General features: G+C 45.0%; 40 protein-coding genes (2 of these 40 cut by a window edge). 19 read left to right on the forward strand and 21 right to left on the reverse strand.

Translation table 11 applies throughout. The features are described from left to right. From QK890_RS08285 to QK890_RS08315, 7 genes are all read right to left on the reverse strand, one after another. On the reverse strand, positions 1 to 570 hold the 5' portion of the coding sequence (locus QK890_RS08285; RefSeq protein ID WP_005778793.1) for a sensor protein KdpD. 558 nt of this gene lie to the left of the window's left edge; only the first 570 of its 1,128 coding nucleotides appear in the window; it begins with the start codon at positions 568 to 570; its stop codon lies beyond the left edge, outside the window. Positions 571 to 664: 94 nt separating this feature from the next. After that, positions 665 to 1,414: a hypothetical protein gene (locus QK890_RS08290; protein WP_032531773.1), complete on the reverse strand. Its 750-nt coding sequence runs from the start codon at positions 1,412 to 1,414 to the stop codon at positions 665 to 667. A 2-nt stretch (positions 1,415 to 1,416) separates the two neighbouring features. Then, positions 1,417 to 1,998 carry a K(+)-transporting ATPase subunit C gene (locus tag QK890_RS08295; RefSeq protein ID WP_005778797.1) on the reverse strand — a complete coding sequence of 194 codons (582 nt, stop codon included), beginning with the start codon at positions 1,996 to 1,998 and terminating at the stop codon, positions 1,417 to 1,419. Positions 1,999 to 2,009: 11 nt separating this feature from the next. Further along, positions 2,010 to 4,058 carry a potassium-transporting ATPase subunit KdpB gene (gene kdpB, locus QK890_RS08300; RefSeq protein ID WP_032531738.1) on the reverse strand — a complete coding sequence of 683 codons (2,049 nt, stop codon included), beginning with the start codon at positions 4,056 to 4,058 and terminating at the stop codon, positions 2,010 to 2,012. A 21-nt stretch (positions 4,059 to 4,079) separates the two neighbouring features. Next, positions 4,080 to 5,786: a potassium-transporting ATPase subunit KdpA gene (gene kdpA, locus QK890_RS08305; protein WP_005823051.1), complete on the reverse strand. Its 1,707-nt coding sequence runs from the start codon at positions 5,784 to 5,786 to the stop codon at positions 4,080 to 4,082. A gap of 14 nt (positions 5,787 to 5,800) precedes the next feature. Continuing rightward, positions 5,801 to 5,881: a K(+)-transporting ATPase subunit F gene (gene kdpF / locus QK890_RS08310; protein WP_080546244.1), complete on the reverse strand. Its 81-nt coding sequence runs from the start codon at positions 5,879 to 5,881 to the stop codon at positions 5,801 to 5,803. 347 nt (positions 5,882 to 6,228) lie between these two features. Further along, positions 6,229 to 7,578: a sigma-54 dependent transcriptional regulator gene (locus tag QK890_RS08315; protein WP_005810686.1), complete on the reverse strand. Its 1,350-nt coding sequence runs from the start codon at positions 7,576 to 7,578 to the stop codon at positions 6,229 to 6,231. An 877-nt stretch (positions 7,579 to 8,455) separates the two neighbouring features. Here QK890_RS08315 and QK890_RS08320 point away from each other — a divergent pair. The 3 genes from QK890_RS08320 (at position 8,456) to QK890_RS08330 (ending at position 12,912) form a co-directional block, all read left to right on the forward strand. Beyond that, positions 8,456 to 9,865, forward strand: a complete 1,410-nt coding sequence (locus QK890_RS08320; RefSeq protein ID WP_122296989.1) for an aspartate kinase — start codon at positions 8,456 to 8,458, stop codon at positions 9,863 to 9,865. 206 nt (positions 9,866 to 10,071) lie between these two features. Beyond that, positions 10,072 to 12,552: an FAD-dependent oxidoreductase gene (locus tag QK890_RS08325; RefSeq protein ID WP_032540290.1), complete on the forward strand. Its 2,481-nt coding sequence runs from the start codon at positions 10,072 to 10,074 to the stop codon at positions 12,550 to 12,552. Between the two features lie 9 nt (positions 12,553 to 12,561). Continuing rightward, positions 12,562 to 12,912 carry a MarR family winged helix-turn-helix transcriptional regulator gene (locus QK890_RS08330; RefSeq protein WP_032540291.1) on the forward strand — a complete coding sequence of 117 codons (351 nt, stop codon included), beginning with the start codon at positions 12,562 to 12,564 and terminating at the stop codon, positions 12,910 to 12,912. A 148-nt stretch (positions 12,913 to 13,060) separates the two neighbouring features. Here the strand turns inward: QK890_RS08330 and QK890_RS08335 are convergent, their stop codons facing one another. Then, positions 13,061 to 14,359: a S28 family serine protease gene (locus tag QK890_RS08335; RefSeq protein ID WP_032536160.1), complete on the reverse strand. Its 1,299-nt coding sequence runs from the start codon at positions 14,357 to 14,359 to the stop codon at positions 13,061 to 13,063. 176 nt (positions 14,360 to 14,535) lie between these two features. Here QK890_RS08335 and QK890_RS08340 point away from each other — a divergent pair, with 176 nt between their 5' ends. Then, positions 14,536 to 15,168 (forward strand): DUF4136 domain-containing protein, encoded by a 633-nt coding sequence (locus QK890_RS08340; protein ID WP_005778812.1) that lies wholly within the window; start codon positions 14,536 to 14,538, stop codon positions 15,166 to 15,168. A gap of 17 nt (positions 15,169 to 15,185) precedes the next feature. Next, the gene (locus tag QK890_RS08345) at positions 15,186 to 15,812 is read left to right on the forward strand and encodes a porin family protein (RefSeq protein WP_005778814.1); all 627 of its coding nucleotides are present in this window, start codon (positions 15,186 to 15,188) and stop codon (positions 15,810 to 15,812) included. Positions 15,813 to 15,928: 116 nt separating this feature from the next. On the opposite strand, the gene QK890_RS08350 is transcribed toward QK890_RS08345, so the two are convergent. The 7 genes from QK890_RS08350 to QK890_RS08380 all read right to left on the reverse strand — a co-directional run bounded on the left by QK890_RS08350 (position 15,929) and on the right by QK890_RS08380 (position 31,094). Continuing rightward, complete coding sequence (locus tag QK890_RS08350; protein ID WP_367627300.1) at positions 15,929 to 17,389, reverse strand: arylsulfatase; 1,461 nt, start codon at positions 17,387 to 17,389, stop codon at positions 15,929 to 15,931. Positions 17,390 to 17,497: 108 nt separating this feature from the next. Beyond that, positions 17,498 to 19,462 carry a RagB/SusD family nutrient uptake outer membrane protein gene (locus QK890_RS08355; protein ID WP_005810692.1) on the reverse strand — a complete coding sequence of 655 codons (1,965 nt, stop codon included), beginning with the start codon at positions 19,460 to 19,462 and terminating at the stop codon, positions 17,498 to 17,500. Positions 19,463 to 19,483: 21 nt separating this feature from the next. Further along, on the reverse strand, positions 19,484 to 22,675 hold the full coding sequence (locus tag QK890_RS08360; RefSeq protein WP_032540294.1) for a TonB-dependent receptor: 3,192 nt from the start codon (positions 22,673 to 22,675) through the stop codon (positions 19,484 to 19,486). A 622-nt stretch (positions 22,676 to 23,297) separates the two neighbouring features. Continuing rightward, positions 23,298 to 26,345, reverse strand: coding sequence for a glycoside hydrolase family 3 N-terminal domain-containing protein (locus QK890_RS08365; protein ID WP_250709334.1), 3,048 nt, complete (start codon positions 26,343 to 26,345; stop codon positions 23,298 to 23,300). A gap of 23 nt (positions 26,346 to 26,368) precedes the next feature. Further along, positions 26,369 to 29,356 carry a glycoside hydrolase family 3 N-terminal domain-containing protein gene (locus tag QK890_RS08370; RefSeq protein WP_250709332.1) on the reverse strand — a complete coding sequence of 996 codons (2,988 nt, stop codon included), beginning with the start codon at positions 29,354 to 29,356 and terminating at the stop codon, positions 26,369 to 26,371. Between the two features lie 37 nt (positions 29,357 to 29,393). Beyond that, positions 29,394 to 30,266: a bifunctional UDP-sugar hydrolase/5'-nucleotidase gene (locus tag QK890_RS08375; protein ID WP_005810696.1), complete on the reverse strand. Its 873-nt coding sequence runs from the start codon at positions 30,264 to 30,266 to the stop codon at positions 29,394 to 29,396. Positions 30,267 to 30,305: 39 nt separating this feature from the next. Then, entirely contained in the window at positions 30,306 to 31,094 is a 789-nt protein-coding gene (locus tag QK890_RS08380) for a 5'-nucleotidase C-terminal domain-containing protein (protein ID WP_032536151.1), read from the reverse strand. 156 nt (positions 31,095 to 31,250) lie between these two features. On the opposite strand from QK890_RS08380, the gene rplS reads away from it, so the two are divergent. Beyond that, the gene (rplS, locus tag QK890_RS08385; protein WP_005778830.1) at positions 31,251 to 31,604 is read left to right on the forward strand and encodes a 50S ribosomal protein L19; all 354 of its coding nucleotides are present in this window, start codon (positions 31,251 to 31,253) and stop codon (positions 31,602 to 31,604) included. Positions 31,605 to 32,471: 867 nt separating this feature from the next. On the opposite strand, the gene QK890_RS08390 is transcribed toward rplS, so the two are convergent. Beyond that, positions 32,472 to 33,452, reverse strand: coding sequence for an ROK family protein (locus QK890_RS08390; protein WP_367627301.1), 981 nt, complete (start codon positions 33,450 to 33,452; stop codon positions 32,472 to 32,474). A 178-nt stretch (positions 33,453 to 33,630) separates the two neighbouring features. Here QK890_RS08390 and QK890_RS08395 point away from each other — a divergent pair, with 178 nt between their 5' ends. The 10 genes from QK890_RS08395 to QK890_RS08440 all read left to right on the forward strand — a co-directional run bounded on the left by QK890_RS08395 (position 33,631) and on the right by QK890_RS08440 (position 48,961). Then, the gene (locus QK890_RS08395) at positions 33,631 to 34,347 is read left to right on the forward strand and encodes an ABC transporter ATP-binding protein (protein WP_005778836.1); all 717 of its coding nucleotides are present in this window, start codon (positions 33,631 to 33,633) and stop codon (positions 34,345 to 34,347) included. A gap of 14 nt (positions 34,348 to 34,361) precedes the next feature. Beyond that, positions 34,362 to 35,621, forward strand: a complete 1,260-nt coding sequence (locus QK890_RS08400; protein ID WP_005778838.1) for an ABC transporter permease — start codon at positions 34,362 to 34,364, stop codon at positions 35,619 to 35,621. 2 nt (positions 35,622 to 35,623) lie between these two features. Further along, a complete protein-coding gene (locus QK890_RS08405) occupies positions 35,624 to 36,868 on the forward strand; it encodes an ABC transporter permease (RefSeq protein WP_005778840.1) in 1,245 nt (414 codons plus the stop codon). Between the two features lie 79 nt (positions 36,869 to 36,947). Then, the gene (locus QK890_RS08410; protein ID WP_005810704.1) at positions 36,948 to 38,048 is read left to right on the forward strand and encodes an efflux RND transporter periplasmic adaptor subunit; all 1,101 of its coding nucleotides are present in this window, start codon (positions 36,948 to 36,950) and stop codon (positions 38,046 to 38,048) included. Positions 38,049 to 38,103: 55 nt separating this feature from the next. Further along, a complete protein-coding gene (locus QK890_RS08415; RefSeq protein WP_186993369.1) occupies positions 38,104 to 39,426 on the forward strand; it encodes a TolC family protein in 1,323 nt (440 codons plus the stop codon). A gap of 499 nt (positions 39,427 to 39,925) precedes the next feature. Next, the gene (locus QK890_RS08420; RefSeq protein ID WP_032531747.1) at positions 39,926 to 40,486 is read left to right on the forward strand and encodes an RNA polymerase sigma-70 factor; all 561 of its coding nucleotides are present in this window, start codon (positions 39,926 to 39,928) and stop codon (positions 40,484 to 40,486) included. Between the two features lie 94 nt (positions 40,487 to 40,580). Continuing rightward, positions 40,581 to 41,510: a FecR family protein gene (locus QK890_RS08425; protein ID WP_032531748.1), complete on the forward strand. Its 930-nt coding sequence runs from the start codon at positions 40,581 to 40,583 to the stop codon at positions 41,508 to 41,510. A gap of 209 nt (positions 41,511 to 41,719) precedes the next feature. Beyond that, entirely contained in the window at positions 41,720 to 44,890 is a 3,171-nt protein-coding gene (locus tag QK890_RS08430) for a TonB-dependent receptor (RefSeq protein ID WP_032531749.1), read from the forward strand. 16 nt (positions 44,891 to 44,906) lie between these two features. Continuing rightward, positions 44,907 to 46,622, forward strand: coding sequence for a RagB/SusD family nutrient uptake outer membrane protein (locus QK890_RS08435; RefSeq protein ID WP_367627302.1), 1,716 nt, complete (start codon positions 44,907 to 44,909; stop codon positions 46,620 to 46,622). Positions 46,623 to 46,723: 101 nt separating this feature from the next. Then, complete coding sequence (locus tag QK890_RS08440) at positions 46,724 to 48,961, forward strand: TIM-barrel domain-containing protein (RefSeq protein ID WP_367627303.1); 2,238 nt, start codon at positions 46,724 to 46,726, stop codon at positions 48,959 to 48,961. Between the two features lie 66 nt (positions 48,962 to 49,027). Here the strand turns inward: QK890_RS08440 and QK890_RS08445 are convergent, their stop codons facing one another. Next, complete coding sequence (locus QK890_RS08445) at positions 49,028 to 50,275, reverse strand: DNA mismatch repair protein MutS (protein ID WP_367627311.1); 1,248 nt, start codon at positions 50,273 to 50,275, stop codon at positions 49,028 to 49,030. Positions 50,276 to 50,438: 163 nt separating this feature from the next. Between QK890_RS08445 and QK890_RS08450 the strand changes: the two genes are divergently transcribed. Together QK890_RS08450 and QK890_RS08455 are read left to right on the forward strand one after the other, a co-directional pair. Next, positions 50,439 to 52,361 carry a transglycosylase domain-containing protein gene (locus QK890_RS08450; protein WP_367627304.1) on the forward strand — a complete coding sequence of 641 codons (1,923 nt, stop codon included), beginning with the start codon at positions 50,439 to 50,441 and terminating at the stop codon, positions 52,359 to 52,361. 551 nt (positions 52,362 to 52,912) lie between these two features. Beyond that, positions 52,913 to 53,266: a hypothetical protein gene (locus QK890_RS08455; RefSeq protein ID WP_122141466.1), complete on the forward strand. Its 354-nt coding sequence runs from the start codon at positions 52,913 to 52,915 to the stop codon at positions 53,264 to 53,266. Between the two features lie 591 nt (positions 53,267 to 53,857). On the opposite strand, the gene QK890_RS08460 is transcribed toward QK890_RS08455, so the two are convergent. From QK890_RS08460 to QK890_RS08475, 4 genes are all read right to left on the reverse strand, one after another. Continuing rightward, positions 53,858 to 54,754: a hypothetical protein gene (locus QK890_RS08460; RefSeq protein WP_005810716.1), complete on the reverse strand. Its 897-nt coding sequence runs from the start codon at positions 54,752 to 54,754 to the stop codon at positions 53,858 to 53,860. Positions 54,755 to 54,763: 9 nt separating this feature from the next. Beyond that, positions 54,764 to 55,432, reverse strand: a complete 669-nt coding sequence (locus QK890_RS08465; protein WP_005810718.1) for a DUF4476 domain-containing protein — start codon at positions 55,430 to 55,432, stop codon at positions 54,764 to 54,766. Between the two features lie 14 nt (positions 55,433 to 55,446). Then, positions 55,447 to 56,124 (reverse strand): DUF4476 domain-containing protein, encoded by a 678-nt coding sequence (locus tag QK890_RS08470; RefSeq protein WP_122141464.1) that lies wholly within the window; start codon positions 56,122 to 56,124, stop codon positions 55,447 to 55,449. Between the two features lie 102 nt (positions 56,125 to 56,226). Further along, a complete protein-coding gene (locus tag QK890_RS08475) occupies positions 56,227 to 57,066 on the reverse strand; it encodes a S1 RNA-binding domain-containing protein (protein WP_005810722.1) in 840 nt (279 codons plus the stop codon). 219 nt (positions 57,067 to 57,285) lie between these two features. Here QK890_RS08475 and QK890_RS08480 point away from each other — a divergent pair, with 219 nt between their 5' ends. Next, a protein-coding gene (locus tag QK890_RS08480; RefSeq protein WP_005778865.1) for a malate dehydrogenase crosses the window boundary here: on the forward strand, positions 57,286 to 57,671 show its start. Its footprint extends 616 nt past the window's final position; the window shows 386 of its 1,002 coding nt (coding positions 1-386); the start codon lies at positions 57,286 to 57,288; its stop codon lies off the right edge, out of view.

Consider the following 57,671-nt stretch of genomic DNA (forward strand, 5'->3'; position numbering starts at 1 on the left):
CGCTTTAAGCCTGGTAATCAGTTCTTCGGCTGTGAGGTCAATATTCACGACCTCGTCAGCCTCTTGAAGTACGCTATCGGGGATACGTTCCCGAACTTCAATGCCTGCTATATCCTGCACTTCTTCGTTTACACTCTCAATGTGCTGGATATTGACTGCCGAAATCACATTAATGCCTTCATCGAGCAATGTCATCACATCCTGCCAACGTTTCTCATTTAGACTTCCTTCCACATTAGTATGTGCCAGCTCGTCCACTATCACAATTTCGGGATGAATACGGATAATCGCCTCCAAGTCCATCTCCTCAAGCTCTTTCCCTTTATAAAACAGTTTCCTACGCGGAATAACCGGCAAGCCTTCCAATACGGCCTCCGTCCCGGCACGCCCGTGTGTCTCAATATATCCTATCCGGACATCTACTCCACTATCAATCAAATCGTGTGCTTCCTGAAGCATCCGGTAAGACTTGCCTACACCGGCAATCATACCGATGTAAACCTTGAACTTACCACGACGTGATCTCTTTATCAAATCGAGGAAATGCTGTACACTCTCTTCTCTATCCATATTTATTCATTTTTTATACTGCATAACCCGTAACAGTATCACTACTGCTACGGGCCGGCTAACAACTTCATGAGTTTTTAAGTTATATCTGATTTCACGGTTTTAAAGTGATACCAAACACCAAATGTGCATCTTCCATACGAGGATTCCAAACAACCTGTGCAAATATAGGCAAAGCAAACGTATCATTGAATCTGATCCGGGTAGTTCCTTTCAAAGCAACATTGGTCACAGCAAATCCATCACAATTGTACTGAGGAGCCGCATAAGGGACAATACCGCAAGTTGCGTTCAGATCTACCATCTTTACACAGAAAGGATAATTAAACTCGACATAAGACGAGTAATTCTGTTTGCCTTCCGCATTCTTATCTTGTCCGGCAAACATGGTATACCATGCTATAGATAAAGGAAACTTTTCAGACTGGACGGCATAAGTAAGTCCTGCTTCAAAATGGTGAGCGGTTTCATGACTTTTAAAATTAAAGTATTTACGCGCTCCCTGTCCTGCCCACCATAAATCTGCAACTGAAAAAGTCAATCCGGAATTACCTAAAGTATAGGCAGCAGTCAAATCTATCTCTTTGGCAGCAGCTCCGGCCGAAGCGGAAGTCCCGTCAAAATCTGTAGATCCCCATGCCGTCAGCGAAAAGCCTCCGGCACTGAAACCCAGAGTCGGCTGAATACTGACCCCTGTCTGATACATTCCACGCCAAATGTAAGAGCTTACCAGATCGCCCTGAACATTGAACTGTTGAGCATTTGCATTTATGCCTCCCCAAAAACACATAGCCACAAGTGCCAGTGATGTTAAAATCGTGTTTTTATTTATAATATTTCTCATATTCATTTCCTGTTTACTTTTGTCTCTTCAAGAGCTATATTCAATTTTAATACATTTACTTTCTCGGTTCCGAATACCCCTAACAATGGTTTTTCCACTGCCTTATCTACAATCCTTCTGACTTCCTCTACATCCATTCCTCGTGCTTGAGCGACCCTTTTTACCTGCACATAAGCACTCTGAGGAGTGATATCGGGGTCCAGTCCCGAACCACTGGCCGTCACCATTTCGGCAGGCACATCTTTACGGGACAAGTATGGATGGTGAACCAGGAAAGTGTCGATACGGGATTTCACTTCTGCCAGATATTCCGGATTGGTAGGCCCTTTATTACTACCAGATGAACTGGTTGCATCATAACCGTCACCTGCACATGAAGGGCGTCCCCAAAAGTAAATATCCTCCGTAAATTTTTGTCCGACATTGGCGGCACCGACCACTTTACCGTTCAATGTCACCACCTCCGCATTACCCTGATTGGGACCGGCTACCCGAGCAAACAACCATAACACGAGAATATAGAACACTGAGAAGAATACACAAAACACAAGCGTTATCTTGATAGATTTTAATAATGTTTTCATTGTTTGAATATTTAGAAGAATAAACTGACTACCAAATCGATTAACTTGATTCCGACAAAAGGAACTATCACCCCTCCTAACCCATAAATCAGCAGGTTACGACGAAGTAGTGCCGATGCTCCGATCGGTTTATACTGTACTCCTTTCAAAGCCAATGGAATTAAGATCGGAATAATAATAGCATTGAAGATAACAGCCGAAAGGATCGCACTTTCCGGACTGTGCAGATTCATGACATTAAGTGCACCGAGTTCTGGAATAGCCACCATAAACAGGGCAGGCACAATAGCAAAGTATTTGGCCACATCGTTTGCAATAGAGAAAGTTGTTAACGTACCGCGAGTCATCAGCAGTTGCTTTCCGATTTCCACAATCTCTATCAACTTCGTCGGATCGTTATCAAGGTCGACCATATTACCGGCTTCCTTGGCCGCCTGGGTACCACTGTTCATTGCCACACCGACATTAGCCTGTGCCAGCGCAGGAGCATCATTCGTTCCGTCGCCCATCATAGCCACCAACTTACCTGACTGTTGTTCCTTACGGATATATTCCATCTTATCTTCGGGTTTCGCCTCGGCGATGAAATCATCTACTCCTGCCTTCTCTGCAATATATTTAGCGGTCAGGGGATTGTCACCGGTCACCATCACCGTTTTCACTCCCATCTTTCTCAAGCGCTCAAAACGCTCTTGAATTCCCGGTTTGATGATATCCTGCAACTCAATAACCCCTGTTACCTTCTGGTCGACACACACTACCAGCGGTGTACCGCCATTACCCGAAATTTCAGCTATCACTTCTTCTATTTCTTTCGGAAATTTATTTCCTGCAGCCTCCGTTATTTTACGGATTGCATCGAAAGCCCCTTTACGGATTTGTGTACCATCGGACAAATCAACCCCCGAACATTTGGTTTCGGCAGTGAACTGAATCATGCGTGCACCGGTCGTATTAAGACTCCGCATGCGTACCCCCGATTCACGTCCTAACTCTACGATGGACTTACCTTCAGGCGTTTCATCCGAGAGGGAAGCCAGCAGACAGGTCGTAATAAACTCACGCGGACCGACTCCCGGTGCCGAATGGAATTTTGTCGCTCTACGATTACCAATCGTAATGGTACCCGTTTTATCTAACAGCAGAGTATCAATGTCACCTGCCGTCTCAACAGCCTTACCCGATTTCGTAATCACATTGGCACGCAGTGCACGATCCATACCGGCAATACCGATTGCAGAAAGCAGTCCCCCGATAGTAGTCGGAATCAAACAGACAAACAGAGAAAGAATAGCTGCGATCGAGATGGCCGTTCCAGGATGCTCAAGACTGGTATAATCAGCAAACGGAATCAGAGTGACGCAAACGATGACAAACACAAGTGTAAAACCGGCCAACAGAATGGTCAAAGCTATCTCGTTCGGTGTCTTTTGTCGGCTGGCACCTTCTACCAAAGCAATCATTTTGTCGAGAAAACTTTCACCGGGCTGTTGTGTCACCAATACCTTGATGTGATCCGAAAGCACTTTAGTTCCACCGGTCACCGAACTCTTATCTCCACCTGCTTCACGAATCACAGGAGCAGATTCACCGGTAATGGCACTTTCATCAATCGAAGCCAATCCTTCGATAATCTCTCCATCGGCAGGAATCGTATCGCCTGCCTCACACACAAAAATATCTCCCTTTTTCAGCATTGAACTGCTCACCGTCTGAATCTTGTCACCCATCACCAGTCTGGCAGGAGTTTCCTCACGTGTCTTACGCAGGCTATCCGCTTGTGCTTTGCCACGGGCTTCGGCTATCGCTTCGGCAAAATTGGCAAACAACAAAGTGATAAACAAAATCAGGAATACACACAAATTATATCCGAAAGCACCATACTCCGGAGTGAACAGAGAGAACACCGTCACCACCAACATAATAAAGGTAACTATCTCTACTGTAAACATGATCGGATTCTTTACCATCATTCGCGGATTTAACTTCACAAACGATTGCTTGATACTTTCCATTACTTGCTCCTTTTGAAACATAGAAGCTGACATTTTATTTTTCATAACTATATTATCCTGCTATTCTTATAAACTTAAATGTTCGGCAATCGTACTTAATGCATGCACAGGGAAGAAAGACAAGGCTGCAACGATAAAGATAACAGCGAAAGTCATCATGGCAAAAGTCGCAGTATCCGTTTTCAATGTACCGGCACTTTCGGGAATAAACTTTTTCTGTGCCAAAAGTCCCGCAATGGCTACCTGACCGATAATTGGAATAAAACGGCTCAGGATAAGCACAATCCCACATGTCCAGTTCCAAAAGTAAGTATTATCACCCAACCCCTCAAAACCGGAACCATTGTTGGCTGCCGAAGAGGTATATTCATAGAGTTGTTCGCTGAGCCCGTGGAAACCGAGGTTATTCAACCAGCCTCCTTCACTCTCTACAAAATCGGGATGATGTGTATAAACGTAACTTGAAATGGCAGTAAACACAAGGATAACAAACGGATGGAGCAAAGCAACGAGAGTTGCAATCTTCATCTCCCGGGCTTCTACCTTCTTTCCCAGAAACTCAGGTGTACGTCCCACCATCAAGCCACTGATAAACACGGCCATAATAATGAAGGTATAATAATTCATCCATCCGACACCGACACCACCAAACCAAGTGTTAATCTGCATATTCAGCATTTCGACCATTCCACTAAGCGGCATAGTCGAATCGTGCATGCCATTGACTGATCCGTTAGAGGTAACCGTTGTAGTAACACTCCACAATGCTGTGGCTCCGGCCCCAAGCCTTACCTCCTTGCCTTCCATCGCACCATGATCCTGAGCAACTCCCATCTCATCGATACGTGGATTACCTCCCATTTCCTGCTGAACATTAATGAAAACTCCGGCCAGATAAGCAAACAGCATCACTCCAAAGATGCTATATCCTAACTTTCTGCGATTGGTATAGAAGCCCAAAGCCAACGCCATTGCCATCGGAATGATCAAGATTGACCAGCATTCAACCATATTAGTCAGATAAGTAGGGTTCTCCAGCGGATGTGAAGAATTAACCCCGAAATAACCGCCACCATTGGTTCCCAGTTGTTTAATAGGGATAATTGCAGCCGCAGGTCCTTGCGATACCATCTGCTCCTGTCCTTCCAGGGTAGTCACCTTCATCTTACCATCAAATCCCATCGGTGTTCCCTGCAAAATCAGGACGAAACCGACAATCAACGAAAGAGGTAATAAAATACGTGTACAGCTTATTACCAGGAAATGCCAGAAGTTACCTATTGTTCTGGTGGATTTGGCAGCCATACTTTTCATGATACCGGCCATAGCGGCCATCCCTGTAGCAGCAGTGATAAATTGGAACAGCATAATAACGAACAGCTGGGTAAAATAAGTCAATCCGCTCTCACCACTATAATGTTGCAAATTACAGTTTACCATGAAACTGATGCAGGTATTGAATGCTTGATCGGGTGTCTGAGGTCCGTTACCATCGGGATTGAGTGGCAGCCAACCTTGTGATACCAACAATACCATTCCCCATACAAACCAGAAAGCATTCAAAATCAACAAGGCTTTGAGAAACTGTTTCCAATTCATCTCCTCTTGCGGATTTATACCGCATATCTTATAAATCACTCGCTCTACAGGAGCCATAAAGTCCGACCAAGTCTTCTCTCCCTTATAAACCCGGGCTATGTAACGTCCCAACGGATAAGCTAAGACCACCATTAGGACGATTTGCACCGCCACTCCTAAAATTTCTGTATTCATTGCTTTACTTCCAATTAAAACTTCTCAGGCCGAATGAGCACATACGCCAAATAGCCGAAAAGTGTAATACTTATTACAAATAGTGTTGTGTACATAAACTTAATTCTCCTCTCTCTTTAAATTGTTTCAAACCAATCGACACATTTCCAAAACAGCCAGAAGCAGACGATGCCGCTCAACAGGCAGAAAATAAATGAAACTGTTATTCCCATGTTCTTTACCTTTTAATTAGAATGTTTATATTTCTATTTTACCTGAAACAATTAATGCCAAATGTGTGCCAAAAATGAAGAGAGTTAGCATAATCAACTAACATACAGACAGATAAAACAAATAGGGTATCCTCGTCAGTGCAAGGATACCCTATCATTTTGAAAAGGTATGTTTTATTTTGAAAGGGAGAAAAGCATAAACCCGGACAAGCAAGTATATTCCTGTCCGCTCAACTGCCAAGTTTATATTCTTCTATTTTCCGATATAAGGTAGTTAATCCGATTTTCAGCAAACGCGCCGCTTCAGTCTTATTCCCTTTGGTATGCTCCAATACCCTGGCAATATGCCTGCGTTCCATGGCTGAAAGTTCAAAGCTGCCCGGCATTCCTTCATCAGATTTCTCATAATGGCTGTTCTGTATTTCAAGCGGAAGGTCGTCTACATCCAGACAATCACCCTCACAGACAATCAGACTTCGTTCGATGGCATTACGCAATTCGCGGATATTGCCTTTCCACGGTTGTTGACATAAAGCCTCAAGATAAGCAGGCGTAATAGTACCCACCGGATGTGAAAGCTTCTCCGAGAAAGAACGGACAAACGATTCAGCCAGAATCTTAATATCCCCCGTACGTTCACGCAGAGGCGGAAGATGTACCTGAAATACAGAAAGGCGATAGAACAAGTCCTCACGGAAGCGTCCGGCTGCTATCTCAGCAGGTAAATCCCGATTCGTAGCAGCAATGATGCGTACATTGATGCGGGTAGGCTTCGTATCTCCTATCTTGATATATTCACCGGTTTCGAGGATGCGCAATAGTTTGGCCTGCAATTCAAAAGCCATCTCACCAATCTCATCCAAAAAGATTGTTCCATTGTTGGCTTCCTCAAAAAGCCCCTTCTTATCTTTCAACGCACCGGTAAACGAACCCGCCTTATGCCCAAACATTTCACTCTCCAGCAACTCTTTACTGAATGAAGAGCAATTGACCGCTACAAAATTCTGCTGCGACCGCTTGCTGTTATAATGTATCGACTGGGCAAAGACCTCCTTTCCGGTCCCTGTTTCACCTGTCAGCAACACAGGGACATCAGTCACTGATACTTTACGTGCCAGTGACACCGCTTCTTTCAGTGCCTTCGATTCGCCAAGTATAGTGTCAAACGAATACATCAGTCCGACTTTTTTCTCAAGCTTATCCAAACGGATATTCATTCGCACTTTCTCTACAGCACGACTAATGAGAGGAATGATCTTATTATTATCATCTCCTTTTGTAATGTAATCGAAAGCTCCGTTCTTAATGGCCTGCACACCGTCGGGTATGTTACCATGAGCCGTCAGCAGGATGATTTCTACTCCGGGTGCTTTTTTCTTTATTTCCGTCACCAGGTCTACCCCGTTTCCATCCGGAAGAAATACGTCACACAAAGCCACGTCGGGCATTTGAAGTTCCAATTGTCTGAGCGCTGCCTTGCAATCGCCGGCCTGGCACACTTCATAACCTTCAAGTTCCATCATACGGGCCAGCAGACCACGAATCTGAACTTCGTCATCTATAATCAGAATTTTACTCATGTCTGATAAGTTAAAATGTGAACGGTAAAAAACAGGGTGTGCAAATATAATGGTTTTCTACTACAATGCAAATGATCGGACTGTGGAAAAAAACAACCTTCAATGCACGGCTCTTTCATTTAACAACCGTCTTCCTCTCATACAAAAAACGCGTTTCGATCTTCCATCTTCCACCTTTTAGAGTGCATATAGTTGATTGTGAGATGTATAGATTGGTGGAAGATGCGGTTTTTATGCCATTTATCTTCCACCCCTATCTTCCATCTTCCACCCGCTGTTTTAGGGGATATTTCAGCAGTAAAGGTTTGGAAAACAAATGGATATATCCAATTTCTTATCCGTTAATCTCTCTAAAAGCATTTCATTTCACTTACTCTCTTTAGTGCAAATGGTCGGATCTTTATCTCAGCCCGGGCATGCGGGCTCATCGGCCCGGGCATGCGGGCTCATCGGCCCAGGTATGCGGGCTCATCAGCCCGGGTATGCGGGCCGGGATAAAGAGTTGTATGACAATGGTTAATCTACTACACTTCTCCGGTAATAGCCGGCCGGATTCTTTCTTAAAAAAGAAACAACGAAGCGCTGCTTCCGCATCGCTGTGTGCGAATGGAAGGTTTTGTGGGGGGGGGACAAGGGAGGAAGGCGGTTATTAAATGAAAGAGCCGTGCCTTCAATGGCATATACTTTGATCTTTCATTCATGACATAGTCCCTGAAAATTCGTCTAATCTGCCTTACAAATACTACAGCAGCGCTTTCAATGGGCAAGATACAGCCGGAACAGGTACTTATATTCCCTCCCATTTTGATAAAAACAACCTAAAATGGAAAGGGGTAACGAACAAAGAAAATATATCGTATAACTCAAAAACAAAAAAATGAAGATCTACAAATTCGGTAATATTCCCACTGGTTCAATCCGGGGAATGCAGGAAATGCTCCAACTGGTCAACGACAGTACACCCAAAATAATCGTTCTATCTGCCCCTACAGAAACTACGGAGCATCTAACGAAAATAGCAGCACATCTTTTCAGCAGAGATACAGAACGGGCGCATGACGAAATAAGCAAACTGGAATTCAGATTCATTGATTTCGCTAACGAACTATTCAACGACGAGTCGATCAAACAACAAGCTGTTGACTCCATCATCGACCGCTTCCGTACCTTATGGAACTTTACCCGGCAACGTTTTACATCGGTCGATGAAAAAGACATATTGTCGCAAGGAGAATTCATAAGCAGCATGCTGTCAAGCCTTTATTTGAAAGAACGGGGAATCAATAATCTATTGCTTAACAGTCTTGACTTTATGCGATTGACTCCGGAAGGAGAACCTGACTTGGAATACATCAATAAAAAACTGCACACATCCATGGAAGACAACAAACACATCAACGTGTTTCTTACCCAAGGACACCTCTGCCGGAATGCTTATGGCGAAACCTGTTTTCTCAAGCCGGGTGGAGACGATGCTTCTGCCACATTAATCGGAGCCGCCCTACGGACCGAAGAAATACGGCTATGGATAGGTGGTAATGGCATACACAGTTGTGATCCGCATTTCGTGAAACATCCGGCTATGGTTACACAACTCAGTTTCGACGAAGCCGAACGATTCGCCCATTGCGGAGGAACGGGATTCGATCCCTGCTGCATTTTCCCGGCAAGAGAAAGCAATATACCGATACGCCTGTTCTGTTCAATGGATCCCACGGAAAAGGGTACTCTGATTTCACACATACAGAGCGGAGAAAGTATAAAAACCATTACTGCCAGAGACGGTATTTGTTACATCAGATTCCAGTCGAACCGGACATTGCGTCCCTACTTGTTCATCAGCAAGATATTCGATGTTTTTGCAAAATACCACACTCCCCTGTGCCTTTTTACTTCGTCCGGCTCGGATGTATCCGTCGCCATCAACGATAAAGAACATCTACCAAATATCCTGCATGAGCTTTCGCGATACGCAACTACGGTAGTAAAGGACCGTATGTGCATCCTGTCGGTCATTGGAAACATACAATGGCAATATACCGGATTGGAGACCCGAATCCTAAACGCTCTGACAGCCATCCCGATTCGGATGATTTCTTATGGTAGTAATAATAACGACGTTTCTCTTGTTATCAAAGCAGAAAATAAGAAAGAAGCATTGCAACTACTGAACGATACCCTGTTTAAGCCTTCAGCTACAATGGTCTCTCATACATGTGCCCCGACATTAAACCGCAGTAAGTGGAACAACACGGACAAACCATCTTTTCTTCTAAAGAAAAGTTGACTAATATAAGGGATATTGAGAATACGAATATCCTCATATCTGTCAACAGATAATAACGGGATAAAAGAGCCGTCTTTTAAATCAACCATATCTCAGTAAGATAAGAGAGCGGATGCCGGATAATTTCCTGTACATCCCATGAACCTTTTGAAGCCTATAAACGTTTATTTCCAAAGGAAACTATTTTAAAACGAAAACATATTCAAATGAAGATCATTATTATTGGAGGCGTAGCGGGAGGAGCTACTACTGCGGCTCGCATCAGACGTTCGGATGAAACAGCAGAAATCATCTTACTGGAAAAAGGAAAATATATATCTTATGCCAACTGCGGACTACCCTATTATATAGGTGACGTTATTGAAGACCGCGAGAAGTTATTCGTGCAGACTCCTGAGGCTTTCGGAGTACGTTTCAGAGTGGATGTACGTACCGAAAATGAAGTTATTTTTATAGATCGGAAAAAAAAGACAGTGACCGTCCGCCTTAAGAGTGAAGACACTTACGAGGAGAGTTATGACAAACTGTTAATATCCACCGGTGCATCTCCTGTACGCCCACCATTACCGGGCATTGACTCAAGCGGTATCTTTACTTTGCGGAATGTAGCAGACACCGACCGCATTAAAGCATACGTCAACAGTCGGCCTCCCCGCCGGGCTGTCGTGATCGGAGCCGGATTCATCGGACTGGAAATGGCAGAAAACCTGCATGCATTAGGAGCACAAGTATCTATTGTCGAGATGGGCAACCAGGTGATGGCACCTATTGACTTTTCAATGGCGGCACTGGTTCATCAACATTTGATGGAGAAAGGTGTAAACTTATATCTGGAACAGGCTGTGGCTTCGTTCGAACAAGCAGGCAAAGAGGTGAAAGTGATCTTCAAAAACGGACAGTCTATTCCGGCGGATATTGTGATCCTCTCCATCGGTGTACGTCCGGAAACTACACTGGCACGGGCTGCCGGGCTTACAATCGGCGAAGCGGGTGGCATCGCAGTGAACGACAATTTGCAGACTTCCGATGAATCAATTTATGCCATCGGTGATGCCATTGAATTCCGCCATCCCATTACGGGCAAACCCTGGCTGAACTATCTTGCCGGACCGGCTAATCGCCAGGGACGTATCGTTGCCGACAATCTGCTGGGAGCGAAAATCTCTTATGAAGGAGCCATCGGTACATCCATCGCAAAAGTATTTGACATGACGGTAGCCTCTACCGGCCTTCCCGGCAAGCGGCTGAGACAAGCGGGCATCTCATACGCTTCTTCAACAACACATCCGGCTTCACATGCAGGATACTATCCGAACGCTATGCCGATGAGTATCAAGATAACTTTCGATCCTCAAACAGGCAAGTTGTATGGCGGGCAAATTGTGGGATACGATGGTGTGGACAAGCGAATCGACGAACTCTCACTCGTCATCAAGCACGGGGGAACGATCTATGACCTGATGAAAGTGGAACAGGCATATGCCCCTCCTTTCTCTTCGGCAAAAGATCCCGTGGCTATTGCCGGTTATGTAGCCGAAAACATCATCCTTGGCAAAGTGAAACCCATATACTGGCGTGACCTGAGAGACATCGAACTGAAAAACGTATTCTTGCTGGACGTGCGTACACCGGATGAATTCGCACTGGGTTCGCTGCCGGGAGCGGTCAATATCCCGTTGGATGAAATACGCGACCGTATGGACGAAATACCTTCTGAGAAACCCGTTTATACTTTCTGTGCCGTAGGGTTGAGAGGGTATCTCGCTTACCGTATCCTGATTCAGCATGGTTTCAAAGATGTATATAATCTTTCCGGCGGACTGAAAACATACCGTGCAGCTACTGCTCCTATCGTCCTGCACGAAGATGAAGCAACGAAAAACATGTCTATTACTCAAGAAAGTCAGGTAAAGCAGCCTGCCTCTGCTGAAAAGATGCAGGCTGCACCCGTTGCAATGTCTAAAATCATCCGAGTGGATGCCTGCGGATTACAATGTCCGGGCCCAATCTTGAAAATGAAGAAAACAATGGATACACTCGCCCCGGGAGAACGAGTGGAAATTGTAGCTACAGACCCGGGATTCTCACGAGATGCCGCAGCATGGTGCAACTCGACCGGAAATAATTTCATCTCAAAAGAGAGTGCAGACGGGAAGTCGGTAGTAATTATTGAAAAAGGAGAGCCCAAAGCCTGTAGTCTCACTACAACGTGTGACAGCAAAGGAAAAACATTGATTATGTTCAGCGACGATCTGGATAAGGCGCTTGCTACTTTCATCCTGGCCAACGGTGCGGCTGCGACCGGACAGAAAGTGACTATCTTCTTTACCTTCTGGGGACTGAATGTGATTAAGAAACTTCATAAACACAAGGTAGAGAAAGACGCTTTCGGCAAGATGTTCGGAATGATGTTACCATCGAGTTCACTGAAACTGAAGCTGTCGAAAATGAATATGGGAGGCATGGGCGGAAAGATGATGCGATACATCATGCACCGCAAGGGCATCGACTCACTGGAATCCCTGCGGCAACAGGCATTAGAAAACGGTGTGGAATTCATAGCCTGCCAGATGTCGATGGATGTCATGGGAGTGAAACGTGAAGAACTGCTCGACGAAGTTACGGTAGGTGGAGTGGCCACTTACATGGAGCGTGCCGATAATGCTAACATCAATTTGTTTATTTAATAAAGAAGTATGAATACAATATGTAAAATGCGCGATATCTACAAAGCTCTCTCCGTATTCGAAACAGCATTTGAGGAGATGTATGCGATATCGCTTAACGAAGCAATGGTGCTATGTGCGTTGCGCGAAGCCGGAAAAGAGATTACATCGACCGCCATATCCGAACGAACGGAAATGGCTCCGTCGCATACCTCGAAAGTCATCCGTGCGGTAGAAGATAAAGGACTCATCCGACGTGCATTGGGTGAAGTAGACAAACGTCAAATGTATTTCAACCTGACAGAAGCGGGAAAGAAGCGTTTAGACGAACTGGACCTGGACAAAGTAGAGGTGCCGGAGATATTGAAACCGCTGATGTAAGTTTGTAACATCAGAGATCACCACAGATTACACTGATTATCTGTATGGGCAATAATCCAGTTGTTTTTCATCTGTATAAACTTGTGTAATCTGTGGTGAAAACGCCCCTGTAACTTTTCTATTCATTTACAGAAGGGTAAGAATGGAATCACTCTTCCAACCATTCTTTTATCAACTCGATAGCCTCCTCTTTCTCTTTTTGAGGTAAAGTGCCGATACGGGCCAAATGGCTTCCGTTTGGTTGCACAAAGACATGAATATTCTTTTTTCCTTTCAGCCAAGTGACACCTGCTGCCGTCCATGGATCATTCTGCCCATAGATAAAGATCATCCTCGGATCATTTTTCTTTAGGAAATGAATTATTTTTCGGCTCAGAGTCTTATCAAACTTCATATTGCCGAGTTCTTCAGGAAGCATCAAACGCTTCAAGTAATCTTCACTGGTTTTAATGGTAAGATATTTTTTGAATGGACGGATATCATACCCATAATACCCCAACTCGCGGGCAGCTTGGACAAAGAAGGAAGTATTGGCACCCTCTTCCTCAAAATAAGACGGTTCGCTAATTGCAAGCAAATGTTTAAAGAGTTCGTCATCCGAGGCTGTAATTGCAGGAATCTGATCGACCGGAGTCCCCCATTGCCAGATAGAGAACGAATATTCGAGTACTGAATAATCATAAATCTCTTCTACAGGAACGCGGAATTTATATTTCTTTCCGGTACAATACTTCTCAAAACGAGGTAGCAAAGTAGGTTTACGCTTCAACACTTCCAACTGAAAATTTTCAATTTTCTCACGAGCCTCAGGAGTAGATACCATCTTTAAAAATGGTTCGTGACGCCCGTCTTCGACTCCATAGCAGAGTGGAGCCACATACGGAACAGAGATATCCACATCTTCGGGAAAGAAAGTCCGATAAAGCATCGCTGTCTGTCCTCCCTTACTGATGCCGGTAGCAATCCACTTACCGGGATAGATGGAGCGGAAAGCCTCGCGCACGGCATGTAAATCTTCAGCAGAGTTCTCGGCTGTCAGATATTGCCAATCTTTAGGAGTAGGAGTCGATTCGAGGAAATAGCGATACTCCACAAATATCATATTGGTATTAAATAGTTTTGATAGCTCTTCCCGGTAATTGATTCCCAAAGCATAAGAAGCGCCATAACCTTCGGTAACCATCACAGTAGGACGATCGAATCCGACATGGGAAACAATAACACGCTGACTGAAAGAGCCCTTCTCTGGATGATGATGATCTAACGGCTGGGTGAAATAAGCCACATATTTCTCAACAAACTCTGTAGATTCCAAGGGTTGGGTCTTGGTGATTTCGGTAATCTTACCCAACTTATCCAATAAAGTTGTTTGGGCAGATAGAGACAAAGATGTAGCAAGCAAAACGAGCCAAAGAGAAAATGTCTGGCAGATGCGTAGGTTCTTCATATTTATTTCGGTTTTAATTTTGTACAAAGATAGATCTTTCACCAAAGGCTCCAAGTAATCATACTGCATTTTAACATTATTCTTTGCGAACCTTTTAACAAGAGTCTTGTTATTTTCTGCAAACGCCTTAAGGTACCAGGGCAAGATTTTTTTAATAACCTAAACATTATAAAGATATGAAGAGATTAATTCCCATCTTATTGGCGGTCTTTGCATTCGCAGCTTGCGAAAAAGACCCTGACATGGACAAATTGGACAATGACTATTTGGTTTATACCAACTACGACAAGAAAGCTGACTTTAAACAGTTCAGCACGTACTACATCCCTGACAGCGTTCTCGTAATAGGAGATAAAAAAGATCCGGAATACTGGAAAGGTGAAGCAGCAGCAGCCATTATCAATGCATACAAAGATAACCTGAACAGCAAAGGTTTTGCTTATACTGACAATAAAGATGCTGCCGATCTGGGCGTGCAGATTAGTTACGTTCAGAGTACTTATTACTTTACCGACTACGGACAACCTGAATGGTGGTGGAACTATCCCGGCTATTGGGATGCACCTTACTGGGGTAACTGGGGCGGTTGGTACTATCCGTATGTTGTGAACTATAGCATTACAACCAACTCATTCCTGACTGAAATCATGAACCTGAAGGCTCCCGAAGGTGATAATCAGAAACTTCCGGTTCTGTGGAGCAGCTTCCTGAGCGGTCCTGCAAGCTATTCCGGCAAAGTGAACCAGACTCTGGTTGTTCGCGCAATCAATCAGTCGTTTGCACAGTCACCTTATCTCACTAACAAATAATTTAATTAAGAACCGTTATGAAAACAATGAAATATATTTCTCTTAGAGTACTGGCCATAGCGGCCCTTGCTCTGGCCTTTGCCATGCCGGCCAAGGCACAGTTATCAGATAATGGATACGCTAACGTGGACTGGCAGTTCAACGTGCCATTGAAAAATCACTTTGCCGATAAAGCCAGTGGATGGGGTATGAACTTCGAAGGCGGTTATTTTGTAACCCCTAACCTCGGACTGGGTCTCTTTATGAACTATAGCAGCAATCACGAATACTTCCCACGCGCAACTTTCCCTGTGGGCGAAGGAACCGTGAATACTGACCAGCAGCATACCATCTTCCAGTTACCTTTTGGTGCCGCCGCACGCTATCAGTTGAATCGTGGGGGAGCATGGCAGCCTTACTTTGGTGTCAAACTGGGTGCCAACTATGCGAAAGTACGTTCTAACTACAATATGTTCGAAACCCGCGACAATACTTGGGGATTTTACGTATCACCGGAACTCGGTCTGAACGTTTACCCTTGGGCATATGGCCCGGGCCTGCACATCGCTGTTTATTACAGCTATGCTACCAACAAAGCCAATGTGTTGACTTACAATGTAGACAAACTGAACAACTTCGGCTTCAGGGTAGGTCTTGCTTTCTAAAAAGAGCAGAGGTACCTGACTATATATATAAAGGGGCTGTTATATCACATAACAGCCCCTTCCTTTTAAAGCAATACATGCTTGCCTTTCATTTTGACAACTTTATCAATCACTATTTATCGAAATAAAGGCCAATTAGGATCTTCTGTATGAGCTTCTTTCATAATTGTCTTCAGCTCATCCGCTTTCTTGGGGAACAGGTTCAGCACGTTGTGTTTCTCTGACGGATCCGAAGCTAAATTATACAATTCGTAGTAGGGTTTGTTTCCACGTATATTCATATGAACGAGTTTCCAATCGCCTTTGCGGACAGCCTGGCGTCCGTTCATCTCAAGAAATTCAAAATAAAGATATTCGTGCTCTTTCTGTCCTTTGCGGTTTTGCAACAAAGGAAGTATGCTGACACCATCCATATTCCGAGTATCCACTTTCGGATCCAATACTTCCCTGAAAGTAGGCATCAAATCCCAGAATGAACACATGAAATCGGTTTCCGTATTTGGCTGTACACGTCCAGGCCACGATATAATCATAGGTACACGAATACCACCTTCATATACATCACGCTTGTATCCGCGCCAGATACCATTACTGTTAAAGAAATCCGGATCGGCACCGCCCTCCATGTGAGGACCATTATCACTTGAGAAAATAATAATGGTATTATCGTATACTCCCATATCTTTGAGTTTCTGTACAATCTGCCCTACGTACACATCCAACCGGTAAACCATTGCAGCAAAAGTAGCATGCGGATAGAACTGGGTACAATATCCCCCTTTACGAAAACCGGGACTGCCGGGCTCTGCTCCACGATAGGGTTTCTCCGGGTATTTCCCCCTGAACTTCTTGATAATACTATCTTCCGGTACTATCAGTTCGGCATGCGGGATAATAGTAGGATACCACATAAAGAACGGTTTATCTTTATCCTTAGCAGCTTCATCCAGGAAAGCTAATGCTTTAGAATGAATCAGATCCTGCGAATAAGTTCCCTTTCCGTATTGCACGTTTAAATTATTATCCGGCAAATCGACACGTTTATCATTATCCCACAAATGGTCGGGATAATAACTATGGGCGAGCAACTGGCAGTTATATCCGTAAAATTGATCGATTCCCTGTTTGTTAGGATCACCCGCCGAACCGATGTAGCCAAGCCCCCATTTGCCAAAGGCACCTGTACGATAACCTGCATTACGAAAATCATTAAAGATGGTCTGTGAGTTTTCCGGTAATGGGAATTGTCCTTCCGGAGCAAGCTCTTTGTTCCCGCGAATAGCTGTGTGCCCGCTATGGGTTCCGGTTATCAGGCACAAACGCGAGGGAGCACTAACCGTTGTTCCCGAGTAACATTGGGTGAAACGCATGCCATTCTGTGCCAATCGGTCGATATTAGGGGTTTCGAACTTCTCTTGCCCATAGCAACCCAAATCTCCGTACCCCAGGTCATCAGCCAGTATAAAAACAACGTTAGGGCGGGTTTGCCCCTGTGCTTTCTTTTTCTGTGCCAACGTTTGTTGTGTAGAAACCATCCCTACGAGCAATGCACTTCCGAGTAATAATTTCTGATTCATGATATGTATTTAAAGTTTTCAAAACAGAAGGAAGAGGGCGCTACTAAAGCCAGTTTCGCCACTCTTCTTCTCTCATTGTTTAATTTAAAAGAACGGATAAAGATCTTTCTATTCCCAGCCCGGGTTTTGAGTCAGATTAGGATTAAGCGCTATTTCTTCCAACGGGACTTGATAGAGATAATATTTTTCAAGCCAGCCTTTTCCTTCTTTCAACGGATCGTTGAACAGATAGATATAACCTTCGGTCATAGATCCATTTGCCCCATCCGATGTTCCGGTCATTTCGTTAAGCAGTGTCAGTGAGCTGAGTTCGCTCTTCGAAATCCACATACCTTTCTGCTGCATATTCACAAACCAAGGAGCCATTCTCCAACGACGTACATCGTAGAAACCGAATCCTTCTCCCATCAGTTCAATAATACGTTCACGACGGATCTCCCACAATACCGGATCAACGAGAATTCCATTATCATTTCCCTTCGGATAATATTTTCCACGATTCGGATCAAAATTAGCATCAATCTGCGCCACTACCATATCGGCCACACCGGCACGTTTACGCAATTTATTGATTGTCTCGTCAGCAATTGTCTGTGTGAACTGGTTGGTCTCAAACATAGCCTCGGCATAGTTCAGCAAAACCTCTTCAATTTTAAAGACAGGTTTATCGGCAGTGTTCACTTGGGCATTGTTATAATTTTCTTCCCAGTTATCCCAGTTTTTCCATACATAATATCCCGAACGGCAAGCAACATAAGCATGTGGTCCATATTTCTTTCCTTCAATCGTATATTGTGCGCCTCCCTGCAAATTCGGAACGCGGCGTACCAATGAAGCACTCCAGTTCTGTCCCGGTAAACGTTTCATACCGATACCCGGATTGCTACACGACTCATTCGCTCCCATGATGTCGATATATTCACGGTCGGCGGGATCACTGGTATAAGACCATGTAGCATAATCTCCCTTACCGTCTTTCACTTTATAAGGAGGCATGATGGTATGATACATACGCGGGTCACGGTTGCGGAAAGTAGAATAAATATCTTTGTCTCCCTTATACAAATCTGAGTGAGAAATAGTTTTTCCATCTTTACACAAATACAGGTCCACTGTTCCCTGATGCATTTCTATGTCGTGCGAAGAAGTATGTTCATAATAGCACGAGTGTCCCGGTTTTATTGTTTCCAGCCACTGCTGATACAGAATAACGCCTTGTACCTTACTCAGGTCCTCTGTGGTCCACATCTCACCATATCCGGCTGCCGGTTGTCCGTCAGTTCCATAATATAATGTCGGATAGTCTGCCATCAACAGTTTGGATACACGGATACACTCAGTGAAATACTTATCATAACTTCCCAGTTCATGATATTTACGCCAGGTAGCTTCACGCAGCGTGAAACGTGAAAGAGCTGCACGCACACAGTCGCGATTGATGGTATTCGAACCGTCTTTTTTCTCGTAAACCGATGCATCACCGATATTCTCTTCAGCCCATTGTAAACGCTCCAGCACTTTATCGGCTACTTCAAAGCGTGGCATGCGGGTACCATAAGCCTCTTCTGAGGTTTCATCCAGTGGTTTATCAATCCAAGGCACATCACCGAAACGATCGATAAGCTCCATATACCAGAATGAATGAAAGAAATATCCGACGGCTTTCCAGTGATTCTTTTCAGCTTCCGTCATATCAGAAGCATCCACATGTGAAAGCATCAGGTTAATACGGCGGATAAAGGTGGAAAAATTCCATCCATTACCTGATGTAGCATTAGTCACCGTTTGGAACGCATATTTATTCTGGCTGCTGGCTCCGCGCTGATTCAGATATCCGGCATACACATCACCCAAGTAATGAGAATTACGCCCGATTGCAGTGGTAGAAGTAGCAATGTTCGTATTAGAAAACATTTCATAACATGGCCACATAAAGGCCTTAAAATTGTCATAAGATTTGAAGGCATTTTCTTCCGTCAGGCTGGTTACAGGATATTTCTCCAGGAAACTATCGTTGCATCCCGACAGCATCATCCCCGCGAAAAGGGTTAAAAACAATAATATCTTTTTCATATTCGTGTATCAGATTAGAGTTTATAATGTGACATTTATACCGAATGAAACCGTGCGGAATGCCGGATAGTTCCATTCTATTCTTTCCGGGTCGATACCCGAAGGCAGAGAGGTGAAAGTAGCTACGTTTTCAACACTGACAAACGCTTTCATTTGTGACAGGAAGATCTGAGACAGCCACTTTTTGGGCAGGTTATAGGACAGAGTAATGTTCTTGATACGGAGGTAAGAAGCATCGGACAAATATTTGTCGCTTTGACGAAGATTTGATCCTGAATTACCACGGTTACCATACAGACGGGGATACTTAGCATTCGGATTAACTGCTGTCCAGTCACCGTTATCCGGGTCTTTCGGCTTCCAATAGTCATCCAGCCCATCGAATAGAGGAATAAAGTTATCACCGTTCATCGGGAAAGTCAGAACATTCGAGATCCAGTAATCACGTTTTCCAGTTCCCTGCAAAATAACATTCAGGTCGAAACCGGCATAGTTGGCTCCCAGATTAATACCATACTGATAACGCGGAGTCGTATTACCAATCACTTTGCGGTCACCCGGATTATCGAATGTGTTGTCACCGCTTGTAATAACATTAGTAGAACTTTCATCATCACGAAGATTTTTGAATTTCACATCACCCGGGCGGACGTTATAACCATTAATCGAAGTTATGCCTTCCTTCAGTTTCCAGGACGAAGTATCTTCAAAATCATCTACTGTATAATAGCCGTCTGCTACATAACCCCATATTTCACCCATCACCTGTCCGGGATAGAAACTGCTTAACAGTTTAGTGGCCGCATTGTCATCGTATTTGGTAATTTTCGACTTATAATCAGAGAGGTTAAAACCAAGACGATATCCTACTTTACCGATCTGGTCGCGCCAGTTCAGGCTCAGTTCCCAACCTCGGGTACGCATATCGGCCGTATTTTGGTAAGGAGCACTGGCACCTACAACAGCAGGCAACTGTACGCCCGGAGCAAGCATACCGTTAGTATTACGCTGATACCATTCAAATACACCATTCAGGCGATTATTGAATAGATTCACGTCCAGTCCGACATTGACCGTACCTACTTTTTCCCAGGTAAAATTCTGGCTTACCAATGCAGGCAACGAGCTGATAGAGGTAACATACGTATTATCGATAATCCAGGAGGTAGACTTATTGCTGACACTCATGGTCGGAGTGAATGTATATGGATTCACATTCTGGTTACCAATAACACCATATGATGCACGGACTTTCAACCCATCCAACCAGTTACGTGTAGACTCCATAAACTTCTCCTGTGCTATCTGCCAGCCGGCTGACACTGAAGGGAAGAAGCCAAAACGGGAACTCTTCGGGAATTTGGAAGAACCGTCATAGCGCCCGTTTACTTCCAGCAAATATTTGTCCTGATAGTTATAGTTAACCCTGAAAAAGCCACCACGTACAGCATACTCACTATATGAGTCAGTAGTCTTGATGGTTCCGGTTCCGGAGCCCATTGCCGGCACATCAATCACAGCTTGATTGTATGAGTAGGCATCCAAAGTCTCTTGATAGCTCGATTCCTGATTGAATCCGGCCATTACTTTAAAATTATGACTGCCAAAGTTCTTACTATACGTAGCATACACGTTGATAGCATTATAATTCGTATGCTGTTTGTATTTTCTCAGATAATCGTCTACAAAAGATTTAGAGCTTCCTCCCTGGATAGTGGTATAATCATACTGCCCTGTATACCAATGATAATCATAAATGTTTTTATCGAACGTATACTCAAATACTGCTTCCAGCCCTTTAAGCGGTTTCAGAATGGATTTCAAGAAGATACGTGGATTATCATTATTGTTGTTTACCGGGTTCGACAGTAAAATCTGATTCCGCGGGGTAAACAAAGGAAGGTCTTCGTTTGCCAAAGTATTAACCGATGCCGGCAAATCTCCTTCGGGATAGTATGAAATCAAACGGGTGTTATACACACCACCCATTCCACCAGGTGAAGTTTGCAAACTGTGAGCATAGCTCATTGTCACTTCCTGAGTAAACCAATTAGTCACATCGGCCGAAATAAAGGTGTTGATGTTCATACGCTCAAACTTATCACGATCGGATATCAACACACCATCGTTTGAAGTATATCCTCCCGAAATACGATAACGGAGCTTGTCCGTACCTCCGGAGGCCGAAATATTATGGGTCATCTGGAAGCTGGTCTCCATAAAGTTTTTATAGAGGTCTTTCTCATTCAGATAATAAGGTACACCGGATTCATCCATATAGATACCATCACCTACCGTATTGAAAGCAGACGGATTTTTCTGGTATTCAGTGAGATACTCCATCCATTTACTGACACTTGGCGAACCGAGCGACCAATAAGCATCCGAATATCCGCAATCCAGATAAGCTTGCAGATAATCCATCAACGGAGCTTGCTTAGGCAGGTTGACAGCTGTTCCGAAAGCAAAGTTATTATTGTAATTCAATGAGAATTTAGCGGCACCTTTGGGACGTTTGGTTGTGACAACAATTACACCACCGGCAGCACGTGCACCATAGATTGCCGCAGAAGCAGCATCTTTCAATACACTGATTGACTCGATATCTTCCGGATTGACCATGTCAAGATCACCTTCCACATTATCGATCAGTACCAGTGGCTTAATGGTATTACCATATGAACCGTCCGAGTTCTTGACGCCGACAGAATAGGCACCACGAATCTGGAAAGATTTACTTGTTCCGGGAGCATTACCCCCGTTAGAAACAAACAATCCCGGGACAGCTCCCTGAAGAGCATCGGATGCATTCAAGATAGGACGGTCACCTAATACCTCATCCATTTTGACTGAAGATACGGCACCAGTCAGATTCGCTTTCTTCTGAGAGCCATAGCCTACCACTACCACTTCTTCCAGTGCTTGGGTATCATCCATCAATATCACTTTGAGTGAGCTCTGATTGGTTATCTTAATATTTTGCGTTATGTATCCTATATACGAAATACTGATTACGGCATTGCCCGAAACAGAAAGAGAGAATTTACCATTAATATCGGTAATTGTACCATTGGAAGCATTACCCTTTTCCAAGACAGTAGCACCAATGACCGGTTCACCGGCAGCATCGGTTACAGTACCGGTAATCTTCCTTGCTTGCTGAATGGCAGCAACAGACTGGTTCTCATAAGTCTCTAAAGACGTAGCGAACACATGGTTCGGAGAGAGTAGGCCGGCAGAAATGCCAAGTCCTATCAGAACTTAAAACAATATGTAATCATCCATTTTCATTTTATATTACTTTTTGATTCATATTGGGGAAACATTCACTCCAACAGGGGACTTCTTTTATATTATTTTTTAGTATTGTTTATTGTATTTATAAAAAATAGAGTTAACTTTGTCTGCGAAAGTTAAATCTAATACAGGTAGAAAAATAGGATTAGGATAGTAAACAAACATATATTTAACCGATTCCAAACAGATCCTATATTGCTATCTCAAAACCAATTAAATATTAATACTTATGAGAAAATGTTCCCCAATTTCCCCTAACTCCTTTCGGAAAGTTCTGATAGAACTTAGAAGAGAATGCTCTTTTTACTATTGATTTTAATACTTTTCTCTATCCCACACCCATCTCAGGCTAAATTATTTACATTAAAAGAATGCCATTCACATTTGTCAGAAGCTATCACGGTGGAGTTATAGTACTAAATAAAAATATCAAAGCACAAAACATCATGAATCATAAAGCATTATAAATCAAATCTCAGCGAGGTACATCCTCACCAAGAGTCGACTTATAATACGCTGGTATATGTAATGATTAATTCTACTTCATCGCCTCATAAATGGTTTCCTGAATTTTTTCCCGTATTGCCATTTTAGATAATTTGTTAACCCAAGCATCGGGATAGGTACGATTGCTCAGAAACACATAAACCAAACCATTATCCGGATCTACCCAGGCACAGGTTCCTGTAAATCCGGTATGCCCATATACAGAAGCAGGAGCAGAAACAGCACACGGACTTTTACTTTCATTCACCACATCCGGCTTATCAAAGCCCAAACCACGGCGGCTGATTTTAGATTTATCGGTAGTGAACAAAGCACAAGTCTCTTTACTTAAATAACGTCGTCCATCCAGCTCACCACCATTAAGTAACATCTGATAGACCTTGCCAACCTCACGAGCTGTAGAAAAAAGTCCGGCGTTTCCTGAAATACCTCCCTGAAATGCGGCCGACTCATCGTGTACAAAACCTTGCAAAGTGGTCTTACGGAGGAAACGGTCTACAGCAGAAGGTACAATCTCTTTCTTTTCGAAGTAGCGCAATGGCAAATATGCAGTACGCTCCAGCCCCATCGGTTTGTAGAATTCCTGCCACAGATATTCATCCAATGGTTTACCACTTAACTCTTCTGCAAGCATCTGCAACAAGATAAATCCGATATCACTGTAACGGTAGTTCTTATCCTTTAACGGTACTTCTGCAATTTTTCTCTGCATCTCTTCCCTGAACGACTGATTCAACCATAGACTATCGCAAACCTGAAGGATACAGTCTCCGCTTTTCGTCTCGGCTGCCATCCCTTTATTGAACCGGAACCTCGGATTTCCCCAAGTACGAGCACCTAACCGTACCGTATGCAACGCATCCTTTGACTGCTTGAACAACGAACCTTTATAACTTTTCTTATCAATAGCTTCCTGATAGAAGACTAATCCGGAAGGTAACCCCGATTGGTGCAAGAGTAGTTCACGAATGGTCAGATTCTCCTTATTCGTCTTACGCAAGAAAGGCAGATAATCAGACACTTTATCAGTCAGATTAAAGCACCCTTTATCATAGAGCTTCATTACAGCCAACAATGTACCTGTTGTTTTTGACAGTGAAGCCAGATCATAAAGATCGGTCGGTTTCACTTTTTCACTATGCTTATCTGTATGGTGCCCGAAACATCGGTCATATAAAGCCTTACCATCCTTCATTACCAGTATCTGGCAACCGGGATAAGCTCCTTCTTTAATACCTTCCAAAGCAATTGAATCGATGCGACTTAGCACTTCCGATTTCAGACCATATTCTTCGGGCACAAAATGGAAAGGCGTATGCGGCGTGATCGTCACTCCCGAACCGGCAGAAAACAATCCACCCACACTGGCAGACAGCCTTCCGTCTGCTGTCGCTTTGCCCAAAAGTATATCAGCCACACGTTCCTGAACATCATCATGAGGAGCATGAGCCAGTACCACAGCCTCAGCAGCCGATACAGCCCGCTGGATCTGCAACATGGATTTAGCCGGAATATAGAATACATAAATTGCAGGAGCTTCCGGAGCAAACCTGGCAAAAAATGATTGATAAGGAGCAAGGCGTTGCTCGGTAACAGTAACAATAACGCGGCGATAAGCAGCAAGAGAATCACGCAGTTTCTGCTGTTCGACCTCCGGCAAATCTTTACGCAATTGAAAACGCGTAAATGGAATATACTTCTTTATTTCGCGGTCAAAAGGTTCTGTTTTCCCGCCATCACCGACATTCAATATAGCTACCTCTTTCAGGTCGGGATGCAGAGGCAATACGCCTCCTTTATTATTCAACACTGTAATTGCAGCCAGATTTAGCCTGCGAATCAAATCACGTGTTTGAGGCGTATTAATACGAGACCCCAACCCCGATAGTCTCACAAAAGGTTTATCCTTTAGACCTAAAATGTATTTATAAGTGAGTATTTTCCGACATTTTGCATCAATTTCCTCTTCCGGAAGTTCTCCTTTTTCCACCGCTGCCAATACAGCATCTATCTCTTCCTTTAGCCTGCGGGGAGCCAATACCATATCATTTCCGGCTTTCAAGGCTTGCAGACAGACACTCTGATTACCGGAAACCCCTTTCATAGCAAGCGCATCCGTAAAAATAAGTCCCTTAAAAGCCAATTCTTCGGTCAGCAAACCATAAACCACATTGCGCGATAAAGATGAGGGCAATCCACCGATTGGTTCGATTACAGGAACCTGTAAGTGCCCCACCATCATACCACTGACTCCGGCACGGATAGCCTCTTTAAACGGATATAGTTCTACACTGTCCAGACGTTCACGTGTAAAAGGCAATACGGGCAATGCTTTGTGTGAGTCCACGTCCGTATCACCATGCCCCGGGAAATGCTTGCAAACCGAAAGGACTTTTCCACTCTCCAGCCCCGAAGCATAAGCAATCACTTTGTCGGCTACCTGCATCGGATCTTCACCGAACGAACGGGTGTTGATAACCGGATTATCCGGATTGATATTTACGTCAGCCACCGGAGCAAAATTCACCTGTACTCCCAGTTCACGACACTGGCGAGCCATTTCCCGTCCATACTCATAGATCAGCCGATTATCCTGAATACATCCTAATACCATATTTCTTGGGAAAACAGGAGTACCGCGTAAACGCATGGAAAGTCCCCACTCACCATCGAAGGTTATCAGCAACGGACAGCGTGCCATCCGTTGCGCTTCGTTGGTCAGTGTAGCTTGATTCTGTATCTTTCCACCGGAAAAGAGTAATCCACCGACTTTATAGGTATGAACGGCATCGCGCAACAACTGCATATTCCGTTTGGTCTGTACAGGTGCAATGGTATAAATGAACAATTGACCAACCTTTTCTTTCAAACTCATCCGCTTGTAAACAGAATCGACCCAGTGACGGCATTTTTCGTCCTGAGAGGCCTGATAAAGCAATAAAGGTTCTATAGGAGCAGATACACCGGGAGGAGCATGAAAGTTCTCACCAATAGGAGTATCTTTTAAAGTAGGAGTTTTCGCCCCTACCACAAAAAACGCTGATACGACTAAACCAGCAAATAAATATCTTCTTTTCATTCTATATTGTAAAAAGCCATTAGCTATTCTGTTGTATATAATGACTGATAAATCACTTCCTGTATCCCTTGCCTAATCTTCATGCTATTCAACTTTCCATTCCAGGAATCGGGACAGAGACGGTTACTCAGAAAGATATAAACCAAGTCATTTTCCGGATCCACCCAAGCACAAGTACCGGTAAATCCAGTATGTCCGTAAACAGAGGCCGGTGCCGAAGGTGCACAGGCATTTGCTTTCGGATCATTCAAGTTAGGCTTGTCATATCCTAATCCACGATGGCTGACAGCAGATTTTCCCATAGTAAATGCACGGCAGGTTTCCGATCTGAGATAACGCTTCCCGTCCAGTTCGCCTTCATTGAGAATCATCTGATAGATCTTTCCAAGTTCGCAGGCTGTCGAAAATAATCCGGCATTGCCACTCACGCCTCCCATAAAGGCAGCCGCTTCATCATGCACATATCCGCAAAGGTTCTGCCGACGCAAATAATCATTGGTAGCAGTCGGCATTACTTCTGTTTTCTTATAACAGTTTAACGGTTGGAACAACGTACGTTCTAACCCCATAGGTCGATAAAACTCAGCAACCAAATAAGCATCGAGCGTTTGACCGGTTATGGATTCTACCACCTGCTGTAACAGAATAAAGCCGATATCACTATACACAAAACGTTTACGATCCAGTTCCGACTGAACAATACTCTTCATCATTGCGGCTTTAAACTTTCTGTGCAGCCACATTCCATCGGCTATTTTCAACGTATGTTCCGGCGTTTTTGTTGCAGAGACGAGCCCTCTCCTGAACTTGAAATCCGAACAGGCATAAGTATATTCCCCCATACGGGTATGATGCCATTCATCCACAAACCCTTGTGTAAAAGGACCGGTTACTGAATATTCATCGATTGCGTTGCGATAAAAACGGATATAGGGAACCAAGCCGGATTCATGCAACAATAACTCCCGGATGGTAATATTCTTTTTGTTCGTATTCCGTAAAGCAGGCAAATATTTAGAAGCAGGATCAGTCAATTTCAACTGTCCCTGATCATAAAGTTTCATCACAGCCAATAGTGTAGCACTTGTCTTGGTCAAAGAGGCAAGGTCAAAAAGATCGGTCGGACGTACCGGGGTACTATCCGTATCGGAATGAATGCCGAAGCATTTATCATAAACAGGCTGTCCATGTCGCAATACCAGTACCTGACACCCGGGAAATGCTTTGGCAGCCAATCCGGCAGATACTACAGAGTCTATACGATGAAGCCGGTACGATTTCAATTCATAATCTTCAGGAGCCGTACCGGCAGTCATGCCGGGCACTATATCTACACCTGAACCGGCAGCAAACGTCTCTCCGATACGCATAGACAAACGCCCTGTCGCCGAAGCTTTACCCAATACCACATCCGCTACATAACGTTGCAAATCCGCTTCATCGGAATGTGCCAGTACAACAGCAGCCGAACGGGCAACAGCCTCTTCAAGTGTCACCAGGGTCCGGTACGAAGTAAAGAAAGCATAAACCACAGGAGCCTGGAGATTGAGGTCTGTAAAGAACGGACGATATTCTTCCGCTTCTTTATCTTTTATCGTCATACTCACAATGACCCTCCGATGTTTTCCAAGTTCTTTTGCTATCCGTTTGCGTTCTTCCTCTCCCGTATCTTTATCCATTCGGAATGTTTTCAATGACAGTCTGGTGCGTAACTCTTCAATGAACAAAGCATCACTACCTTCACCACCTACCGTCAATACAGCTATTTCATCTTTAGTAACAAGAGGTAGAATCCGGAAATAGTTCCCCAGTACGGTCACTGCTGACGTGCGGAGTTTTGTCAGTAAAGCCCGTGCCTCAGGAGTGTTGATACGATCACTCAACCCATCTACTGAAATCACAGGACGCTTATTTAATCCCAAACGGTACTTATAAGTTAAGATCCTGCGGCATTTTGCATTTACTTCTTCCATACTGAGCCGTCCTTCCTTAATGGCTTGCAGAACATCCTGCTGTGCTTTCTCTATATTTTGTTGCACCAATACCATATCATTGCCCGCCTTCAGAGCCTTCACCGTCACATCCGGTTCGCTTGCTACTCCTTTCATGGCAAGCGCATCAGTAAAGACCAAGCCATTGAATCCCAGCTCTCCTCGCAGCACATCTGTCACAATGCTACGCGACAATGAAGAAGGAGTTATACGATCAGGTTCCAGAGCCGGAACCTGCAAATGCCCTACCATAATACCACCTAAACCAGCCCGAATGGCCTCTTTAAAAGGATATAGTTCCACACTGTCCAGACGTGCCCGATTGTAATAGACCGCAGGCAGCGCCTTGTGAGAATCTACGTCCGTATCACCATGTCCGGGAAAATGTTTGGAAACAGACAAGATACCACCACTCTCCAATCCACGCCCATAAGCTATCACTTTCTCAGCCACCGCTTCCGGGTTTTCACCAAACGAACGCACATGGATCACCGGATTATCAGGATTGGTATTGACATCCGCATCCGGAGCAAAATTAACATGTACACCCATCTCCCGGAATTCACGTGCCACTTCCTGCCCGTAGGCCTCAATCAGTGCATTATCACTGATGCAACCCAATGCCGCATTACGCGGAAACACAGGCGTATTCTCCAATCGCATGGATAGTCCCCACTCACCATCAAAAGTGATCATTAACGGAATTTTCGACCGGCTTTGTGCCCGGTTGGTCAATTTCGCCTGACCTTCTACCGTTCCTTCGGAATACAGGAAAGCACCCACTTTCAACTTACGGGTCAGTTTATCCACTAATTTTTCAGTATCTTTATCTGTCCGTGGAGCCAAGGTATAAACAAATAATTGTCCGACCTTATCCTTCAGTTTCATGCGGGAGAGCGTTTGCTCTACCCATTCATTGCAATGTACATCTTCCCGTACAGGCAAGAGTCCTGCTGTTTGCTGAGCCCAAAGAGCACCCGCACCCAGCAGCAACGCAGCGGTTAGCAGTTGTTTTAGCATAGTTTGTTTGGGGGTATTTCAAAAGGGAAAATCCCTCTTATTTCTTATTTTCAAGTGTCAAGTCCATCTGTCCTACATAGATCCCGCTCTTACCGGTATGCATCAATGATACATTTTTGCCATCCATATTAAGAAGAGTCTTCGGTCCTTTCATAAAGGTATGCGAGTGCCCTCCGAGAACAACATCTATATTACGAGTTTTAGGAATCAACTGGTTTTCATCATATTGCACACCCAAGTGAGAAAGACAAACAACCACATCACAACCCTCTTTTTCTTTCAGGACAGCAGCCACTTCATTTGCCGTAGCTACAGGATCATTATAAACGACTCCCACGCATTTATTGGCCTGAACCATGCCTTCAAGTTGGCAGCCCAATCCCAAAACACCAATCTTAACTCCGTCTCTCTCGATGATTACATATGGTTTCACCAAGTCTTTAAGCACTGTGGCACTCACATCGTAGTTGGCACATACCACCGGAAAGTCGGCCATCCGGAACAAACGTGCCATATTATCCAGATCGAAATCAAATTCATGGTTGCCAATAGTCATGGCATCATATTTCATTTCGTTCATCATCTTCACTTCTACCTCACCCTGAAACATATTATAATAAGGGGTCCCCTGTGATATGTCTCCGCAGTCGAACAATAACATATCAGGATGTTCCTTACGGAACTCTTTCACAAATGTAGCGCGACGTACAAATCCTCCCTTATCATAATTCCGGTCACCTTCCTGATTGATAGGTTCCAAACGGCTATGCACATCACTGGTCTGCAACAGGATCAGTTTTTTATCCTGTTGGGCAAATGCTGAAAAAGAAAAAAAGAAAATGAAAAAGAAAGCCAGAAAATTCTTTTCCATAAAACTAAGAATATATTTATTATTGGTTGGGGATATCATAATTCACTGAATTTTATCATTTTACATTCTATTATACCTTTACTTCACGGTGATTCTACCATCCAGTGCCGAAGTTATCTTCTTTCCGGCAGCTGTTTGTTGTCTCACATAGTCAAGAAAGAGTCCGCGTAATGTTGCTCCTTCCGGACATACACGTTTCTCCGCTTGCAAGAAAGCTTCCATGCTTCCGTTACCGTCAGCCAGATAATCAATGGTCGCCACCGTATAAAGTTTGTTGTCATCAATCGGCCGGCCGCCCACTGTAGCGTTCAGTAATTTTCCATCCTTAGTGATTTCCATCCGGATACCACTCACTCCTTCTCCCTTCAGCGAAGCAATACTTGTGAGCAATGCTTTCAGGTGTGTTCCCTTCATCGTCATTACGCAAAGTGAATTTTCGAATGGCAATATCTCATATACCGTTCCCACCGTAATATCCCCGGCAGGCAAAATATTACGCAATCCGCCCATATTCACCAATCCCATGTCAGCCGGCTTATCCTGTACTTTCACCGCAGCCTGGCGCAATACTTCCGCAACAAGATTGGAAAGCAGACTTTCGGGATGACCTTTGTCCATCTTCTGCTCGCTGGTGCCAATTACCTCATACATCATGTTGTCTATCTTCTCTTTGTAAGGCTTTAATATTGCCACGGCATCTGCATCGGGATGAGCATCCCATTTAGCGTCAATGTCAATCATCCTTCCTTCTACCTTGGCAACCCGATAATCGGCTTTTGCCATTTCGTGCGTCGACTGGCAAGAAGTAAATGTCAGCAACCCCGCCAGAATTACTCCTGAAATAATCTTTGCGTAATTTTGTTTCATATCCTTAAGTACTTAATAATGCTACAAATATACAAAAACATTTGGCTATCCGGCAAATAATTCGTTACTTTGCACCGCTTTCGCGCAATCGCTGTCAGGAGAGAGTTGCCTGGTATGTTGCGTTGTAACGATAAAACAATTTAATAATAAACAACAATGGATTTAATTAAAATTGCAGAAGAAGCATTCGCTACCGGAAAACAGCACCCGAGCTTCAAAGCAGGCGACACTGTAACAGTAGCATATCGTATTATCGAAGGTAACAAAGAACGTGTACAGTTGTACCGTGGTGTTGTTATCAAAATTGCAGGTCACGGAGAAAAGAAACGTTTTACTGTACGTAAAATGTCAGGAACTGTAGGCGTAGAAAGAATTTTCCCAATCGAATCACCGGCTATCGACAGCATCGAAGTGAACAAGGTTGGTAAAGTACGTCGCGCTAAACTGTACTACCTGCGTGCTCTTACTGGTAAGAAAGCAAGAATCAAAGAAAAAAGAGTTAACGGCTAATCAGCCTTACTTTTCGATTCGAAATAAAAAAGAGGGAATCTTCTGGCAAGATTTCCTCTTTTTTATTTCGTAACACAATTATCATTCCTACCTTTCGCGGCACAAGCACTTATACAGTATAATCACCAAAAAGCTTCCGATAGTCTTCATGTGTGGAAATCCAAAAGAAACAAATAGCCCCCCTTACAGCATTGGAAGATGATAAAAAAGGAATCCGGCAAAAAGATGCTAAATCTTATAAAATGGAATCATTATACTCTCTTTTCAATCGATTTGCTAACCACCCCTTTCTTAAACAAAGAGCTTCTGTAGATCTTTCTTGCATAAAAAAGAATAAAAAAAGAGTATTCATGCAGAACTTGATCACTTTGAGAGTATATATACGGAAAAAGACGAAAGAGATTATTAATTTCGTCCAAGTCTTTTGTTAATAACGTCCGAGTCTTTTATTAATAAAGTCGAAACAAATCATTAACTTCTTCCAAAGAGGTTATTAATAGTCTAAAATCAAAGTCATTTTTCACTTATTAGCTCCGGTTGGAGAGAAGTACCCCAAATACCATTTCAAAGTTAGACTACAAGATTCACTATCACATAAAACGAAATAAAAGAGTTTTTCTTTCTTCCGGCGAGGGTTAAGCTCAATAAGACATCTTTTTGACCTGCCGGGAGTCAGCTAAAATTCATTTTTCCCACCGGTTCCCAACAAAGATCGGAATATGCCCGCCCTGAACCGATAGAAAATACAAAATGACATTTCTGACAAAACGATATTGGAGTACATCCCGAAGTTCCTGCCCACACAGACAAAAAAAGCTCCGGAATTGCTTCCGGAGCTTTCAGCTAAATAATCGCTTTCATTCGCTCTTAGTCTCTCAGGTCTTTCAATTCCCAAGCCAATGCACTGGCACCCAGTACGGCAGCATCGGAGTCTTTCAACTCAGAAACGAGCAATTTTGTTTTACCTTTGTAAATGTTCAGAAGATTATTTTCCATGGCTTTTGTAATCGGCTTCATGATATAATCGCCCGATTTTGCCAAACCACCGAACAAGATAATAGCTTCGGGACTTGAAAAAGCAATAGCGTCAGCCAATGCCTCACCCAGAATATTACCTGTAAATTCGAAAATCTCCTGAGCCAGCTTATCTCCCTGTACGGCAGCATCGTATACATCTTTCGATACAATGCTCTCTGCCGGGATATTGCGCAACAAGCTGGCATCGGTACGTGCAGCGAGGAATTCGTGTGCAGTGCGTGCCACACCTGTAGCCGAACAGTATGTTTCCAGACATCCTTTACGTCCGCAACCACAGATACGTCCGTCACGACGAACGATCACGTGACCGAGTTCTCCGGCAAAGCCGTCATGTCCGTAAACCACTTGTCCGTTGATAACAATACCACTACCGACACCTGTTCCCAGAGTAATCATGATAAAATCTTTCATACCGCGAGCAGCCCCGTAAGTCATTTCACCCACAGCGGCAGCATTAGCATCGTTTGTCAAGGCTGTCGGAATGCCCAGACGTTCCTCGAACATAGAAGCCAACGGCAATACACCTTTCCAAGGCAGGTTAGGAGCAAACTCAATGGTTCCGGTATAATAGTTTCCATTAGGAGCGCCAATGCCGATACCCTTTATTTTATCCACCCCGCCATTTGCAATGATCAACGGCAGAAGATTTTTGCATACTTCATCTGCATATTCTTCTACTGTAGGATATACCTGAGTTTTCACTGCACCGCTTGCTATAATAGTTCCGCGCGCGTCAACAATTCCAAAGACAGTGTTTGTTCCGCCAATGTCAATACCCACTACGTAGGGTTTCTCCATGCTTGAATTCATGATACTCTTATTTAAAGGGTTAGTTAATATTAAATGTTTATTGCACACAAATTACGTAAAGAAGATTGAGTCTACAAAATCTTTTTTTAAAAAAGTTCACTTCGTTTGCAACTTTTCGTATCAACCGTGCGTCTAATAGAACAAATCATAAGAAAATTGAAACTAAATAGATGAAACTGTGATACACTTAAAAGACATTAACAAAACCTACAACAACGGAGCCCCCCTCCACGTACTCAAAGGCATCAATCTCGATATCGAGCGGGGTGAATTCGTTTCCATTATGGGAGCATCAGGTTCCGGCAAATCTACTTTACTTAATATATTAGGTATACTGGATAATTACGATGACGGAGAGTATTACCTCAACAATGTGTTGATTAAAAACCTGAGCGAAACTAAATCCGCGGAGTACCGCAACCGGATGATCGGTTTCATCTTCCAGTCGTTTAACCTGATTTCATTCAAAAACGCAGTAGAAAACGTTGCACTACCTCTATTTTACCAAGGAGTAAGCCGGAAAAAGCGGAACGCAATGGCTATGGAATACCTCGACAAACTTGGGCTCAAGGACTGGGCACACCACATGCCCAACGAAATGAGCGGCGGTCAGAAACAGCGTGTAGCCATCGCCCGTGCCCTGATTACACAGCCTCAGATTATTCTGGCCGACGAACCTACCGGTGCACTGGACAGCAAAACTTCAGTAGAAGTCATGCAAATCCTGAAAGACCTGCACAAGACCGGAATGACCATTGTCGTAGTAACCCACGAAAGCGGAGTTGCCAACCAGACGGACAAGATTATTCACATCAAAGACGGTATTATCGAACGGATTGAAGAGAACCAGAATCATGATGCCTCACCATTCGGCAAGGATGGATATATGAAATAAAAACAAATACAAATATGATTGACATTTGGCAAGAAATATATGGCACCATCAAACGGAACAAACTTCGTACGTTCCTGACCGGATTTGCCGTAGCATGGGGAATTTTCATGCTGATAGTGCTATTGGGAGCCGGTAACGGGCTGATCCATGCTTTTGAAAAGTCATCCTCCGCACGAGCACTGAACTCCATCAAAATCTATCCGGGATGGACCGGAAAGCCCTACGACGGACTGAAAGAGGGACGCCGCATTCAACTGGATAACAAAGACTTGAATGCTACCATGGAACATTTCAGTGACAACATCATCAGCGTAGGTGCCAGTCAATGGCAGAGCAATGTGAATCTGAGTTACGGACAGGAGTACGTTAACCTTTCATTGGAAGGGGTATATCCGAACTTTACAGAAGTGGAATCCGTAAAATCGACAGAGGGACGGTTCATTAATGATATCGACCTCAAAGAACGGCGAAAAGTAATTGTACTACATACCAAAACGGCTGAGATCCTTTTCGGAAAAAGCCGAACAGAGCCTATCGGAAAATTCGTAAATGCCGGTGGAGTTTCTTATCAGGTAGTAGGACTTTACACCGATCCGGGTGACCAGGGAAGCAGTGAAGCATATATTCCCTTCTCAACCCTACAGGTGATTTACAATAAAGGCGATAAACTAAACAACCTGACTTTCACGACCAAAGGGCTCACCACGATGGAATCGAATGAGGCATTTGAAGCAGCCTATCGTAAAGTGATGGGTGCCAAACATCGTTTCGATCCTTCGGACAACAGTGCACTATGGATATGGAACCGCTTTACCAACTATCTGCAATCTCAGAATGCCATGGGTATCCTGCGCACGGCCATCTGGGTGATCGGTGTCTTTACACTGCTGAGTGGCATTGTGGGTGTATCAAATATCATGCTGATCACAGTGAAAGAGAGAACACGCGAATTTGGGATCCGCAAGGCATTGGGTGCCAAGCCATTCTCCATCCTGTGGCTGATTATCGTAGAGAGTGTAACCATTACGACCCTCTTTGGATATATCGGCATGGTAGCGGGAATCGCAGCTACCGAATGGATGAATAAGGTGGCCGGAGAACAAACCGTAGATGTGGGAATGTTCTCGGAAACGGTATTCCTGAATCCGACGGTAGATATCAGTATTGCCATACAGGCCACATTAACCCTGGTAATCGCAGGCACATTGGCAGGATTCTTCCCGGCCAAAAAAGCAGTAAGTATCAGACCTATTGAAGCACTTAGAGCAGATTGATTATGAGAGTAGATATAGACACGTGTGAGGAAATCCTCGTCACGATAACAAGAAACAAAACACGAAGCCTGCTGACGGCTTTCGGAGTATTCTGGGGTATCTTCATGTTGATAGCCCTGATGGGGGGCGGACAAGGGATGCAGGACATGATGCAAGCCGAATTCGAAGGATTTGCCACCAACTCGGGATTCATGGGCTCCCAGAAAACAGGGGAAGCTTACAAAGGATTCCGTAAAGGACGTTACTGGGATATCGAGAACTCGGATGTAGAACAAATCCGTGAGAAAGTAAAAGATATCGATGTTATTACCCCATCGATAGCCCGCTGGGGCTCGACGGCCATTTTCGGAGAAAAAAAGTATGATTGCAGCGTAAAGGGGCTCTATCCGGACTACGCCAAGATTGAAAATCAGGATATGGCTTACGGAAGATTCATCAATGATGTGGACGTACGCGAAGGACGCAAAGTCTGCGTGATCGGCAAACGCGTTTACGAAAGCCTTTTCAATCCGGGCGAAGATCCTTGTGGAAAGTATGTACGGGTAGACGGAATCTATTACCAGGTGATCGGTATGTGCGTATCCGAAGGAAACATAAATATTCAGGGACGAGCTTCGGAAGCTGTTGTATTACCTTTTAGTACCATGCAACAAGCCTACAATATGGGAAAACGTATCGATGTGATATGCTATACCGTGAAACCAGGGAAAAAAGTAAGCGATCTGGAACCGGAAATAGAAAGCATCCTGAAAGAAGCACACTATATAGCACCGGACGATAAGCAGGCAGTCATGAAACTGAATGCGGAAGCCATGTTCTCGATGATGGATAATTTGTTTACCGGTATCCATGTACTGATCTGGATGGTGGGCTTAGGTACTTTGCTGGCCGGCGCCATCGGTGTATCGAACATCATGATGGTAACGGTAAAGGAACGAACCACGGAAATAGGTATACGACGTGCCATCGGTGCCCGTCCGAAAGATATCTTGCAACAGATCTTATCGGAAAGTATGGTACTGACTACCATAGCAGGCATGGCCGGCATCTCTTTTGGAGTATTGATCCTGCAATTGATGGAAATAGGCGTTAACTCCGGTAAAGACCATTATTCTCACTTCCAGGTCTCCTTTGGCATGGCTATCGGAACCTGCCTGTTACTCGTGACACTGGGATTACTGGCCGGGCTGGCACCGGCTTACAGGGCAATGGCCATCCGTCCGATAGAGGCTATCAGAGATGAATAAAGTACAGCCTCTCCCCCACAAAAAGCAGAAAAGAGACACAGTCAAGTATAGAAAATAACAATTCAAAATATAAAACAAGATGAAAAAGTATCTGAAAATCACATTACTGGTAGTGGTAGCCGCCATCTTCATTGGGACATTCATATTCCTGTACCAGAAGTCGAAACCCCAAACAACTGTATATGAAACTGTCACCCCGGAAGTTGCCGACCTGGAAAAGACTACAGTGGCCACCGGTAAAGTAGAACCACGAGATGAAGTACTTATTAAACCACAAATATCCGGTATCATATCCGAGGTATATAAGGAGGCCGGACAAACCATCAGACAAGGTGAAGTGATCGCAAAAGTGAAAGTTATTCCAGAACTGGGCCAGTTAAACTCAGCCGAAAGCCGTGTGCGCGTAGCAGAAATCAGTGCAGCTCAGGCAGAAACCGACTTCGGACGTATCAAGAAGCTTTATAATGACAAACTAATCAGCAAAGAGGAGTTCGAGAAGAGTGAAGTGGATATAAAGAAGGCACGCGAAGAATTGCAGACAGCAAAAGATGCATTGGAAATCATCAAAGAGGGGATCACCAAAAACAGTGCATCGTTCAGTAGCACACTGATCCGTTCGACCATCGACGGACTGATTCTGGATGTACCTATCAAAGTAGGTAACTCCGTTATTATGAGTAATACGTTCAATGACGGTACGACTATCGCCACGGTGGCTAACATGAATGACCTGATATTCAAAGGTAAAATAGACGAAACAGAGGTTGGACGTATCCATGAAGGTATGCCGGTGAAACTGACGATCGGTGCTTTGCAGAATCTTACATTTGATGCCGAACTGGAATATATTTCCCCGAAAGGTGTGGAAGAAAACGGAGCCAATCAGTTTGAGATTAAAGCGGCCGTTCACGCACCGGATTCAGTACAGATCCGTTCCGGATATTCTGCCAACGCAGAAATCGTGCTGCAACGCGCACAGAAAGTTTTGGCAGTTCCCGAGGGCGTAATCGAATTCAGCGGTGACAGCACGTTCGTATGGGTAATGACCGATAGCATTCCTGAACAGAAGTTCGAACGTCGCCAAATAAAAACCGGTATGAGCGATGGTATCAAACTGGAAATCAAAGAGGGTCTGACCGGAAAAGAAAAAGTGAGAGCTTCGGAAAAGAAAAGTAAATAAGCCTTTATATATAAAAGAGGTATAAAGAAAATACGAATCACCAACAACGCATAATATGGGAAACAAAATATTAATTAATTTACTGATACTGACCGGACTGTCCACTTACGCTGCACAGGCACAGGAAGGATGGACCCTACGTCAGTGTATCGATTACGCCATTGAGCATAACATCAGTGTGCAGCAAACAGCAAATTCAGCCGAACAAAGCAAGGTGGATGTAAACACAGCCAAATGGGCACGCCTGCCCAACCTCAGCGGTAGCGCTTCGCAAAACTGGAGCTGGGGGCGCACGGCATCACCCGTAGACAATACCTACAACGACATTAACAGCGGTAGCAGCAGCTTTAGCCTGGGTACGAATATTCCCTTATTCACCGGTCTGGAACTACCCAATCAGTACGAGCTTACGAAGCTCAACCTGAAAGCTGCAATAGAAGACTTGAATAAAGCGAAAGAGGATCTGGCCATCAATGTCACTTCTGCTTATCTGCAAGTACTCTTTAATCTGGAACTAAGTAAAGTGGCCCAGAGCCAGGTAGACCTCAGTAAAGAGCAACTGAACCGTATCACCCGCTTGCATGAAGTAGGGAAAGCCTCTCCTGCCGAGGTTGCTGAAGCCAAAGCACGTGTTGCACAAGACGAAATGAGCGCTGTACAGGCAGATAACAATTACCGGTTGGCTTTGCTCGACCTAAGCCAATTGCTTGAACTGCCAACTCCGGAGAACTTCGCATTGGCTGCCCCGGATACTGAGTTGGAGTTTTCTCCACTTACTTCACCGGACGATATTTATAATCAGGCCATGTTATACAAGCCTGGTATCAAAGCAGCCCAATACCGCCTTGAAGGTAGTGAGAAAAACATCCGTATAGCTAAAAGCAGCTACTATCCTCAGTTATCCTTCTCAGCCGGATTAGGTACGAATTTCTATACAGTAAACGGTAGTGCCGGTTCAAGTTTTGGTAATCAAATGAAGAACAACCTAAATAAATATGCCGGATTCAGTTTGAATATTCCTATATTCAATCGTCTGGCTACCCGCAACCGCGTACGTACGGCACGCCTGCAACAGACCAATCTGGCACTGCAATTGGACAACAGCAAGAAAGCACTGTACAAAGAAATCCAACAAGCATGGTACAATGCTGTAGCCGCCGAAAGCAAGTTTAAGTCAAGCGAATCAGCCGTAGAGGCCAACCGGGAATCTTTCCGTCTGATGAGTGAGAAATTCGATAATGGAAAAGCAACTTCGGTTGAATACAATGAATCTAAGCTGAATCTCACCAAAGCATTGTCCGACCGGATTCAAGCCAAATATGATTATCTGTTCCGTACAAAGATACTGGACTTCTATAAAGGACAGCCCATTGATTAAGAAAAGAGGTTATTATTATTGTAAGTGATAGGGGGATGTGTCATTATTCACCACAGAGTAACACAAAGTTCCATAGAGAGAACTTAATCTATTGATAGCTAATGATATTTATCTGTGCAAACCTGTGTAGTCTTTGGTGAATACGGGTTTCGACACACCCCCTATCTTTTTTACCCTGTTGCCCGCACAAAATAAAGGGCGAAATTCACATTCCACCCTTTATCAATCAAAATTACAATCTAAGAGTAAGTTACACCACGACCGGACAACTCACCCGTTTATCCCTGTACAAGTAATGTGCCAAGCATACAACTATCTAATTATCAGCATATAAATAAAACGAAGAGATGTTCAGTAACGGACATATCACTTACATTAGCGGACATTTTATATCAGAAAAAAGGAAAACACACACCTTTTAATCCTCTTTTGCTTTTTTTTTCATACCTTGCAGCGCATTTAGATAATACAGAAAAATACCCAGGTACGGAATATTAGGATGGACGACTTAAATATCAACAGTTTTAATACTCTCTATACTCTCTACTACAGAAAGTCTTTCTTGTTTGCCAGATCGTATGTACACGACGAACAGGCAGCAGAAGACATCGCTGCCGAAGCCCTGATAAAGCTATGGGAGAAGCTGAAATCTGATATTATAAATTCTCCCCAGGCTATGTTACTCACTATCCTGAAGAACAAATCACTGGATTACCTGCGTCTGGAACAGAACAAACTGAACGCGATGTCCGAATTGAGCGAACTTTGTGTCCGTGAACTGGACATTCGTGTATCCAGTCTGGAAGCTTGCGACCCATCGGAGATTTTTTCTGCCGAAGTTAACAAAATTATTCAGGCTACTTTACGCTCACTTCCGGAACAGACCCGCCGGGTATTTGAGAAAAGCCGTTTCGAGAACAAGATGAATAAGGAAATAGCTGAAGAACTGCACATTACAGTTAAAGGAGTGGAATATCACATATCGAAAGCACTCAAAGAATTTCGCGTTTCACTCAAAGATTATCTACCTCTTTTTTACTTCTTTTTCTATTTTCACTAAAAAAAATGAAGAAACTGATTAGGGTTACATTCATTTCTATCGTCTTATATATGTAACGGATCGAAAAACGTTCATCAAGAACTCTTAATAAATTATGAATCAAGAGATACTCAACAGATATCTTGCAGGAGATGCCAGTACGGAAGAAAAACAGATGGTAGCGCAATGGTTGGATGCCGACCCACAACACATGCGCGAATATCTGGCCTTGAGAAAGTTGTACGACATCACTCTCTGGCAAGAAAAACCGGCAACAGTCATAGAGGGAAAGAAACGGTTTACACTCCCCTTCATCCGGGAGATCATTAAAATCGCCGCTATCTTCCTCATAGCAGTTACCTCTGTTTATTTCCTGGCGCCGGAAAGAGGGAAACAGACCCCGGATCTGAGAGCCATACATGTTCCTTCGGGACAACGGGCAGAACTGACACTGGGCGACGGAACACGAGTATGCCTGAATTCAAATTCGACACTCACATTCCCCGACCGGTTTGACCGGAAAGAGCGCAGGGTGACATTGGATGGTGAAGGGTACTTTCAGGTGGCAAGAAACGAAAAAAAGCCCTTTATCGTGCAAGCCAAAGAATATGAAGTAAGGGTACTGGGTACGGAATTTAATGTGATGATGTATAAAGACCAGGATTTCTTTGAAACGGTGCTCCTGAAAGGTTCGGTTGAGGTGAGCGAGACCACTACCGGTAAGAAAGTAAGACTGCAACCCAACGAACGTCTGTTCGGCAAAGCCGGTCAGCTCCGGAAAGAGAGTATCAGCGAATGGAACCGGGCATTGTGGATGCAAGGAATCCTCTATTTCGACAACACACGTATGGATGAAATCATCCGCCAGTTAGGTCTATATTACGATGTAAAATTCGTCTTGGAAAAAGAGTCACTGGCGAATGTACGGTTTACCGGAAAGTTCCGTATCAGAGATGGTGTGGAACATGTGCTGAAAGTACTTCAATTGAAATGTAAATTCACCTATAAACGCGACGAAGAACATAATACCATTACTATAAACTAAAAACCAAGTATTAACTTTAAATTAAAAACCGGAACAAATGAAAACATAAGAACAAAAAGAGCCGAAAGTGGTGGCACACTTCCGGCTCCGGGTTAACAATACCCCAGTCTGCGAAAACTTAGTGAGTATTAATTAACACAGTGTACAAATGTATGAAAAACACTCTGATAAAAACAAGTAAAATCGTAAATAAATCAATTTCACATACTATGAAAATGATAGTTTTATTCCTTTTCGTTTTCATTTCAGGAGTATTCGCCAACAATGCGAACTCTCAGGAAACAAAGGTATCTATCTCGAAAAACAACAAACCAATCCGGGAAGTCTTGAGCGAAATAGAACGCCAGACCGACTATCTGTTCGTATACTCCGAGAAAGAAGTCGATGTCAATCAGCACACAACCGTAAACGTAAAACAGCAACGGGTAGCCGAGGTGCTCTCTTCTCTATTCCGTAACACCAATGTAGGCTATGCCATGGAGGGCCATAACATCATGTTGATGGCAAAAACAAACCAGACAGACGCTTCCCTGCAAAAGCGTATCATCACAGGAGTGGTGAAAGACATCAAAGGAGAAACCATCATCGGTGCCAATATTATGATAAAAGGTACCGCTACAGGCGTGAGTACCAACATTGACGGTGAATTCTCCATCGAAGCGGCAGTTGGTGACGAACTGGTGGTTTCCTTCATCGGTTATCTGACTCAAACGGTTAAAGTAGGCTCTCAGAAGACATTGAACATCAAGTTACTGGAAGACAGTAAGACGCTGGAAGAGGTTGTCGTGGTGGGCTATACCGTGCAAACAAAATCGGCCGTAACCGGCTCAGTGGCTGTTGTGAAAGCCGATAAACTGAAGGACGTAAACACACTGGAAGTGGGAAACATGCTTCAAGGAAAGGTTTCGGGTGTATACGTCTCCGGTTCATCCGGCGAGCCGGGACAGGCCAGCAAAATCCGCATCCGCGGTAAAGGCACGCTGAATTCATCAGTCTCCCCGCTTTGGGTAGTCGACGGTGTGATCGTAGGTGAAGATCCGGGACTGAACCCGAATGAAATAGACAACATCAGCGTATTGAAAGACGGCTCGGCTACGGCATTATACGGTTCGCGTGCTGCCAACGGGGTCATTGTAGTTACGACTAAAAGAGGTGAATACGATGCCAACAAATATAGCATTTCGGTGAATGCCGGTGTATCGCTGCTCTCGACCGGACGTCTTGAAATGATGAATTCACAGGAGCTTTACGACTACCAGAAGTCCTGGAACAATCAGTCATGGTTCACGGAAGAACTGCTGAAACACAACACGGACTGGTTTAAAGAAGCTTCCAAACCGGGATTATATACCAACGCAAACATTACCTATACCGGAAGCAGCGGCCGCATGCGTTCGTTCGTCATGGCAGACTATTATCGCGAAGAGGGTGCCATCAAGGACTTTACACTGGACCGCTTCACTTTCCGCTCCAACAACGATGTGAAGTTTACAGACCGCTTCACGATGTCAACCAAGATTTCGGGTTCGTTGTCACGCACAGACAGCCAACAGCGCAGTGTGTACAACACCTACCTCTATCTGCCCTGGGATTATCCGTACAATGAAGACGGCTCCATCCGCTCGGGACAAGAGCAGGACTGGAGAGGGCGTGACGGGATCAACGACATGTATGACCTGCAATGGAACTGGGGCCGTTCAAAGAAGCTGACGGTTGACGGGACCATCAATTTCAATTACCAGATTACGGATTGGTTGCGCTTCGAATCGAACAACTACATCCGTTACATCAGTAACCGCTCCGAAAGCTATACGGACAAGCGTTCGCGTTCGGGACAATCGGACAAAGGCTCTCTGTCAAACTCCAATTCGTTACTGACCAAGCAGTTCACCAACCAGATGATACGTTTTGAAAAGTCATTCGGCAAACACAAGGTAAACGCATTAGGAGCTTACGAATACACCCGCCACTTTTATGAATCGACTTCTGCCGAAGGAAGAGGCATCCAGCCGGGCAGAGAGATTCTGGATGTAACGACCGGAATCAAATCCATCGGTGGATACAAAGATGCCATCGCCACTCAATCGGCCTTGTTCAACGCTAACTATGATTATGACAACCGCTACATGGGACAAGTGTCTTATCGTATGGACGAATCGTCTTGTTTCGGTAAAAACAACCGCATGGGGCACTTCTTCACAGTCAGTGGTGGCTGGAATATCCAGAACGAGGTTTTCTTCGAGTCTCTCCGTGAATCCATCGACCAACTGAAAGTGAGAGTGAGTTACGGTTCTTTGGGAAACACTCCCGGAGCATACTATGGTCATTATCCGCTCTATTCTTCAATGATGTACAATGATGAAGTTGCCTATTTCCCCTCACAAATGGGAAATGCTGACCTGTCATGGGAAAAGTGTTACACTACCAACATCGGTATTGACGCACGGTTCTTCGACCGTTTCGGGGTTACCATCGACCTGTACAACAAAAATACCTCGGACTTATTGTACTACGCCCCGCTGCCCAATATATCGGGTTATACGGGACAATACAAAAATGTAGGTGCCATCAATAACAAGGGTATCGAGATCAGCCTCAACGCAGATGTCATCCGTACGTCCAAATTCCAATGGACCAGCGATTTCAACATCGGATTCAACCGGAACCGGGTAACCGAACTTTATGGAGGTAAACCGGAACTGAAGGGTCTGAAACGTCTGGAAGAGGGACGGGATATGGACGAATGGTACCTGAGAGAATGGGCCGGCGTAGATCCTGCCAACGGTTCTCCGCTGTGGTATACCACCGACGAAAACGGCAACCGTGTCACCACCGACTCTTATAATAAAGCCGACCGCGTATACTGTGGTTCTGCCGCACCGAAGTTCACCGGCGGATGGATGAACTCGTTCACTTACAAAGGCTTTACGCTGACTGCCAACTTCGACTTTGTATATGGCAACCTGCTCTACAACCAATCCCGTGAATTGCTTGACTCCGACGGTGCCTATGCCGACTACAACTCTATGAAGTTGAAAAGCGGATGGAAACGCTGGGAAAAGGAAGGAGACATCGCCACGCATCCAAAAGCCATCAACGGCGGTAATAAGAACTCCAACAAATCGTCTTCACGCTATCTGGAGAAAGGCAACTACTTCAGCCTGCGCAACCTGTCACTGGGATATTCCATACCGGAAAAGCTATGCGGAAAACTGGGATTGCAACGGGTCAACGTCTCTTGCAGTGCCGACAACCTGTTCACGTTTACTCCGTTCTCGGGTGTATCTCCGCAACTGTCGGACAGCAGCACGGACGGCTATGCAGGTACCATCTATCCGTTGAGCAGAAGAATCGTGTTCGGTCTTAATGTTTCATTCTAAAAAATCACGTCATATTATGAAAATCAAACATATCGTATCTTGCTTATTCGTTTCTCTGATCGGGTTCTCGGCCTGCTCCATAGAGGAACTCCCCTATAACCAGCTGACGGAAGACGAACTGGACGGCAGCTATGAATCGTTGTTGTCTGCCACCCGCGGCAACTATGCCGTATTCAAAAAAACCGCTTTCCACCAGGGATGGCACTATGCAGGCGAACTGGCCAGTGACAACGTGTCATTGAGCGGTGTATCGTCGGATGCCTTAATGTACATCTACAACTATCAGCGCATCACGGACAACTACCACATGTCCAACATGTGGGGATGGGCCTACCGCTCCATCATCAATTCGAACAAGATACTTGAGAAGGCACAAGAGGGGGAAAGCAAAGAGATGGATCAGCTGATCGGTGAAAACTACTTCCTCAGAGGATGGCTGCAATTTGTACTGGTCAACGTCTTCGGACGCCCTTACAACCAATCGCCGGAAACCAACCTGGGGATTCCCCTGAAACTGACGGCGGACGTAAACGACTATCCGATGCGCTCTACCGTGAAGGAATCTTACGAACAGATCCTGAAAGACCTGAAGAAAGCGGAAGCCCTGTTGAACTCGGAATCGAATATCTACGCCGGCCCCAGTGCCGCCAAAGCGCTACTGTCACGTGTCTACCTGTATATGGGTAACAATAAACTGGCTGCCGAATATGCAACGGAGGTGATAGAAAGCTCGGGACGCACACTATTGGAAGGAGAAACGTATGCCACAGCCAATGTACTGGTGCCCGAGGACAATCCGGAAATCATCTTCGCCATCCGTTGCACCAAAGATAAAGACGACTATGGCTGGAACTCCATCGGAGGCTTTTATGCCAACATCGACGGTGTGGGTTGGGGAGAGTTGTACGCTTCCGAACCACTCCGGGATGCGTATGCCGAATATCCGGAAGATCTGCGCTCACGCTACATCGTTCCACAATATCTGAAAGACGATGATACGGGCGAATATCGCAAAGAGTTTATCTACATCGAATCTTCCGAAGAAGACGGAGTGCCCAGAAAGTACTACCGCTGGAATGAAATCGTGGAAGAAAACGGAAACTATCGCATCAAGGACGCTTATCTGTCGAAGTACGAATACAAAGACACACTGGCCATGAAGCAGGATGCCGGAGGCTATTACGTGGAATCGAGACTGAAACAGGGCAAGGATAACCCCAATCCGGGCACGTACGAAAAGCATTACGTAACCATCCAGAACCTGATGGCAAAACGCAACGACTACCCGAAGTACTATGTATACAAATGCTCCAAGCAGGAGAACCAGCCTCAACTGTGGTCGCCAACCGTTCTCCGCCTGGGCGAGATGTACCTGAACCGTGCGGAAGCGTATGCAAAAGAACCGGCACTGGGCGATGCTTTGGCAGACCTGAACGTGATCCGTACCCGTGCACACATCCCGGCACTCACGGCAAAAGAGATGAAACCGGGCAAACCCCTGCTGGAATACGTGTTGGAAGAACGTCGCAAAGAGCTGGCCTTCGAAGGTCATCGCCGTTTCGACATCTTCCGCAACGGACTGACGATGAACCGCAGTTATCCGGGTACTCACGACCGTGGCGCCGCAACCTCGGTTCGCCTGACCATTTCTGCCGATGATCCGGCAGCAATCGAGTTCATCCCGCAACGTGAGATCGACTCGTATCCGGGAGTACTGGAACAGAATCCATAAAAGGAGAATCTTATGAAGGACCCTCGTCCGGGTATGCGAGGGTCCCTCGTATGAAATGAAAATACAACCTGAACAGTTCAATTAACGAAAATAAAAACGACATGAGAAACATCCAACGAACCATTCTCCGGATAGCCGGGCTACTCTTCTGCCTGCCGTCCTTCTGTTCAAATCCGGTAGTTATAGGCAACAGCCGGTTCACGTTCATCACCGACCATCTGGTGCGTATGGAGTACGCACAGCAAGGACAGTTCCTGAATGACTCTACACTCTTCGCTGTCGACCGCACTCCCAGATGTACCGACGTAAAAGTGGAGAGAAAAGAGGGCAACCGCTACGTAATGACCACCCCCGTCCTGCGCATCGAGTACTACAACGACGGATTCCCCTTCGGGCAAACCAACCTGTTTGTCTACTTCAGAAACGGAAACGCACCCAAAGAGACGCGTTGGTACATAGCCAGCCGCCAAAGCCGGAACCTGCTGGGACCGGTGACCACGCTCGACGATGTAGACGGCCCCATCGACCGACAGGAAGGATTATTGAGCCGCGATGGATGGTACCTGATTAACGACACCGGCAAAGAAATCCTGAAAAACGGATGGGTCACCGAACGCGACCGCAGCCATGTACAGGATTTGTATCTGTTTGTTTACGGCAATGACTACAAGGCAGCCCTGAAATCGCTTCAGGCAGTCAGCGGTCCGTCACCGATGACCCGCAAATATGTACACGGTTCCTGGTATTGCCGCTGGTGGAATTATACGGACGAAGACTACCGTCAACTGGTACGTGAATATCGCGAACACGACTTCCCACTCGACATCATGGTGTTCGACATGGGATGGCATACGCAAAACGCCAAAGTGGGAACCGGACATGCCGGCACACGCGGCTGGACGGGTTACAGCTGGAACCGGAAACTGATTCCGGAACCGGAGAAGCTGATAAGCGACTTCAAAGACGACCATATTTACGTGGTACTGAACGAACATCCGCACGACGGTATCCGCCCGCACGAGGACAGCTACAAAGCATTCATACGTGACCTGGGAGCAGATACGCTGAAAACCGGCGTACCCTTGTTTGACGCAGGCGACCGCAATTATATGAATGCCTTCATGAAACATGCCCATCAGGAAAGCGACTCCATGGGTGTAGCATTCTGGTGGCTCGACTGGCAACAAGATTATCTGTATCCGCTGGTACGAGGTACAAACATGAAACACCTTCCCTGGCTGAACCACATTTATTATAACTACTCGGCCGGTAACCGCCTCCGCGGTGCAGGATTCAGCCGTTGGGCAGGTTGGGGAGACCATCGCCATCCGATCCAGTTCTCTGGAGATGCCGTGGGCAACTGGGACTTGCTCCGCTTTGAGGTTGACCTGACGACTACCAGCGGCAATGCGGGCTGTTTCTTCTGGGCACACGATCTCGGTGGATTCTATGACGGAACCGATCCGGAACTCTATACCCGCTGGACACAATTCGGACTGCTGAACTCCTCACTCCGCATCCACTCGGTATATGACAAAAAACTCGACCGCCGCCCCTGGCTTTGGGGGACAGAGGCAGAAAAGGCCATGCACAGGATTTATCACCTGCGCTCGCAGCTGATGCCCTACATTTACTCCTCCGTCCGCCAGTGCCATACGGATATGTTGCCGCTCAACCGGGGCATGTACATCGAATATCCGGAAGAAGAAAAAGCCTATCAATATCCGGGACAATTCCTGTTCGGAGATCTCTTACTGGGTGCCCCCATCACTACAAAAGGCAAAGGAGAGAAGAAAACAGCCACACAAGAAGTCTGGCTGCCGGGCGGAACAAGCTGGTATAACTTCTTCACCGGCGAGAAACAAGAGGGTGGACAAGTCATAAAGACAGAAAGCCCACTGGACGAATTCCCCTTGTTTATCAAAGGAGGCCATCCGCTGCCGATGCAGCCATATACGGAAAGAATGTGCTCCACCCCGCTCACCGAACTGACCGTGCGTTGCTATCCGGAAGAAGAGGGAGCGGACAACACTTACACCCTGTACGAGGATGACGGACTGACGCAGGATTATCTGGCCGGCAAGTATGCCACCACCCGCCTCAACTATCAGAAGACCGGAGAACAAACAATCATCACCGTGTCGCCGGCAGAAGGGACCTATGAAGGGCAGCCCCGGAAACGTGCTTACCGGATTGAACTGCCGGGAGTCACGACACAAGCCCGCATACAGGTGAACGGTAAAAAGGTAAGAGCCACTCCGGATAAGGAATTAAACGGAATTGTAGTGCAAGTCAAGGTTACGGACATCCGTAAACCGGTTGTAATCAAGATACAGTAATAACACGAGGATGTGCCGGGAACCCGTCAGGCTGTGGCAGGCTCCCGGCACACCCTCCATATCCGATTACTGCATTCCGGCAAGTTCTCTCTTCACAATCCAGTATCCGACCCTGGACTCCGAAATACCCGGCTTCACTTTATGGTTACATACCAGTTCGTCATCTGTTATGGCAGATTCCAGGTAATAAAAGCAACAAGAATCGTCTCCATCCAGCCTCCGGGCCAGTTCTATGATATGCGTGGATATCAGGAAACGGCTGTGAACCTTCTCCCTGAGCACTTCGGTCACGGCTACCGATGCTTCAAAAGCATCCCGTGCATTGGTCCCCCTGAACAATTCGTCGAACAGCACAAAACAATGGTTACCTTCATTAATCTGTTGCAACACCTCTTTCACCCGGAGTACTTCCGCATAAAAATGACTGCGCCCATCCCTTAACGAATCCGGAAGATTGATAGAAGTAAAGATACCATCAAACACCGGACAGACCATAGAAGAAGCAGGCACCGGAAATCCGGCATGAGCCAGCCATACGGCGGACGCTATCGCTTTCAAGGTCGTGGATTTACCGGCCATATTTGATCCTGTAAAGATACAGATATTCCCATGCTCCATATCCCAGTCGTTCTTCACCGCATCTTTCACCTGAGGATGGTAAAAGTCACGAAGCACAAATTTGCCATCGGTCGTAAACGTAGGAAAACACCATCCTTTCGTAACAGCCGTACGGTGCATGGTACGGATGGCATCCAATTGATATACAATCGAAAGAAGATCAGCAATGGTATGGTTGCGCCGATAGCGGAAAATATAATCCAGTCGGTCGGTCCGGTAAAAACCGTCCTCCTGTCCGCAGGATTCTACCACTTTGCCCAACTCCGTAACCTGATAAGTCTCCAGGACAGTAGCTACCATGCTGCGGATTAACCGGGGAGAAAGTGCGGTCACATGATCCGCAAAAATCTTCAGTTCCAGCAAGACGTTTTCAAGCAACTTTGTTCCTCTCTGAATGATATAGCGTTCGGGAGTGCTTCTGAACACCCTGAAAGCACGTGATAAAACAGATTCCAGATAAGTAACCCTTGTCGGACGGTCTCCCTGACTAAGATAAAACTCTATAAAATCCAACTCTTCCCTGCAAATACGTATTTCGGGGAAGTCCGGACACCGGATTGCCTCCTGCCTTTCATGCAGCATCTGCCAATCGGATATGGGATGGGTTACCCAATCTTCCAAGCACCTCTTTCCTCCGTCACTTTCCGTCATGTCAAAGAGAGAGAAAAGAGTTTTCTCTCCGTACGTACTCTCCATCACTCCTAAGTCATTGAGAGTCTGTCTATCTGTTCGTAGTTGTTTCACGGTATCTCATATGATCGATTTCTCAAAGATAGAATATTTTTCCGGAAAGAGCATCATCCATCCTCCCGGAATTGTATAACTTTGCAGCCGATAAATCCGTAGTTTACATATCATAATGGGAAAATATCGTACGAAAGGGAGCATCGCTCTCATCATTACAGGAAGTGTCCTGATCCTTGTTCTGACAGGTTTATATTGGGGACGCAACGGAATTCTCTGCCGAATGGTTGGCAAGCGGATACTGCGCACCGAACAAAAATACGGATTATCCATCCGCTACGATGCCTTGCGAATGAAAGGGCTGAACGAAATCGAGCTGAGCAATCTTTCCGTAGTCCCTGACAAGCGGGACACCCTCCTCACCCTGCATGCCCTGAACATGCGCCTCAGCTTCTGGAAACTGCTACGCGGAAAGATCGAAGTACGCAACGTAACCGCCGACCGGCTGAAAGTTTCATTCATCAAAGCAGACAGCACAGCAAATTATGACTTCCTCTTCCTGAAAAAGGAACAGGAGGTACCGGCCGGTTCGGCACAAGCCGACTATGCCCACAGAGTGAACAGGATACTGAACCTGCTCTATGGTTTCTTACCCGAAAACGGAACACTGCGTCAAGTCGACGTCAGCGAACGGAAAGACCGTAACTTCGTAGCCATCCGCATCCCGCAATTAAGCATACGGCAAAACCATTTCAACTCCGATATCGAAGTACAGGAAGATTCGGTAAGCCAACACTGGACCACCTGTGGAGAGGTAAACCGAAGCCACCACACGCTAAAAGCCGAACTTTATGCACAGCATAAGGAAAAAATCGCCCTCCCCTATCTCAAACGCCGTTTCGGTGCGGACATTCGCTTGGATACCCTTACCTATAGCCTGACTGAATCGGAAGGAAACAGCGGTCAGATTATACTGACAGGACAAGCAGCAGTCAACGGACTTGAAGTGTATCACAAAGCTCTTTCCCCTCAAACAGTCAATCTGGACCGCGGACAAATATCCTACCGGATTCTTGTGGGTAAAGAGTTCGCCGAACTGGACAGCACAACCTTGGTACAATTCAACCAGATGCAGCTTCATCCTTATCTGAAAGCTGAGAAGAGAGAACACCAATGGCACTTCACAGCAGCTTTAAACAAGTCTTGGTTTCCGGCAAACGAACTCTTCGGCTCGCTCCCCAAAGGATTATTCAGCAATCTGGAAGGGATAAAGACGGAAGGCGAACTGTCCTATCATTTCTTGCTGGATGTGGACTTTGCCCTACCGGACAGCCTGAAGCTGGAATCGGAATTAAAGGAGAGAAACTTCCGCATCGTGAAATACGGAGCCACAGACCTTGGTAAAATGTCGGAAGAGTTTATCTATACGGCTTACGAAAACGGACAGCCGGTACGCACTTTCCCTATAGGCCCCTCATGGGAACATTTCACGCCACTGGACAGCATCTCCCCACTATTGCAAATGTCTGTGATGCAAAGTGAAGACGGAGCCTTCTACTATCACCGGGGCTTTCTTCCCGATGCCATGCGTGAAGCATTGATACAAGACCTGAAAGTGAAACGTTTTGCCCGTGGGGGAAGTACCATCACCATGCAACTGGTAAAAAACGTATTCCTGAACCGGAACAAAAACATCGCCCGGAAACTGGAAGAAGCCCTGATCGTCTGGCTGATAGAAACGGAACGTCTCACTTCCAAAGACAGGATGTACGAAGTATATCTGAACATAGTGGAATGGGGGCCGCTTGTCTACGGAGCACAGGAGGCTGCTGCCTACTACTTTAAAAAACGCCCGTCTCAACTGACAGCCGAGGAGTCCATCTTCCTGGCATCCATCATTCCGAAGCCCAAGCATTTCCGAAATTCGTTCACCGGTGACATGAAACTGAAAGAAAACCTGGAAGACTATTATCGATTGATAGCCGAACGACTGGCAAAAAAAGGAGTTATCAGCGAAGCGGCGGCGGACAGTATTCGCCCGGAGATAAATGTGACCGGCGAAGCAAGGAAAGACTTGGAGAGAGACAGCATACAGTAATTTATCAGATACCAAAAGCAGAATAGGGGGGAAACTCACCACAGAGGACACAGAGGACACAGAGTGAATTTTAAGTCATTGATTAGTAAAGTTGTTAATCTGTGATAATCTATGTGGTGAAAAGGCTTTTGACACATCCCCATCCTAACTGATTTATCTACTAAGAGAGCATTTACCGACACAGAACCGTTCTTTTTTTGTTAAGTCCCCCTATACAAAGGGTATTCAGCAAACAATTCCGCCGCAAAAAGTGTTTCATTGTACATTTTTTAGCCGTTTGCTATGGCAATTCAGAAATTATCACCATCTTTGTGGTGAACTACAACATTCTCTCGCTTGGAGAGCAAGACATAGAAAGCATTCTTTGTCTAACTTTAGCTACGGGCATAATTTATTTATGTCCGCAGCTTCTGGATAAAAGACGGCTCTGCCCCCGTGTCTGATACCGTAATGGGTCAGCATATATGCTTTTCTTGCTCTGCAATGGAATGATGTAGTTCAGCGGGTCAGCAGGGCCGTTCATTTTTCCCTGCCCGATATACGTTTGAGCTATGGGCAAACAATCTACTATCAAAATCTTGTCTTTCCACCGCCGCAGAACCAACGCAAACGGTTGGTATCGGTTGGATTTTATTTTTCAGCGAGGTAAAAAGATTCTGCATTATACACTCTCTACGCAGGATTATGAATATTCAGAGTGTTTCTGTTCACCTTCCCATATCGAACGTGCAGACATGATTGTCTTTGTAGCCGAACTTCTTTTAGAAATTCATAAAGTGAAATATTCGTGCCTGAAACGTACACCAAGCCAGGCGTATGCCACTTCCAAATATATATCCCGGATCAATCAAATATGCAAAAAGAACCATTATCACAAAACGCCTGTCATTATAGACGGGCTATAGTACTTTGATCTTTCATAATAAATTCTCTTTTATAATTGACTTTAAATCTAAATCCGACTCACCAAACCAGTTAACTCGTCGAACCGCTGCCACTCTACCCCCCGGAGGACAGCGGTTCTTTTTCTTTCATTTAACCAGTTCACATGAATCGTTTCTCTATTCTATTTCATATTTAATCATCTAATTATCAATATTTAATCATCCATGTCGGTATCTTTATCTCGTCCCGTATACCTGGGCTTATAAGCCCAGGTATACGGACTCATGGGCACGTGTACCCGGGCTCATGGGCACGCCTGCCCGGAACCGGATGCAGATTGCACCATTTCCGGTTAAACAACAAGGGAAAACGAAATGCTTTAAGAGGTGTATTTGCTTAAGCAAGGCGTATCTTTCGGCTGATGACCAGCATTTTACGCCTTATTTTTGCCTTAAAACAGTAGGTGGAAGATGGAAGATACGGGTGGAAGATAAAGGGCTGAAAAATGCGATCTTCCACCCGGATATTTCTTTGATTATTAGAGTAATAAACGCAAAAAGGTGGAAGATGGAAGATCGAAATGCAGACAAATAAAATTCGTCGAACTGACGTTATTTATCCCGGCTCCCTCTTTCCGACGAGCGGGAAGAAGAACTACGGCTACTGCCTGAAGCAGAATTTCCACTGCTGCGTCTGCTTGAAGAAGAACGCTCAGAGACTGAACTTCGGGTGCCATTATTACTCTTCACCCTCTCCTGGCTCCGGCTACTACTGCGTCTGCTATCCGTACGTTCAGGAGTCACCCTATTGGGAGTTGCCGAACTCCTCGGAGTCACCCTGTTTTTATCTCGTGAGGCAGAACTTTCCCTCCGCACATCATTCCTCCGCACATCATCTCTCCGTGCCGAATTAGGACGTATAGTTACCGTACCGAAATCGGAACGACGGTGCGTGTTATAATTCCGGTGATCTCTTATGCTGTGGGAACCGGAATAGAAATCATGCCGGTAACGTCCGCGATAATAGCTGTTATGATAGTGCGTACGATAGTGTCCGCCGCAATAACTGCTATAGTGGTAAGGCTTTCCGAAATAGAAGTGGTTATGGTTTGTATACCGGATATAGACCCGGAAGCTCCAGCCTCCGCCATTGGCGTAAATCGGGCGATAGAAATAATCCACCCCTATAAAACGCCGATACTGTGAAGCAGTCAGCACCCATCGTAAGTCATCGTTACGAATATCCAACGTGCGATAGTATTTATCGAGCGCCCACTCTTCTCCCCGCATCACATCGTCCATCAGATAACGGATGGAGTAAACAAAATCATAATTGATTTCGTATACATCATTATATTGTCCCGTACTCAGGTTCAATTCATAGGCCATCTTGTCGGTAAGGAAACGAGTCTCCTTACGAATGCGGCTATTGCTCATGGCAGCCATGCTCACACTACTTACAGCAGTGATTCCGATGGCCAGAAAGAATATCAGTACTCGTTTCTTCATATCTCAAGTCTATTTAGTTCTATTATAATTCTTCACAAAATCCTTCACAGTACTCCGATTCGACAGGAAGTCCAGTTCATCTACTGCTATGGAGAAGTTATCTTTATCCACTACACTCGGGTAAAGTATCTTCAGCACCTTAGTCCGGTCATCATCAAAGCTATAAAGTTTTATCAGTCTACGGCATTGCTCTGAAGTAAACCCGGTAGAACTCGCTGCTTTTTCGATAAAGTCCGTCCTGTCCGAGTCGAATGTTTTACTCTTTGCATCATTCAGGAAGCGGGCAAATTCATCATTTCTCATTGCCCTGTAGCTATAGGAATGCCCCACTTCCGAAGCGGAAACTGTACCGCCAATACCTAAAGAGAAAGATGGAGCGGGAGGAACAGTGGGTGCACCGTCCTTGAACGAATCCAGCCCTACGACACGGTTGTCTATAAAGTTAACGCAAATCACCGAAGGCCCTGCTTTGGAAAGGTACCCGCGATATTCCCACTCTTCCATGCCACCATCAAAGCGTCTGTAGTTCGGTTCTCCAAGAATGGTTTTCACCTCTTGTTGCGTCATTCCTTTCTGAATACCCATCAGTTGGCTGTTCCTGAAATCTGCCAACAGGCTGGCACAACTACTCATGACAACGAGCAAAAGTAGTATTGCTGAAACATGTATCTTTTTCATAATTTATATAGGTTTTAGTTACGTTGACTATGGTATTTTCTCACAAATTCGTTCATCTTATTCTTATCGGACTGAAAGGTCAGACTCTCAATAACCAGATAAAAATTCGGTTTATCAACAATCCGCGGATACATGGCCTGCATCAGCTTTATTTTTTCACTGTCGAAACTGAACAACTTAACCAACTGGAGGCATTGATCGGAAGTAAAGCCGGTAGAGACAAGCGTAGTCTCGATCAGTTTATTGCGGTCAGAATCGAAAGACTTATCTTTCACTGTTCTCAGAAAGCGGTCGAACTCTGCACGGTTCATCACCACATCATATCCGTATCCGGGACGTGACGGACGGTCGGGGTAATCAGGACGGTCCGGACGGAAATCGGGACGATTGTCTCTACCTACCCGGATATCCCGTATGTTCATACCGGGATTTGACACCCATTCCTGAAACAACAAATCTCCTTTTACACTCTGTCCGGTGCGCGGGATATAGCGCGCGGCATATACCTCTATGCGGTGTCTGCCCGAATAATTGGCTATGAAGCAAGTCTCTGTCGGCGTGCATATCTGTTCGCCATCCATAAAGACAAGAATCGCCTCACCTGCACTCTGGATATTTATTCCGCTGATTCTTCCGGCTTGTGCCATAAATGCAGCGAACAAGAAACAAAGGGTTATGATTACTTTTCGCATATCGTTTAGTTTTTATTGTTTTTAATATCACAAAAATAGGGTGAGGAAACTCCCCACCCTAATGATTCTGTCTATTCATACGTAGGGTTTTCCCTATTCAGTTTAGGGACGAACCAACTCGATTCCGTCTTCGTGGAGCAGGATCAGACGTTTCTTATATAAGTCGCCAACGGCTTTCTTGAATGTCTTCTTACTGACACCGAAAACATCGTAAATCTCTTCGGCAGGGCTCTTGTCATTCAATCCGATCCGTCCGCCGTGGTCTGCAATATAGTGGTAAAGTGTTTTTGAGAAATCATCAACTTTCTCAAAACCCGGTTTCTGGAGAATCAGGTCTATCTTGCCGTCTTCGCGTACCTGCTTAATATATGCTTTCAGCGTATCGCCCGTATGTAAGGTCTGAAAGATCTCACTATCATACAGCAAACCACTGTACATATTCTCAATGATCGCCTTAAACCCAAGGTCCGTCTTCTGCCAGATAAGTATGTTCACCTCTTCGCCCGGCTGATAAGGAGCTTTCTCTTTGGACAAATAGCGGTCTACCTTGGCTGAAGCTACGATGCGGAAACTTTCATCGTCAATGTAGGCATGAATGACGTATTTATTCCCTACCTGCATCTTCATCTTCTGCTCACTGAAAGGGACAAACAGGTCCTTCATCAGTCCCCAATTGAGGAAAGCTCCGAACTGATTGACCCAGGATACCTCCAGACAAGCAAACTCGCCTACTTGTACCAAAGGTGTCAGCGTAGTGGCTATCAACCGTTCTTCATTATCCAGATAGAGGAAGACGTTCAACCAGTCTCCCACCTTACAATCTTCGGGCACATAACGGGTAGGCAGCAGAATTTCGCCTTCTTCTCCGCCATCCAGATACATACCGAAATCTACCTGCTTGACTACCTCAAGCTGGTTGAATTTTCCTAATTCAATACTCATAATCTTCATTCAGTTTGTGACAAAGATAAATAAAAAACAGACGTAAGAATAATAAGCCGTCGAAAAACATATCGCTGCATCTGTTTGTTATCATCCGCAGACGATAACTTTTCATTATAGCGCAAAACTTTTTTCGATAAACAACCTGCGTTTAAACGAGTTATCTTTGCACCGGAAACAAGAAACAAAGCAATTGTCGAATTAAAAAAGATATAAATTATGGAATTCTTAACCAACGAAAAACTTACGATCGTAGGAGCTGCCGGAATGATTGGCTCTAACATGGCACAGACTGCCCTGATGATGAAACTGACTCCGAACATTTGTCTGTATGATCCTTATGCACCCGCTTTGGAAGGTGTAGCCGAGGAGCTGTACCACTGTGCGTTCGAAGGCGTAAACCTGACTTACACTTCAGATATCAAAGAAGCTTTATCAGGTGCGAAGTACATTGTGTCATCCGGTGGTGCTGCCCGTAAAGCAGGCATGACCCGTGAAGACTTGTTGAAAGGTAACGCAGAAATCGCAGCCCAGTTTGGTAAAGATATCCGCCAGTATTGCCCGGATGTGAAACATGTGGTCGTAGTGTTCAATCCTGCCGATAT

The sequence above is a fragment of the Bacteroides sp. NGMCC 1.200775 genome (genome assembly GCF_040798045.1).
Taxonomy (GTDB): domain Bacteria; phylum Bacteroidota; class Bacteroidia; order Bacteroidales; family Bacteroidaceae; genus Bacteroides; species Bacteroides hominis.

Bases quoted from the DNA above. Each gene is read 5' to 3' on its own strand.
- QK890_RS08325 (WP_032540290.1), top strand. From the start codon at position 10,072: ATGAAGATCATTATTATTGGAGGCGTAGCGGGAGGAGCTACTACTGCG.
- QK890_RS08340 (WP_005778812.1), top strand. From the start codon at position 14,536: ATGAAGAGATTAATTCCCATCTTATTGGCGGTCTTTGCATTCGCAGCT.
- QK890_RS08330 (WP_032540291.1), top strand. From the start codon at position 12,562: ATGAATACAATATGTAAAATGCGCGATATCTACAAAGCTCTCTCCGTA.
- QK890_RS08405 (WP_005778840.1), top strand. From the start codon at position 35,624: ATGAGAGTAGATATAGACACGTGTGAGGAAATCCTCGTCACGATAACA.
- QK890_RS08380 (WP_032536151.1), bottom strand. From the start codon at position 31,094: ATGAAACAAAATTACGCAAAGATTATTTCAGGAGTAATTCTGGCGGGG.
- QK890_RS08365 (WP_250709334.1), bottom strand. From the start codon at position 26,345: ATGAAAAGAAGATATTTATTTGCTGGTTTAGTCGTATCAGCGTTTTTT.
- QK890_RS08390 (WP_367627301.1), bottom strand. From the start codon at position 33,452: ATGAATTCAAGCATGGAGAAACCCTACGTAGTGGGTATTGACATTGGC.
- QK890_RS08410 (WP_005810704.1), top strand. From the start codon at position 36,948: ATGAAAAAGTATCTGAAAATCACATTACTGGTAGTGGTAGCCGCCATC.
- QK890_RS08370 (WP_250709332.1), bottom strand. From the start codon at position 29,356: ATGCTAAAACAACTGCTAACCGCTGCGTTGCTGCTGGGTGCGGGTGCT.
- QK890_RS08430 (WP_032531749.1), top strand. From the start codon at position 41,720: ATGAAAATGATAGTTTTATTCCTTTTCGTTTTCATTTCAGGAGTATTC.
- QK890_RS08445 (WP_367627311.1), bottom strand. From the start codon at position 50,275: ATGGAGAGTACGTACGGAGAGAAAACTCTTTTCTCTCTCTTTGACATG.
- QK890_RS08465 (WP_005810718.1), bottom strand. From the start codon at position 55,432: ATGAAAAAGATACATGTTTCAGCAATACTACTTTTGCTCGTTGTCATG.
- kdpB (WP_032531738.1), bottom strand. From the start codon at position 4,058: ATGAAAAATAAAATGTCAGCTTCTATGTTTCAAAAGGAGCAAGTAATG.
- QK890_RS08345 (WP_005778814.1), top strand. From the start codon at position 15,186: ATGAAAACAATGAAATATATTTCTCTTAGAGTACTGGCCATAGCGGCC.
- QK890_RS08350 (WP_367627300.1), bottom strand. From the start codon at position 17,389: ATGAATCAGAAATTATTACTCGGAAGTGCATTGCTCGTAGGGATGGTT.
- QK890_RS08425 (WP_032531748.1), top strand. From the start codon at position 40,581: ATGAATCAAGAGATACTCAACAGATATCTTGCAGGAGATGCCAGTACG.
- rplS (WP_005778830.1), top strand. From the start codon at position 31,251: ATGGATTTAATTAAAATTGCAGAAGAAGCATTCGCTACCGGAAAACAG.
- QK890_RS08460 (WP_005810716.1), bottom strand. From the start codon at position 54,754: ATGAAGAAACGAGTACTGATATTCTTTCTGGCCATCGGAATCACTGCT.
- QK890_RS08315 (WP_005810686.1), bottom strand. From the start codon at position 7,578: ATGAGTAAAATTCTGATTATAGATGACGAAGTTCAGATTCGTGGTCTG.
- QK890_RS08450 (WP_367627304.1), top strand. From the start codon at position 50,439: ATGGGAAAATATCGTACGAAAGGGAGCATCGCTCTCATCATTACAGGA.
- QK890_RS08420 (WP_032531747.1), top strand. From the start codon at position 39,926: ATGGACGACTTAAATATCAACAGTTTTAATACTCTCTATACTCTCTAC.
- QK890_RS08400 (WP_005778838.1), top strand. From the start codon at position 34,362: ATGATTGACATTTGGCAAGAAATATATGGCACCATCAAACGGAACAAA.
- QK890_RS08375 (WP_005810696.1), bottom strand. From the start codon at position 30,266: ATGATATCCCCAACCAATAATAAATATATTCTTAGTTTTATGGAAAAG.
- QK890_RS08415 (WP_186993369.1), top strand. From the start codon at position 38,104: ATGGGAAACAAAATATTAATTAATTTACTGATACTGACCGGACTGTCC.
- QK890_RS08455 (WP_122141466.1), top strand. From the start codon at position 52,913: ATGGGCAAACAATCTACTATCAAAATCTTGTCTTTCCACCGCCGCAGA.
- QK890_RS08470 (WP_122141464.1), bottom strand. From the start codon at position 56,124: ATGCGAAAAGTAATCATAACCCTTTGTTTCTTGTTCGCTGCATTTATG.
- QK890_RS08295 (WP_005778797.1), bottom strand. From the start codon at position 1,998: ATGAAAACATTATTAAAATCTATCAAGATAACGCTTGTGTTTTGTGTA.
- QK890_RS08355 (WP_005810692.1), bottom strand. From the start codon at position 19,462: ATGAAAAAGATATTATTGTTTTTAACCCTTTTCGCGGGGATGATGCTG.
- QK890_RS08320 (WP_122296989.1), top strand. From the start codon at position 8,456: ATGAAGATCTACAAATTCGGTAATATTCCCACTGGTTCAATCCGGGGA.
- QK890_RS08335 (WP_032536160.1), bottom strand. From the start codon at position 14,359: ATGAAGAACCTACGCATCTGCCAGACATTTTCTCTTTGGCTCGTTTTG.
- QK890_RS08475 (WP_005810722.1), bottom strand. From the start codon at position 57,066: ATGAGTATTGAATTAGGAAAATTCAACCAGCTTGAGGTAGTCAAGCAG.
- kdpA (WP_005823051.1), bottom strand. From the start codon at position 5,786: ATGAATACAGAAATTTTAGGAGTGGCGGTGCAAATCGTCCTAATGGTG.
- QK890_RS08435 (WP_367627302.1), top strand. From the start codon at position 44,907: ATGAAAATCAAACATATCGTATCTTGCTTATTCGTTTCTCTGATCGGG.
- QK890_RS08440 (WP_367627303.1), top strand. From the start codon at position 46,724: ATGAGAAACATCCAACGAACCATTCTCCGGATAGCCGGGCTACTCTTC.
- kdpF (WP_080546244.1), bottom strand. From the start codon at position 5,881: ATGTACACAACACTATTTGTAATAAGTATTACACTTTTCGGCTATTTG.
- QK890_RS08290 (WP_032531773.1), bottom strand. From the start codon at position 1,414: ATGAGAAATATTATAAATAAAAACACGATTTTAACATCACTGGCACTT.